The 57,671-nt window shown below is 50.0% G+C and carries 47 protein-coding genes and 2 tRNA genes; 10 read left to right on the top strand and 39 right to left on the bottom strand.

Annotation, left to right across the window (positions count from 1 at the left end; all coding sequences use genetic code 11):
• The first annotated feature begins 14 nt into the window (after nt 1–14).
• Nucleotides 15–329, top strand: coding sequence for a hypothetical protein (locus BUC30_RS10135; RefSeq protein ID WP_014545952.1), 315 nt, complete (start codon nt 15–17; stop codon nt 327–329).
• Between the two features lie 300 nt (nt 330–629).
• The gene (locus tag BUC30_RS10130) at nt 630–1,673 is read left to right on the top strand and encodes a serine hydrolase domain-containing protein (protein ID WP_073425013.1); all 1,044 of its coding nucleotides are present in this window, start codon (nt 630–632) and stop codon (nt 1,671–1,673) included.
• A 69-nt stretch (nt 1,674–1,742) separates the two neighbouring features.
• Here the strand turns inward: BUC30_RS10130 and BUC30_RS10125 are convergent, their stop codons facing one another.
• The 10 genes from BUC30_RS10125 to BUC30_RS16100 all read right to left on the bottom strand — a co-directional run bounded on the left by BUC30_RS10125 (nt 1,743) and on the right by BUC30_RS16100 (nt 11,347).
• Complete coding sequence (locus BUC30_RS10125) at nt 1,743–2,216, bottom strand: TraR/DksA family transcriptional regulator (protein WP_014545954.1); 474 nt, start codon at nt 2,214–2,216, stop codon at nt 1,743–1,745.
• Nucleotides 2,217–2,346: 130 nt separating this feature from the next.
• On the bottom strand, nt 2,347–4,062 hold the full coding sequence (locus BUC30_RS10120; RefSeq protein ID WP_073424746.1) for a carboxypeptidase-like regulatory domain-containing protein: 1,716 nt from the start codon (nt 4,060–4,062) through the stop codon (nt 2,347–2,349).
• Between the two features lie 215 nt (nt 4,063–4,277).
• The gene (locus BUC30_RS10115; protein ID WP_073424745.1) at nt 4,278–5,195 is read right to left on the bottom strand and encodes an MlaD family protein; all 918 of its coding nucleotides are present in this window, start codon (nt 5,193–5,195) and stop codon (nt 4,278–4,280) included.
• Entirely contained in the window at nt 5,188–6,216 is a 1,029-nt protein-coding gene (gene hprK, locus BUC30_RS10110; protein ID WP_073424744.1) for an HPr(Ser) kinase/phosphatase, read from the bottom strand. Before hprK ends, BUC30_RS10115 begins: the two co-directional genes overlap by 8 nt.
• Entirely contained in the window at nt 6,216–6,533 is a 318-nt protein-coding gene (gene raiA, locus BUC30_RS10105) for a ribosome hibernation-promoting factor, HPF/YfiA family (RefSeq protein WP_014545957.1), read from the bottom strand. The genes hprK and raiA overlap by 1 nt, the downstream gene beginning before the upstream one ends.
• A gap of 184 nt (nt 6,534–6,717) precedes the next feature.
• Nucleotides 6,718–8,349: an RNA polymerase factor sigma-54 gene (rpoN, locus tag BUC30_RS10100; protein WP_073424743.1), complete on the bottom strand. Its 1,632-nt coding sequence runs from the start codon at nt 8,347–8,349 to the stop codon at nt 6,718–6,720.
• 8 nt (nt 8,350–8,357) lie between these two features.
• Entirely contained in the window at nt 8,358–9,095 is a 738-nt protein-coding gene (gene lptB / locus BUC30_RS10095; protein WP_015731958.1) for an LPS export ABC transporter ATP-binding protein, read from the bottom strand.
• Complete coding sequence (locus BUC30_RS10090) at nt 9,092–10,435, bottom strand: hypothetical protein (protein ID WP_073424742.1); 1,344 nt, start codon at nt 10,433–10,435, stop codon at nt 9,092–9,094. The genes lptB and BUC30_RS10090 overlap by 4 nt, the downstream gene beginning before the upstream one ends.
• A complete protein-coding gene (gene lptC, locus BUC30_RS10085) occupies nt 10,435–11,157 on the bottom strand; it encodes an LPS export ABC transporter periplasmic protein LptC (RefSeq protein WP_244536584.1) in 723 nt (240 codons plus the stop codon). Before lptC ends, BUC30_RS10090 begins: the two co-directional genes overlap by 1 nt.
• A 40-nt stretch (nt 11,158–11,197) precedes the next feature.
• The gene (locus BUC30_RS16100; RefSeq protein WP_170861531.1) at nt 11,198–11,347 is read right to left on the bottom strand and encodes a hypothetical protein; all 150 of its coding nucleotides are present in this window, start codon (nt 11,345–11,347) and stop codon (nt 11,198–11,200) included.
• Nucleotides 11,348–11,502: 155 nt separating this feature from the next.
• Here BUC30_RS16100 and BUC30_RS10080 point away from each other — a divergent pair, with 155 nt between their 5' ends.
• A complete protein-coding gene (locus tag BUC30_RS10080; protein WP_073424740.1) occupies nt 11,503–11,694 on the top strand; it encodes a hypothetical protein in 192 nt (63 codons plus the stop codon).
• Nucleotides 11,695–12,132: 438 nt separating this feature from the next.
• On the opposite strand, the gene BUC30_RS10075 is transcribed toward BUC30_RS10080, so the two are convergent.
• From BUC30_RS10075 to BUC30_RS10060, 4 genes are all read right to left on the bottom strand, one after another.
• Complete coding sequence (locus tag BUC30_RS10075; protein ID WP_073424739.1) at nt 12,133–12,594, bottom strand: hypothetical protein; 462 nt, start codon at nt 12,592–12,594, stop codon at nt 12,133–12,135.
• Between the two features lie 37 nt (nt 12,595–12,631).
• Nucleotides 12,632–12,919 (bottom strand): hypothetical protein, encoded by a 288-nt coding sequence (locus tag BUC30_RS10070; protein WP_073424738.1) that lies wholly within the window; start codon nt 12,917–12,919, stop codon nt 12,632–12,634.
• A gap of 1,140 nt (nt 12,920–14,059) precedes the next feature.
• Nucleotides 14,060–14,533 carry a 2-oxoacid:acceptor oxidoreductase family protein gene (locus BUC30_RS10065; protein WP_073424737.1) on the bottom strand — a complete coding sequence of 158 codons (474 nt, stop codon included), beginning with the start codon at nt 14,531–14,533 and terminating at the stop codon, nt 14,060–14,062.
• A gap of 18 nt (nt 14,534–14,551) precedes the next feature.
• Entirely contained in the window at nt 14,552–16,219 is a 1,668-nt protein-coding gene (locus BUC30_RS10060; RefSeq protein WP_072829924.1) for a thiamine pyrophosphate-dependent enzyme, read from the bottom strand.
• 216 nt (nt 16,220–16,435) lie between these two features.
• On the opposite strand from BUC30_RS10060, the gene BUC30_RS10050 reads away from it, so the two are divergent.
• Nucleotides 16,436–17,614, top strand: coding sequence for an FprA family A-type flavoprotein (locus BUC30_RS10050; protein WP_073424735.1), 1,179 nt, complete (start codon nt 16,436–16,438; stop codon nt 17,612–17,614).
• 196 nt (nt 17,615–17,810) lie between these two features.
• Here the strand turns inward: BUC30_RS10050 and BUC30_RS10045 are convergent, their stop codons facing one another.
• Entirely contained in the window at nt 17,811–18,158 is a 348-nt protein-coding gene (locus tag BUC30_RS10045; protein ID WP_073424734.1) for a hypothetical protein, read from the bottom strand.
• Nucleotides 18,159–18,354: 196 nt separating this feature from the next.
• Here BUC30_RS10045 and BUC30_RS10040 point away from each other — a divergent pair, with 196 nt between their 5' ends.
• Nucleotides 18,355–19,947, top strand: coding sequence for a GGDEF domain-containing protein (locus tag BUC30_RS10040; protein ID WP_073424733.1), 1,593 nt, complete (start codon nt 18,355–18,357; stop codon nt 19,945–19,947).
• Nucleotides 19,948–20,027: 80 nt separating this feature from the next.
• Here BUC30_RS10040 and BUC30_RS10035 read toward each other — a convergent pair.
• Nucleotides 20,028–20,116: transfer RNA gene (locus tag BUC30_RS10035), tRNA-Ser, on the bottom strand.
• 177 nt (nt 20,117–20,293) lie between these two features.
• Here BUC30_RS10035 and BUC30_RS10030 point away from each other — a divergent pair.
• The 3 genes from BUC30_RS10030 to BUC30_RS10020 all read left to right on the top strand — a co-directional run bounded on the left by BUC30_RS10030 (nt 20,294) and on the right by BUC30_RS10020 (nt 25,894).
• Nucleotides 20,294–23,686, top strand: coding sequence for a transglycosylase domain-containing protein (locus BUC30_RS10030; protein ID WP_073424732.1), 3,393 nt, complete (start codon nt 20,294–20,296; stop codon nt 23,684–23,686).
• Nucleotides 23,687–23,849: 163 nt separating this feature from the next.
• Nucleotides 23,850–25,127, top strand: a complete 1,278-nt coding sequence (locus BUC30_RS10025; protein WP_073424731.1) for a hypothetical protein — start codon at nt 23,850–23,852, stop codon at nt 25,125–25,127.
• Entirely contained in the window at nt 25,124–25,894 is a 771-nt protein-coding gene (locus BUC30_RS10020; RefSeq protein ID WP_073424730.1) for a sulfite exporter TauE/SafE family protein, read from the top strand. The genes BUC30_RS10025 and BUC30_RS10020 overlap by 4 nt, the downstream gene beginning before the upstream one ends.
• 2 nt (nt 25,895–25,896) lie before the next feature.
• Here BUC30_RS10020 and BUC30_RS10015 read toward each other — a convergent pair whose 3' ends face one another.
• The 9 genes from BUC30_RS10015 to BUC30_RS09975 all read right to left on the bottom strand — a co-directional run bounded on the left by BUC30_RS10015 (nt 25,897) and on the right by BUC30_RS09975 (nt 40,467).
• Nucleotides 25,897–26,841, bottom strand: coding sequence for a hypothetical protein (locus tag BUC30_RS10015; protein WP_073424729.1), 945 nt, complete (start codon nt 26,839–26,841; stop codon nt 25,897–25,899).
• 28 nt (nt 26,842–26,869) lie between these two features.
• Nucleotides 26,870–27,196: a GIY-YIG nuclease family protein gene (locus BUC30_RS10010; protein ID WP_073424728.1), complete on the bottom strand. Its 327-nt coding sequence runs from the start codon at nt 27,194–27,196 to the stop codon at nt 26,870–26,872.
• Nucleotides 27,197–27,207: 11 nt separating this feature from the next.
• Nucleotides 27,208–28,500 carry a Na+/H+ antiporter NhaA gene (nhaA, locus tag BUC30_RS10005; RefSeq protein ID WP_244536582.1) on the bottom strand — a complete coding sequence of 431 codons (1,293 nt, stop codon included), beginning with the start codon at nt 28,498–28,500 and terminating at the stop codon, nt 27,208–27,210.
• Between the two features lie 115 nt (nt 28,501–28,615).
• Nucleotides 28,616–31,642 carry a response regulator gene (locus BUC30_RS10000; RefSeq protein WP_073424726.1) on the bottom strand — a complete coding sequence of 1,009 codons (3,027 nt, stop codon included), beginning with the start codon at nt 31,640–31,642 and terminating at the stop codon, nt 28,616–28,618.
• 7 nt (nt 31,643–31,649) lie between these two features.
• The gene (locus tag BUC30_RS09995; protein ID WP_073424725.1) at nt 31,650–35,432 is read right to left on the bottom strand and encodes a PAS domain-containing hybrid sensor histidine kinase/response regulator; all 3,783 of its coding nucleotides are present in this window, start codon (nt 35,430–35,432) and stop codon (nt 31,650–31,652) included.
• 192 nt (nt 35,433–35,624) lie between these two features.
• Nucleotides 35,625–36,791, bottom strand: coding sequence for a ribose-phosphate diphosphokinase (locus tag BUC30_RS09990; RefSeq protein WP_014545977.1), 1,167 nt, complete (start codon nt 36,789–36,791; stop codon nt 35,625–35,627).
• Nucleotides 36,792–36,950: 159 nt separating this feature from the next.
• The gene (gene eno / locus BUC30_RS09985; RefSeq protein WP_073424724.1) at nt 36,951–38,372 is read right to left on the bottom strand and encodes a phosphopyruvate hydratase; all 1,422 of its coding nucleotides are present in this window, start codon (nt 38,370–38,372) and stop codon (nt 36,951–36,953) included.
• Between the two features lie 122 nt (nt 38,373–38,494).
• Nucleotides 38,495–39,118, bottom strand: a complete 624-nt coding sequence (locus tag BUC30_RS09980) for a hypothetical protein (RefSeq protein WP_073424723.1) — start codon at nt 39,116–39,118, stop codon at nt 38,495–38,497.
• A 29-nt stretch (nt 39,119–39,147) separates the two neighbouring features.
• Complete coding sequence (locus tag BUC30_RS09975; RefSeq protein ID WP_073424722.1) at nt 39,148–40,467, bottom strand: GntR family transcriptional regulator; 1,320 nt, start codon at nt 40,465–40,467, stop codon at nt 39,148–39,150.
• A gap of 134 nt (nt 40,468–40,601) precedes the next feature.
• Here BUC30_RS09975 and BUC30_RS09970 point away from each other — a divergent pair, with 134 nt between their 5' ends.
• Together BUC30_RS09970 and BUC30_RS09965 are read left to right on the top strand one after the other, a co-directional pair.
• Nucleotides 40,602–41,747: a glycoside hydrolase family 26 protein gene (locus BUC30_RS09970; RefSeq protein ID WP_073424721.1), complete on the top strand. Its 1,146-nt coding sequence runs from the start codon at nt 40,602–40,604 to the stop codon at nt 41,745–41,747.
• Between the two features lie 249 nt (nt 41,748–41,996).
• The gene (locus BUC30_RS09965; protein WP_083555742.1) at nt 41,997–42,926 is read left to right on the top strand and encodes a glycoside hydrolase family 26 protein; all 930 of its coding nucleotides are present in this window, start codon (nt 41,997–41,999) and stop codon (nt 42,924–42,926) included.
• Between the two features lie 9 nt (nt 42,927–42,935).
• Here the strand turns inward: BUC30_RS09965 and BUC30_RS09960 are convergent, their stop codons facing one another.
• From BUC30_RS09960 to BUC30_RS09895, 14 genes are all read right to left on the bottom strand, one after another.
• Nucleotides 42,936–43,931: a hypothetical protein gene (locus BUC30_RS09960; protein WP_073425012.1), complete on the bottom strand. Its 996-nt coding sequence runs from the start codon at nt 43,929–43,931 to the stop codon at nt 42,936–42,938.
• A 237-nt stretch (nt 43,932–44,168) separates the two neighbouring features.
• Complete coding sequence (gene rpsG / locus BUC30_RS09955) at nt 44,169–44,645, bottom strand: 30S ribosomal protein S7 (RefSeq protein WP_073424720.1); 477 nt, start codon at nt 44,643–44,645, stop codon at nt 44,169–44,171.
• A gap of 11 nt (nt 44,646–44,656) precedes the next feature.
• On the bottom strand, nt 44,657–45,046 hold the full coding sequence (gene rpsL, locus BUC30_RS09950; protein ID WP_015731968.1) for a 30S ribosomal protein S12: 390 nt from the start codon (nt 45,044–45,046) through the stop codon (nt 44,657–44,659).
• A 67-nt stretch (nt 45,047–45,113) separates the two neighbouring features.
• Complete coding sequence (gene rpoC / locus BUC30_RS09945) at nt 45,114–49,553, bottom strand: DNA-directed RNA polymerase subunit beta' (RefSeq protein ID WP_073424719.1); 4,440 nt, start codon at nt 49,551–49,553, stop codon at nt 45,114–45,116.
• Nucleotides 49,554–49,555: 2 nt separating this feature from the next.
• Nucleotides 49,556–53,845 (bottom strand): DNA-directed RNA polymerase subunit beta, encoded by a 4,290-nt coding sequence (gene rpoB, locus BUC30_RS09940; RefSeq protein ID WP_073424718.1) that lies wholly within the window; start codon nt 53,843–53,845, stop codon nt 49,556–49,558.
• Between the two features lie 105 nt (nt 53,846–53,950).
• Complete coding sequence (rplL, locus tag BUC30_RS09935) at nt 53,951–54,325, bottom strand: 50S ribosomal protein L7/L12 (RefSeq protein ID WP_015731969.1); 375 nt, start codon at nt 54,323–54,325, stop codon at nt 53,951–53,953.
• 51 nt (nt 54,326–54,376) lie between these two features.
• Nucleotides 54,377–54,910: a 50S ribosomal protein L10 gene (gene rplJ / locus BUC30_RS09930; RefSeq protein ID WP_014545988.1), complete on the bottom strand. Its 534-nt coding sequence runs from the start codon at nt 54,908–54,910 to the stop codon at nt 54,377–54,379.
• An 8-nt stretch (nt 54,911–54,918) separates the two neighbouring features.
• A complete protein-coding gene (rplA, locus tag BUC30_RS09925) occupies nt 54,919–55,605 on the bottom strand; it encodes a 50S ribosomal protein L1 (RefSeq protein WP_014545989.1) in 687 nt (228 codons plus the stop codon).
• Nucleotides 55,606–55,645: 40 nt separating this feature from the next.
• Nucleotides 55,646–56,071, bottom strand: coding sequence for a 50S ribosomal protein L11 (gene rplK / locus BUC30_RS09920; RefSeq protein ID WP_014545990.1), 426 nt, complete (start codon nt 56,069–56,071; stop codon nt 55,646–55,648).
• A gap of 32 nt (nt 56,072–56,103) precedes the next feature.
• Nucleotides 56,104–56,643 (bottom strand): transcription termination/antitermination protein NusG, encoded by a 540-nt coding sequence (nusG, locus tag BUC30_RS09915; protein ID WP_073424717.1) that lies wholly within the window; start codon nt 56,641–56,643, stop codon nt 56,104–56,106.
• A gap of 3 nt (nt 56,644–56,646) precedes the next feature.
• Nucleotides 56,647–56,835 (bottom strand): preprotein translocase subunit SecE, encoded by a 189-nt coding sequence (gene secE / locus BUC30_RS09910; RefSeq protein ID WP_073424716.1) that lies wholly within the window; start codon nt 56,833–56,835, stop codon nt 56,647–56,649.
• A gap of 19 nt (nt 56,836–56,854) precedes the next feature.
• Nucleotides 56,855–56,927, bottom strand: a tRNA-Trp gene (locus BUC30_RS09905).
• A 12-nt stretch (nt 56,928–56,939) separates the two neighbouring features.
• On the bottom strand, nt 56,940–57,092 hold the full coding sequence (gene rpmG / locus BUC30_RS09900; RefSeq protein WP_014545993.1) for a 50S ribosomal protein L33: 153 nt from the start codon (nt 57,090–57,092) through the stop codon (nt 56,940–56,942).
• A gap of 12 nt (nt 57,093–57,104) precedes the next feature.
• Nucleotides 57,105–57,671 (bottom strand): EF-Tu C-terminal domain-related protein (locus BUC30_RS09895; protein WP_244536581.1); only part of this gene is annotated, 567 nt, incomplete at its 5' end.

Below are 57,671 nucleotides of genomic sequence, written 5' to 3'. Positions count from 1 at the left end.
AGGAATGAAATAATATGGCAAACGAGACACTTAGATCAGTCAGCATTAACGTCGCTCAAGAACGCATCCACATCCGCACAGACTTGCCCGATACGGACTTGAAGGAAATCGTCGATTTCATCGAAAGTCGTCTCGATAATTCCTCGAAATTTAAACTGGAACTGAAGAAGCAGCTGTGCCTACTGGCTGTGGAGCTCACTTCCGAGATTGTCGAGCTGCGCAAGCAATTGCGCAAGGCCAAAACATACCACGACCTGATGGATAAGGACCTTAGGGAACTTTCGCTCCAGTTGGACGAGGGCCTCCCTAAAGCCGACAACCAAGTTTAAGCCAATCCGGATACATTTAATACACATACGAAATCTCGGTATTTTTGCCGAGATTTTTTTTGTGTTTTTCCCTTGTTTTTAGCCCTCAAGAAACATATATTATACGTGGGCATCCCACGGATTTTACACCCGATCTAACAGGAATAAATCAGCTCGTTGCTCTTGTGGTTCAGTTTAGGCGCGCATCGACGCGAAAAACAAATCCCCGAGGCGCTGCTATCATTGTAAAATAGTAGTTTCGAGTGTTCGTACCGTAGGAGATGCCCTTTTTTTATTGTGGCAAAATTTGCCGGGGCGAAAATGGAGATCTCCGAAAAACTATCCGAACTTTTAGAAAAAGCAGAATCCGAAGATATTTTTGACAAAGCCGTCGTTGGCTATTTGCTCCCAGACGGCTCAAGCCACACCGTTACGCTCAACACCCCCGAAGACACCGTTTTCGACATCGCATCGCTCACGAAGGTCTGCCCCACCTCGACACTTGCACTCTCGTACATTCTCGAAGGCAAGCTCTCCATTGATGCCAAAGTCATCGACTTTATCCCGGAACTCAAGACAAACTACCGCGACGAGATCTACGTTTCGCACTTGCTCACGCACAGCCTCGATTACCGCGTACCGATGAAGACATTGCGAACGCTCTCGCCCGAAGGAATCCTGAACGCCCTTTACACGTACCAGTTCTCTGCCGCTCCGGGAACCATCTTTAATTACGGGAACCCCGCAAGCGTGCTGCTCGGCATTTTATTGCAAAGGCTTACTGGCAAGAACTTACAGGAACAAGGTAACGAGCGATTCTTTACGCCGCTCGGCATGACACGCTCGGGCTACAACCCACTCACGCGCGTTCCGAAATCAGAAATTGCCGCAACCGAGCTTTGCGAATTTCGCCATCGAGAAATCCAGGGCGAAGTCCACGACGAAAGCGCCTGGGTTCTGCAAAAGCTTTTCCCCGTCGGGAGTGCCGGCATGTTCAGTTGCGTCCCCGACCTTCTGAAGTTCGTGAAGATGATTCTGATGGACGGCAAGTTCGAGGACAAGCAAATCGCCCCTGCCGGAATCTTGGACATCGTAAGCCACAACGCTCTCGCCGATAACGTCGGAGCAGAAACCGCCCTCGGCTGGGAACTGAACGCAGCCAAGTTCATGGGTACAAAGGTTTCGCCACAAGCATTCGGCAAGACAGGATTCACAGGAGCAAGCATCGTCGCCGACCCAGACAAGGGAGGCGCCATCATTCTCCTCAGCAACTTCACCTACCCGCATCGCGAACCGAACGCCGACAGGATTCACGCATTCCGCGCCACGCTTGCGGACGCGTTCTTCGGCGCTATTTCGGAATAAAGCAAAAACGGCCCGCGGTACGGGTCGTTTTTTTAAAGGGGATTCCCGCTCAGGGGCGGGAATGACAAATTAGCGGCCAGCGGCCTTGCGGAGCATTTCCTTGCGCTGGGCTTCAGCGAACATCTTAGCCATTTCCATGCGGTTGTCAAGGATTTCCTTTTTCTTGGTTTCTTCCTTGCAGTTCACGCACTTGGTAGCAGTCGGTACGGCCATGAGTCTCGCCTTCGGAATCAGCTGTCCACAGATTTTGCAAACGCCAAAAGTTCCATTCTTGATGCGCTTAAGAGCTTCTTCCAAATAAACAAGGTACTTGCCTTCGCGGGCTGCCAGCGAAAGGTTCGTTTCGAGCGAGTTGATGTCCGTTGCAGAATCTGCACCTTCGGAATCGCCACCGTCACCGGACTGATTCTTCTGGTCCAAGAACACGTTAGCCTTTTCGGAATCGCTCTGGGCGGTCACAAGCTCGCGTCTCTTTTCCAAAAGCATTTCTTCAAAGAACTTAAGATCAGCATCGCTCATCTTTACGGGTTTCTTCTCAGCCATATTAAACTCCTTCTTTGTGAGTTACACTGTGATAAGCACCGCTTTAAATTATCTTTTTTTTACAAAAAAGAACAATTAAAATATTATTTTTCAAAAAAAAATGTTGATAAGTCGGTAAAAAAGACTCATTTTACTTTTGCAATTCATAGAACGCCGTGAGCCATGCCCTAAAACGACTCCAATCCTTGTCATCCGTCTTGTGGACATAAGTACCCGGTCGGAATATCACAAAATCGTTCAGCGCATACGCACCAACGCGAATTCCAGAAATTTTACCCTCAAATAATTCATCAAAATCCATATCCGCTTCATAAGCGACTTCGCCATCTACCATTACAATGACATGTCTTTCATAAATGGCAAACGAGACATGATGGCGTTTTCCATCAAAAAATTCCGCTTTTCCATAATTTTTGTCCGTCGATTTTCCTTCACTAGAATTGAAGCATATCAACTTTGAATCGCTTTCGCACCGAGCCATTTTTATCCCAAGAGTATCATTACCGATAGAAAGCACTGTTCCGTCCTTCGCCGACCCATCAGCCTGTGCCCAAAAACTCACCGCAAAGCCATTTTCTTGCCAATTGTATTCATCAATAACTTTACAACCATTCCCCAAAGCCGTCACTCCTGACAAATCTTCTTGATGGCTTTTATAAACAGCACACATTTCAAAAACATCGTGGTGAAAGTTGAAAAGCGTGTCATCGAACACCTTTTCCGGTTCAACAGTTGCCAACAATTGCTTTATACTTCCATTCCTAGACCGGTCAGCATCCGTTATCCAGCCCCAGAGCAACCAGTGCGCCACAACAGGATCCTTTTTCATTACAGGGAACGTAAACCAATTACGGTTTTCGACCGATTCATTTTCGGCACTTTCAAACATAACGTAGTTTCCCATTTCATCAATCAAGGAATGGGGATCGTAAGACCCGGGATTTGTAAAACGGATCATCGGAACAAACAATTTTTCAAGCGAAGCTTCCAAGCCCGCAGATTCAAGAATTTGCGTCGCCGCTTTAGGCAAAGAAACCACAACGGAATCTATAGGATACCCAGCAGCGTAATCACTGACATAGAGAGTGTCGCCTGGTTCAAGTTCAATTGTCGTAGACGCATCTGTGTGTTCATCCCCATGCCATGCGTAATGGTCCCCGATTTTGCCCATCGGGAGTCCCGTAATCATCGTATAGCCACGTTTTTGATCTTCCTTGGTCAACCGCCCACAAATAAATGTTCCATGGAAACAGATTGAATCCAAATCATCAGTGCGAGTCACATAGTTTGTGTAAAGCAGCATTGAAGCCGGAGCGCCAACTTGTATATTGAACGTCAAAGAGGATTTCTCTCGCCACCAATTAAATTTTTCCATATACCCAAGCATGGAATCCGGCGTTCCTGAAATCGAATAGACCTTTGCCAAGACTCTAAATGTCCTGTCCTTTTTGCCACTATCGACAAAGCCAAATGAATAGTGACCATCACAATCCGTTTCTGCGGAATCCACAGCGTAAGTGTGGTGGGTAACAGAATCGACTTCGGCAAGATAGAGATGTGCATGCGGAACACGAATGCCAGCCGTATCAGTCACATAACCGGCAAGATGTACTGCCGTTTCTGTTGGTGGAGTTCCAGGATCTGGTTCCTGATAATATTTCACAGAAGTCGTGTCATCGCTGCACACTTCAAAAATCGAAGGATTAGACTTGGTTTCAGGCTTAGTTTCAGGTTTAGCTTCGGCTCCTGTATTTTTACCAGCACCTTCATTCACTGACGCAGGATCGTCTCCACAAGCAGCCAAGAGCAATACGACAAACAGAAACGCAATCCTCAATCCAAGCATATTTCCTCCTTTATTGCAAACATACAACGATTTGCAAACTAAATATAAATTACAAAATAATTTAAAAGGAGATGCCCTCCCCATACGCGGATCATGACTACTAAGCAGCAAAGCTGCAAGTAGTCAAAGAGATCAAGTCGGGCATGACAACGCTTAGAAAGGCAAAAAGCAATTAACTAATAACAAACTGCCGACTGTCTACTTTCTACTGCCTACTAAAAGATATCTACGTTGAGCTTGAGACCGTCTTTTTTGACGCCACTGAGCAACGCATCGAAGTCTTTTTGCAGCAAATCGAAGTCTTTGTGGAACTTAGAAGACTTATCGAGGAACATTCTTGCCGAGCCTTCGCTTTCGTCAAACTTGGAGACAATGGCAAGCGCCTCGTTCTTTGAAGCATCAACACGGTCCAACAGTGCACGCACGCGGTCCATAGCTTCGTTTGCCTTTGTAGCGGTTTCGCCACCGCGGTCCGAAAGTTCCTGCAACGAGCGTTCAAGCTTTTCGCCCGCTTCGTGATAAGCGTCGAGCAGTTCATCCACCATGGATTTCCACTTGCGGATATCGGCATTCGTCACACGGATGAGTTTCTTGGCTTTCTTGCCGACACGCTCCATGCGCTTACCCGTCTCGCCCACCGTCAATGAATCTGCAAATACAGTAACCATTTGCTTGATATCGCCAATATCCTTGAACACGGCGGTCAAGTTTTTCGAAATCCCGGAAGTACCCTCGTCGTAAAGACCACTGACAGTATCGCCATCAGCCACTAGCTTGCTAGAGTTACCGGTGATAATGCTCATTTCGCGCTCGCCCATGAGGCCTGCTGTCACGAGACGGAATTCAGAGTTCACAGGAATTTTCGCATCGGCAAGCACGCGAGCAGAAACATAAACGGCTTCGTCCGTAAGCTTTACATCGACAATCTCGCCCATCGCAATGCCACGGACGCGCACAAGGTTTCCCGGAGAAAGCGTACCGATCGTTTCGTATTTTACGACAAACGTATAGCGCTTGTGATACGGGCTAGACGGATGGAAATAATAAGCCGCCAGCCCACACGAGACCACGATAATGAGAAAAATAAGACTTGCTACAAAATTTTTCTTGATTTTAAACAGCAAACTATTCATAGAAAGACCAGTTCTGCGGATTAAAATCTAGCAAATCATCCGTATATTCACCCTTCGCCTTCGCCTTAATCTTCTGCATCAAGGACTCATTGAAGTCCCGAGCCACGTTTTGCCCGCTCATTTTCATGAGGACATTCATGGCAATCACTTCAGAAATCACGGTCATGTTCTTGCCGGGTGCCACAGGCAATACCACTTTCGGGATATTCACGCCCATGACGTTTTCTTCCATCTCGTTTAGGCCCGTGCGTTCGTACGAAACATCTTGACGCCACTGCTGGAGTTCGACAATCATTTCGATTTTCTTGACTTTACGAATGGCATGAATACCGAACATCGAACGAATGTCCAAAATACCCACACCGCGAATTTCCATGTGATGACGGATCAGCGGATCCGGGCGTCCAATAATGGAGTTTCCGACATGGCTAATGTGAACAACATCATCTGCCACCATGCGGTGCCCGCTTTCGACAAGGTCAAGTACACATTCGGACTTACCGACGTTACTATCGCCCACGTAGAGCATGCCCACGCCATAGACGTCCACGAGGCTTCCGTGAATCACGGCATGCGGAGCAAAGAATTCATCGAGAATTCTCTGGCCCATCTTGAAAAATTCAAACGTGTGAAGCGTTGTCGAGAACAGCGGAATATGCAAGCGGTTGCACATTGCCTTGAGTTCATCATGCGGAGTCTGCGCATGCGTCACGACCCACATCGGCGCACGGAATACAGACAAATTTTCAAAGATCTTCGTTCGCGCTTCTGGTCCAACCGATTCCAGGTAATTCCATTCCGTATGGCCAATCACCTGAATCTGCTGCGAACTATAAACTTTAGTATAACCAGCCATGGCAAGGCCAGGGCGGTGAATTCCGCTTTCTTCGATGCAGGAGTTCATGTCCTCATCGGGGCAATGTTGCACCATCTGCAAATCTTTGCCGTAGCGGATAAAAAAGTCCCGCACCGGGTAGCGTTCCCGGTGCAGGATCTTGATGTCATTTAATCTATCAGCCATTACGTGAGTTCGGAAACCGGCTGAGATCTGTGATCGTTCTGCTTGTCGTTGGCCTTCTTGAGCTGGACCTTGATACGTTCAAGCGTTACGTCAACTGCCTTGCCCATGTTTTCTTCGTCGGCAGAAGCGACAATGACGGAACCTGTGATGTTGACAGAAATTTCGCAATGACGCTGGTGTTCAACTTCGTGGTCGAGAATTACAGAGGCGCTAGTGATATTCGGGTAAAATTTGGCCAACTTATCCATTTCTTCCTGAATACGGTCCTGAAGACCTGCCGATGCGTTAAAATGACGAGCAGAAAACTGAATATCCATGATAAACCTCCGTATGTTAATGTTACGATTTACTTACGTTTAAAAACATTTTGGAACTTGCGTTCCGCAATTAAAGTATATACATCTTTTTTTTTCAAAAGTCCACAACTAAATTGGATTTTGCAAAAAAATTCGTTCCATCTTGGAATATTTGCTATAGCGAATTGCCGAAATTTCGCTTTTTTTAGCGCTTTCTTTGGTTCTTTGGCAAAATCTTGAGCTCTTTCTCGCGGTATTTGGCGACTGTACGGCGTGCCACCTTGATTCCCTGCTTCAAAAGCTCGTCGCTGATGTCCTGGTCAGAGAGCGGAGAAGACTTGTCTTCTTCGTCAATGAGCGTCTTGATAGCGTCGATAATCTGCGCAGAACCCACTTCTTCAGCATCCGGGGCTGTGCCCTGCTTCACACCGGACGTAAAGAAATGTTTAAGTTCGTACATGCCGTAAGGGGTTTCCACGTACTTCTGGTCAGTCGCGCGCTGCACCGTGCTCACCGCCAAATGGACATCGTCGGCGACATCCTGGAGGATCATCGGCTTGAGGAACGCGGGGCCGTTTTCGAAGAACCCGCGCTGGCGCTTGACAATCGCGCGCATCACAAGTTCAATCGTCGAGAAGCGGTTATCGACCGCCTTGATGAGGTCCGTCGCCTTCGCTAGCTGCGCCTTCACGTATTCCTTATCCTGCTTTGATGCAGACGGGTCCGTAAGAATCGCCTTGTACGTCTGGTTGATGCGGAGCGACTTCTGCATCTTGGTCTTGAAGCAGACAACTTCGTAATTGCCTTTCTTTTCGACAACCTTCAAATCCGCATTGATAATGTGCGAATACGAATGCGAAAGCTGGAAGCCCGGGTGCGGGCGCAAACGCGAGAGGCTTGCAACAGCCGTCTTGACTTCGTCAGCGGAAACGTTCAACGCCTTTGCAATTTTTGCATAGCGGAGCTGCAAAAGATTCTCGTATTCTTCTTCGAGAATGCGGATAGCAAGGCTCGGGAAATTCGGGATTGCGTACGCCTGAATCAAGAAGCATTCGCGCTGGTCGCGGGCACCAATGCCGCTCGGCTTGAAGGACTGCAAAACGTGAACAGCTTCGCGCACCGGGAGGCTTGCGTCTTCGAGCTTGAGTTCCCCACGGAGCACGCGTTCAATCTCGTCAATGTACTTGTCGTCCGACTGGACAACCATCGCTTCGGATTCATTGTCGCGGTTTGCATCGCAAAGGAATCCATCGTCGTTTATGGAGTTGATGAGGTACTGGACCAACTTGCGGAAATGCTCTTCGGTCACGCCGTTTTCTTGAAGCTGTTCCTGCAATTCACGGGTGCCGTTCCAGAGGCGGAGCTGGTCATCGAGCTGTTCCTGCAAGCTCTTGCCCACGTCCTTGATCGGGCGATCCCAATCTTCGTCCGGGTCCTTCCCGCCAGAATTCAAATCGTTAAAAGGAGCGTCATCGTACGATGTGCCATCACCCAAATAGCTATCCCAGTTCACATCCGAAGATTCGCCATCGAGGTAACTGCTATCGACGTCAGCAGTATCGTCCAGAGAACCGCGAGCCATGTCCTCGATATCATCAGGGAATTCATCCGAATCTGCACGCGGATCGAGTTCTTCCGGGTCCTTGTCGACGGGAACTTCCTGATCGTCAAAGTCGCCATCGTCCACTTCCAAGAGCGGGTTGACTTCGACTTCTTCCTTGATGGCGGTTTCCAGTTCCTGCGAAGTTTTCTGAAGCATCTTCACAGACTGGAGAAGCGCAGGAGATAGTGTTTGCTCCTGCGTCTGTCCGATATTTGCCTGCATTCCAAGATTCATAATAACTCCTAATCCAAACGGAAAGAATCTCCGAGATAAATACGACGTGCTTCAGGGTCTTCAGCGAGGTGTTGCGAAGAACCTTCCGTGAGCACCTGGCTCTTATACATGATGTAAGCGCGGTCCGTAATCGAAAGCGTTTCGCGCACGTTGTGGTCCGTGATGAGCACGCCCATGCCGCGGTCCTTGAGTTCCGAAATAATGGACTGGATATCGGCAACGGCAATCGGGTCAATGCCCGCAAACGGTTCGTCGAGCAAGAGGAACGAGGGATCGCTTGCAAGTGCTCGTGCAATTTCCAAGCGGCGGCGTTCGCCACCAGAGCAGCTCATGGATTTCGTCTTACGGATGTGCGTAATCTTGAATTCTTCGAGGAGCTGTTCCAACTTCTTTTTGCGCTCGGCACGCTTCATGTCTTGCGTTTCGAGAATCGCCATGATGTTGTCTTCAACAGAGAGCTTGCGGAAGATGGACGCTTCTTGCGGGAGGTAGCCCACGCCGAGGCGGGCGCGCTTGTACATTGGCTTGTCCGTCATCTCGATATCGTCCAAAAAGATGTGGCCTGCATCCGGGCGGACCATGCCCACAATCATATAGAACGTGGTCGTCTTGCCGGCACCGTTCGGGCCGAGGAGCCCGACGATTTCGCCCTGCGAAACTTGAATGGAGACATCGCTCACCACCTGACGATGACCATAAATCTTGCGCAGCTTGTCGGTGCGTATCGTGCTAACCAAATTTTTCACTGTGCGTCCTCCGTTTTCGCAGATTCGTCCGTCGGCTTTCCTTTTTCTCTCCGACGGTTTAAAAGACTTCTCAACCTTTTATCATTCGCTGATTTCTTTATCGTCGTTGAATCGCTTTCTGTCAAGTTTTTCTTTGAACTTTTTTCTTTTGCGGCAAGCGAATCAAGCCTTGCGAGCGAATCCTTCTTGGCGTTTTCCTTGATACGGTTAGCCTTTTCCAAGTCGATAAATCGACCACTGGCATTTGTCTTTCTGCCCATGAGCTTGAGCGACTTCACCGCGTTCTTCTGAGCATCGAACAAGATGTGAATCGTGTCGCCCGTTGCCTCGTTCTTGCCAGAGACCGTCCTATCCTTTTTCACATAAAAGTAGGTGCTCTGAGCTTTGCCCGAAACAATCGCGCGGTCCATGCGGCCCTTTTTAAAATACAAATCGAGACGGTCGCCGTCCATCAAATTGCGGTATTCTTTTAAATCCGTTTCGTAGAAAAATCCCTTGGCGTTCACGTTCACGTAAAGGCGTTCAATTTTTCCTTTTTTGAATTCGCAGTAAAGCGTATCGCCGAAGGCTTCGGTCACGTTGCCGGGATTGCCTCGTTTCGGAGCTTCGTTCTGGATGCCATGTGCGTTGCGGATCACGAGTGCGGACTTGAGCATCTTGCCCGTTTCATCGAGCACGAGGAAAATGGAATCGCCCGTGAGGTGGTAATTTTTCATATCGCAAGTCGGATGGCCCTTCATGCTGAGCCAGTTGTCTTTGCGATTAAAATAACCCGTATCGCAAGTGACCACGAGATCTTTCTGCGTGAGCTTCACATCTTGAAAGGCTTGCGCAAAGCTGTTCTTCTTGTCGAAAACGAGGAACTTGGATTCAATCTTTACAGTATCGATTTTTCCGTCCTTCTGCTTTTCGTACTGATAAAGTCTCGGTGACATTGGGATAGTCACAATGTCTTCTTTGCGGTCGTACTTGAGGTACTGACCGGTCATGAGGTAATTGCCCGCAGAATCGCCAGCGCTCACTTCACCGGAGGCAATCGCAATTTCGCTTTTTCTTTGATAAGAGCCGTTCCTTGCGCGAACGAATCCAGACGGATGCGTGAAGAGGAACCCGCCGCCACATTCAACCGTTTCGGTATTGCGGTTCCAAGAAGCGCGCTGCGTCTTGAAAGCAACGCTGTCATGGACAAAGTGGACATTGCCGGTCAAGAGGAGAGTTCCGCGCTTGCGCGACACGTCGAGGTTGTCGGCGTGGTACATGATGAGCGGCGAGGACTGCGCAAAAGCGAGAGTAGAGGCAAGGAAGGTCGCGGCGACGAAGAGGAATGCGCGGAAATTCATCACAGTTTCCCTGCCTTTGGCTTAGGCGGGAGACCGCGTGGCGGAGCCTTTCTAGACGGTGACGATGCGGGCTTTGACGCCTGCGATGACGAGGACGGTGGATTGCTTAGACGTTCCGCCTCAGCCTGTCGTTTGTCTTCATCCTTCATGCGCTTTGCCGCATCTTGGAAAATACCCGTCACGTTAGAAAGGATTTTCCAGTTGTCGAACTGCGCATCACTTTCAAAACCGACACCCTGCAACACATCGCCATCTTCAGAAACAACGCGCACATAGCTTGCGGTTCTGACCAAATTATCCTTCTTGTTCCAGAGGAGCGAATCCGCACGGACCGAGGCGCCCTTGGGAGTCAACGCATAAACGTGGCCATAAGCGTAAACGTACGTGAATGTCATGTCGAGACTGCCGGAGTCCGCACGCAAGAACGCCACACGCTCGCCGATGGAATCGTAAATGTCCACGAACACCGGACGCACCGTCACAATTTCCTTGTCGGCCCAGCGTTCTAGATAAGCTGTTTTCAATCGCCAGTTGAGCACGCCCTTGTCGTAGCTGTCGAGAAGCGTCGTATCGGTAAAAAGCATCTGCGGGCGCTCGACACGAATCCAAGGCTTGGGTTCTTCGATTTCTTCGCAACCGAGCAAAAACACAGCTAGAATAACACACGCGAAAACGCTCCACAAGCGAAAAGCCGGCGCAAGCGTATTCTGAATGTTCTGCAAAAATTGTGCCACAAACACAAATTACAAATATAAAAGCACGTTATTTAAGGTTTTCTCGAAAATTTGAGGGAATTTGGGCGATTTTCCTCGTGACAAGCTCCATTTCTGCAGGACTCAATCCGAGATATTCGTCAACATCCCCTACTTTCCACCCTTTCTTTTCCAACTTTTGTTTCTTTAATTTGTCCATAAGTCAATCCTTCGCGTCATACTAAAAATATTTTCCTTTTGACGTGGAGTCAAGGGAGCGAATTTCAAGAGATAACCAAAATATTCATTACAACCGAAATCAAAAGTATTGATTTAAAATGACATTTATAGCATATTTAAAAAAAGGAGTCGAACATGGCGACATTGCAATTAAGAGTAGATGCCAAATTGAAGAAAAAGTCAGACGATTTGTTCCAATCCAATGTCCACCACTCCCCTGAAGATTTATCTCTTGAAAAGGCGATTAGCGATACGCGGAAGCAAGAAAATCTGCACGGGCTCTATTCATCTGCACAAGAAGCCGTAGCCTCCATGCAGGAGGATTAAGAGTGTTCCAAATAATTAACGATGAACTGATTCTTTCAGCTACAGCAGCAGGAACACACGCAGATTTATTCGGGAAATAACACAAGATTGAATACACAAAAAGGACTGCGCGGGGGCAGTCCTTTTGACGCAAAATTAAGGGGACGAAAAGATTGTATATCATTTATGAATTGGTCAAAAAAACTAATTCAACCTAATTAGGCGGGCGAACAATCCGCCATTTTTACGGTGCCAAAAAACGTTACAGAAAATGAGACATACGCAAGCGTCCCGCACATATATGTGTGAGCGGGCTATATTGCAAGGCAACTCGTGCGCACCTTCGGCACGCCCGCGTCGCTCTTGCAACGAAGCCAAGCTCTTTACACTCGGTTTTATACATCATTGACCAGGAAATTGCCGCCCATATCAAGGAAAGGCAGCATCTCATCAATGCAGTTAGTATTCCGTTTCCCACGGAGCAAGACCTCCGAACAAGTAACGAAGATCAACCACAGAGACTTGTGCTAAATTGAAAAAATTCGCTAGCGCTATTGAATTGGTTATGTCTTTTATTTTTTTTACTTCTCCATTAGTATATGTTGCATCTATTTCGCATTCAAAACGTTGCCCAGCACCAACATCCTCGCATTTAATGAGGGATCGGCGAGTATTTTTTTCCCCATCATTCATGACCCACATATCCATATCAAGTGTAATTACGCTATTGTCTTGTGACACCATAATTTTGGTTGTTACTCCGCGATCTTTTTCTTTGACTTTTGACAAAACACAACGTGATCCATCAAGACCTAGAGTCGCCTTGATACCAGCATTGGGGAAAACTTCACCGCATGGTTTCTGAGCTGCCATTGCAGCAACAGACAAAACCGTGATAAGAATGATTATGATCTTTTTCATGTTTTACCTCTTGGGATTAAATTTGTTTTGACTCATGTTAATGACGATTTTTTTTGACTTCATTTTCATCGATATAAAAAACTTGTTCACCTGGATCATCTTTAATTGAAGAAAAGTCTAAATCATCCTTTCCTTCAGAAGAAATTTTTTGAGCCCATTGTGGATCAAGTTCTTCTAAAAGTTCGGATTTTTCGGTTTGAAGCATGTCGATTTGTTTTTTTTGTTCCTTGATAGCATCTAAGGCATCGCAAATTTGCGTTTGACGCATCTTAATTTGCATATCTATATCACGAATTCTTGTCACAATTTCACTCTTGTCGTCCATTTTTACTCCTTTTTTTTGGGGGGGGATTTTCATGACACACTATCCAATGTTCAGAAAAGCATCATTGCATTTGTCTTCATCAAGATTTATAAGGTTCTTTAAAACGAAACCTTACATGTAGGTCTCTATTTTTGATACTTCTCCATCGTTAACACCTATAGAGTTCACCCCTGCTTAACAAAGAACTTCGCCAAATTTTGCGAGAATACAAAAAAAGGCGCAGATCGTTGCATTTATCACTCTGAGGCTCTGCAATGCCTGTACAAGATAAACGCAAACGACCCACGCCCCAAAAGGGCTGTTGCCCTTGGTCATACGACCAAAGACCGACTCAAAAGTCGGTACAGCAAACTGAAACACACCGCTAAAGCGGCATGCCCGCGTGAGCGTTCGCCTTGCCCTCTTGTACGTGAAATTTGCAGATTTCAGAGTGAGAACAAGAGCAAAAACTCTATTTTAAGAAAAAGATAACTTAAAAAAAGGAGAAACGCACAAAAACTTTACAAAAACGAACATTTTTTTTGAAAACAGCGAATTTTAGTCATTGCAAATGAAAACATGTATTCCAAAACGGAACAATCACATTCCCCAATTCTATTTCTATCAAATAAGCAATGACAAATCTAGTCTTGTTGACTTTTTTCCCAAAAAGTATATTTACTATAGAGCCCTTGGTTGGTGAATGTCGGCTCCATGCCGTGCGTTTCTTTGGAAACCTAGCCGCTGATGGGACTCCATTTTTTTGCTCTAACGGATTCTTATCCGTATAGAATTTACCGTAAAACTAGTTTGTTCGAGCATCGCAGGGTGGATGTGGCAGGACAAGCCGGGCGTTGCGGGTGCGGCGTCTGAGCACCCGCAGTAGGGGTAGCGAAAGACCCGACTAGGGTGGGATATACAGAAAACGCCCACTCATTTGTGGGTGTGATTATAAGGGCGGGAGTCGGGGCTGAAGCGAGGGGGATTCCTCCCCCCTCCATACATAAAAAGAACTGCGCAAGGGCAGTCCTTTTGAAATGTTACCGGATCCTTCACTTCGTTCAGGATGACGAGTGAAAGCGGCGTCAGGATGACGCTATAAAAAAGGCGACCCCGGCACAGTGGCCGGGGTGACATTGTAAAGGCGAGAGCCTTTGTTACTTAGCCTTCGCGGCCGAGCATGAAGGCCTTCTTGTTGCCTTCGTGGAACTTTTCGGCAAAGAGCTTGTTCAAAGCAACGAGCCACTGGTCCACGGTGAAGTCGAAGTGCTTGGAAAGCTTGCCGAGCATGGCGACGTTCAAAGCCTTCACGTTTTCGAGCTTGGAAACATCAATGTCAGCCGGCGTGAGGAGCACGCCACCCTGCTTCATGTAGGCTTCGTTCACGACAACCTGCGTCTCGTCAAAGACAACGAGGTAGTCGGCTTCGCCGCACGGGATCATCGGGGACTGCACTTCTTCATCCTTGGCAAAGCGCACGTCAGAAGCGATGGAACCACCGCGCTGGCTCATGCCATGGACTTCGGCTTTCTTCACGTCGTAACCTTGTTCGAAAACAAGTTCGGCCATCACGTCACTAGCCTTGATAACGCCTGTGCCACCGAGGCCTGCAAATTTAACGTTCATTACGCTCATAATTATTCAACCTCTCTATTAAAAGTTATTGTTCTTCTTGGCAGCGGCTTCTGCTTCGGCCAAAGCCTTTTCGGCCTTTTCCTTGTTTGCCTTGTCCCAGGCAAGGATGCTCTTGAGGGCGAGAATGCAGGGGCTCTTAGCGACGATCAAAGTGAGTTCGTCCTTTTCGAGGGATTCCTTCACGAGGCGCTTGAATTCTTCCGGTTCCTTGACCTGGTTCACTTCATAGACGTTGTCGAAACCGGCGACCTTTGCAACTTCCTTGTAGTCAATCTTGTAGGCCGGGCTGTGGTCGAGGTGACGGCCCGTACCCGGGTGTTCCTGCTGACCGGTCATAGCGGTAATGCTGTTGTCCAAAATGATGACGACGTGGCCAGTTTCCGGGCGGTTGTAACCCGCTTCCACAAGGCCGGTGATGCCACTGTGAACAAACGTAGAGTCACCAATCACGGAGACAACGCGCTTTGCCTGTTCGCGCGGGAGCACGTTACGGAGGCCGATACCCATACCGATAGCGGCACCCATGTCAATCATGTAGTCCATAGCGCTGATCGGCGGGAGAGCGGCGAGCGTGTAGCAGCCGATGTCACCGGAAACGATGCAGTCGAGTTCCTTGAGAACTGCGAAGGAACTGCGGTGCGGGCAGCCCGGGCAGAGCATAGGCGGCTTACCCTTGACCGGAACCGGATCCGGGTTCTTGTCGCCAGCGATAATGCGGCGAACGCGGTTCACGTCGAGTTCACCAAAGCGGAAAATCGGGTCAAACTTGCTTTCGCACTGGATGCCAGCGGCCTTGATGTTTTCGGCAAGCCACGGGTCGTTTTCTTCGATGACCATGAGGCGCTTGCCTTCGAACTTCTTCGCAAAATCCTTGATGAGCTGCATCGGCAGCGGATAAGTCATACCGAGCTTGAGGATGCTTGCTTCCGGGGCGGCTTCGCGGACGTGGTGGTAGCTGATGCCGCTCACGATGATACCGAAGTCAGCGCTGCGCATTTCAACCTTGTTCGGGCCTTCGGCAACGTTCCAGGCTTCCATTTCGTCCATCTTGGCGCGGAGGCGACGGCCAGCCGGCTTCGAGAAGCCAGGCACCATCACGTGCTGGGCGATATTGCGTTCGAAGTTCGGCACCATAGCCGGGAGTTCTTCCTTCGGCACGACGATAGACTTGGAATGGTCCACACGGGTGGTCATGCGGAGGATGACAGGAATCTTGAACTTTTCGCTCGTCTGCATGGCGATGCGGAAGAAGTCGTAGGCTTCCTGGGAGTTGGACGGTTCGAACATCGGGCACACGGATGCCTTCGCGTGATTACGCGTATCCTGTTCGTTCTGGGAGCTGCCCTGACCCGGGTCATCGGCAACAATCCACACCATGCCGCCATCGACACCCGTGTAAGTTGCAGTATAGAGAACATCACTTGCCACATTCAAGCCAACCATCTTCATGGTGACCACACTGCGGGCATGTCCAAAAGCGGCACCGAGAGCGACTTCGGCAGCGACCTTTTCGTTCGGAGCCCACTGGGCATAGCCGCCCAGTTCAGAGTAATCTTCCAAGATTTCGGTGGACGGAGTTCCCGGATAACCTGCGGCAAGCTGCACATTGCAATGACGCATGGAAAGGGAAATGGCTTCGTTGCCCGAAATCAGCATCTTTTTCGCATTTGGATCAAAAGCTGGCATGATATTCCTTTTTTGTTTTAATCGTTTTTTAAACGAACTGCAATATAGAAAAAAACTATTTTGTGCATCCTTGGCACGGACTTCAAGAAACGCAAAAACAAGAAGTAATTTTTTGTTATATATTATTAAGGTTTTAACTATGTATAAAACTCCGAAAAAGGAGATGCCCGAACAAGTCGGGCATGACAAGTTTAGGATTAAAAAAAGAGGAATAAAATGATTGTTTCAGATTTTAGCGAAAGCATTAAGTTCGTTGGAGTGGATGACCGCGAGATTGATTTATTTGAAGGGCAGTACAAAGTTCCTGACGGAGTTTCGTACAATTCCTACGTGATTTTTGATGAGAAGATTGCGGTCACGGATTCCGTAGACGCACACAAAGTAAGTGAATGGTTGACAAATGTTGAAAATGCATTGCAGGGCAAAACGCCCGACTACCTGATTGTCCACCATTTGGAACCCGACCACGCTGGCGGTTTTCTCGAATTCATCAAGAAGTACCCGGACGCAACCATCGCCGCATCTGCAAAGGCACTTGCGTTCATTCCGCAGTTCGTCAAGCTCCCGGAAGGCACAAAGACGCTCACGCTCAAGGATGGCGACACGCTTTCGCTCGGCAAGCACACGCTAAAGTTTATCGCGGCCCCGATGGTCCACTGGCCCGAAGTCTTGCTCAGCTACGACGAATCCGAAAAGATCTTGTTCTCTGCTGATGCGTTCGGCACATTCGGACTTTCAGGCAAGCTCGGCGAAGATTGGGTGAGCGAAGCGAGACGCTACTACATCAACATCGTCGGGAAATATGGCATGCAGGTGCAGAGCGTTTTGAAAAAGCTCGCCGGAATCGAGGTCAAGACGATTTGCCCGTTGCACGGCCCAGTTCTTACAGACAATTTAAGTTTCTACATTGACAAGTACAACACCTGGAGCAGCTACACGCCTGAAACGCAGGGCGTGTTTGTCGCCTACGCTGGCGTTTACGGCCACACGGCAGAAGCCGCAAAAAAACTCGCCGATTCGCTCCGTGAAAAAGGCGTTGACGTGACAATTATGGATTTGGCCCGCACGTACTCTTCGGAGACGGTCGCACAGGCATTCCGCTACAGCCATCTCGCCGTATGCGCGACAACGCTTGATGCCGGCCTCTTCCCCGCTGCCGAAAAGTTCCTCACGCACATCAAGGCGAAAAACTACTGCAACCGCAAAGTCGGCATTGTCGAAAACGGCACATGGGCGCCGATGGCCGCAAAGAAAATGCACGAGATTCTCGATACGCTCAAGAACGTGACATTCTGCGAAACAACGGTCACACTCAAGTCCGCCCTCGACGAGACTTCTGCAGCAAAGCTCGAAGAACTCGCCGTAGAATTCGCAAAGAATTTGGGGAAAGCGTAGTAGGCGATAAAAAAAGGAGATGTCCTGTCGGAGCAGGGCATGACAGAATCCATGCAAAAAAAGTCGGCGGATGCCGACTTTTTTTATGTGTTTGAGGATTGTGTATGGAGATTCCGGCTCAGAGGCCGGAATGACACTAAAAAAAGGTGACCCCGGAATGGGATCCGGGGTAACAAGCGCGAGGAGCGTTCGCCAGTTATTTCCTGCTGGCGAGTTCCTCTTCGAGTTTCTTGTTGCGGCTGTCCTGCATTTCGCAGACATTTTTAAGGTTGTTAATTTCGGCGTTCTGCTTAGCCACCTGTTCTTTGAGGTCTTCGCACTTTGCAGCAAAGGTCTGTTCGGATTCAATGCGGCTGTTCAGTTCCTTGCGGAGGCTATCCACGGAATTGCGGAGCTTTTCGACGGCATCGTCGGCATCTTTCAAGACCGGGTTATCGCAAGTTTCAGATTCTTCACAAGAACAGCACTTAAAAAATTTCTTCGTAATGGCAACAGTCGCTGCGGCACCGAGAATGGCACCGACTAAAAAGCTATTCGTCTTCATAGTCAAACTCCTTGTAATCAAATCCACCTAATAATATCCATTAAAAAAACGGGAAAGTCAAGATTTTTTTAGAAAAAAGGAGATTTCCGCTCGTCCCCGTCAAGCGAGGACAGGTAGGCGGGAATGACAGACGAGAAGAAAGCTTGCAAAATCAGTACAAAAATCTTATATTAATTTAAAATACTTCAAGGTGTATATGGTTGATCCTCTTTATTCCGTGCTAGCTTTTACCTGTGCATTCGTCTTGCTGATTTTCAAGAATCAGTTTAGAATCGTATTGGACAAAAGCGAAAAAACAGACAAGGATTTCTTGTACCTTGCCAACTGGGTGATTGTATTTTGCCTCCAGGACGGTATCTGGGGGATTTTCGGCTGCGGAGCTATCAAGAACAACTTCCTGCTTTTCCTGTCATCCTCGTTTTTCCATGCGGCAGCCGCTGTCATGGCCTTTATCTGGCTCAACTACATATTGAATTTCATCAACATCGAGCGCGAAAAGGCTATTCCCGCCAAGATGTTGTCCCTAGCGCTAGTCATATTCCAGCTAATCCTTCTTTTGATGAATTTCAGGTCAAGTTTTCTTTTCGGCATCAGCGACGAGGGCACCTACATCGTCATGAACGGGAGAAACCTACTATATTACAGCCAATATTTCACATTCTTCGTCATTGCAATTTTTCTGGTTTACAAAACAGCGAGCGCAAAAAAGACAAGCGCCCGCAAACACTATGCCGCAGGGTTCCTGTTTATTTCGGCACCGGTCCTGTGCGGTTTTCTGCAAAGGGCATTTCCATTTTCTCCGTGTGATTCCATCGGATCCATGCTCGGCTGCTGCACCATCTATGCATTTTTCATCTCGAAAATTAGCCGCAACAGGGACTTGTCGCAAAAGGCGGTCATCATCGCAGGGCTTTCTTCGGACTACGACGTGGTCGTGTACGTCAATATTCCCAAGAACCACGCCAAGTTCTACCAGATCAGCGAAAAGTTCACCCCGCTCCTGTGGGAAGGTCGCAATTCCACCAACCCCAAGGATTTCGACAACTTCATGAAGCGCATTTACGTCCCCAACGAATTTAGCGAATTTATCGAAAAATCAACCATCGACAAGTGCATCGAACTTTTACAGAGTGCCCCCTATTATACCATCCCATTCCTCGCAAGCATCAACGGACAGATTGAGCATTACCGCCTGAAAATCGCAAGCGACAAAAGCAACGCCCAAGGGTTCATTATCGGCATTATCAACGTCGAAGAGGAACATCGTCTAGAAGAAACCGCACAACGCTTGAGAAAGGATCTCCAGCATACAAAGCTCATTGCGAACAAAGACCCGCTCACAGGAGTCGGGAGCGCCGCCGCGTACAAGGCGAAATGCGAACTAATCGACAACGAAATCAAGGCCAAGGACAAAATAAAATTCGCGCTTGTAGAATGCGACGTCAACGACCTGAAGGTTATCAACGATACGTTCGGGCACGACATGGGCGATGAATATCTCAAGAACTGCAGCAAGGTTTTCTGCAATGTTTTCAGCCACAGCCCGGTTTTCCGCATCGGCGGTGACGAATTTGTCATCATCCTTTTCGGCGAACAGTACGAAAAACGCGCAGAACTTTTTGAAAAGCTGAAATCATCCGTGAACCGCAAGCCAGACGCCCCGAAAGAGAGCATTTCGTTTGCGGCAGGCATGGCGGATTACAGCAGCAAAATTGACGAATGCGTTAAGGACGTGCTCAAGAGAGCCGACACGTTCATGTATATAGATAAGGGTAAAATCAAGAGTTAGCGGATTTGTGCAGGGAACTCTCCGCCAACGCGGGGAGAAGACACAAAAAACCCCGGGTCTTTCGACTCGGGGCTTTTCAGCGGGAAGAGCGAGATTCGAACTCGCGATAGGATTTAGTCCTATACGTCCTTAGCAGGGACGCGCCTTCGGCCAACTCGGCCATCTTCCCATCTTGGGGACCCAAATTTTAACAAAATTCTAACGAAAATTCAAGGGGTAACAATCAAATTCATTGATTTTCCTCAAAAAAGGGCGTATTTTTTACATATTACAGGTCTCCGGGCAAGTCACCCCTTCAAAACTTTTATATCTTGTAACTCGTTAATAGTCAATAATTTACGGTAACATGAATAAGTTTGTCAAAATCATCGTCGCTATTTTCCTCGTAGCCTTGATTTGCTACATCCCCTTTTACATTGTCGTGTTCAAGATCCTCCCCGAACGCGACCCGGATAACCAATTCAACCGCACCAATATCCTACAGGTGCTCTCCGGCGAGACCCGCGTCTTCTACGAAGACGGCGAAAACCTGCTCGGCGCATTCTTTGACGCGAACCACCGCGTGTACGTGCCTTATGGCGATATCCCGGTCAACCTGATCAACGCCCTTATCGCCGCCGAAGACTCCCGTTACTGGACCCACAACGGTTACGACCTCAAGGGTTTCATGCGCGCCATGGTCAATAACATCAAATCAGGGCGTGTCAGCCAGGGCGGATCCTCACTCACGCAGCAAGCCGTCAAGAACATTTTTGGTCGTGAAGAACGCAGCATCAAGGAAAAGCTCAAGGAATTTTTGAACGCGCTCCGCATGGAGAAGCATTTTACCAAGGAAGACATCTTGGAATTTTACCTGAATCAGTTCCACGTTTCGGGTACGGGCAAGGGTGTGGCTATCGCAGCCCAGTACTTCTTTAACAAGGAACTCAAGGACTTGACGCTTGCCGAATGCGCATTCATCGCAGGCTCGGTGAAGGGACCGTTCAACTACGACCCATTCATCCAGCGCACCGAAGAACGCAGGCAAAAGGCAATCGAACGCGGCGAGACGCGACTCCGCTACGTGCTCGGACGCATGGTCGAAGAAGGCTACATCGAACAAGCCGACATGGATGCAGCCACAGCAAAGCCTTTGGAATTCAACCACGGCAATTTCCGTTTCACGATGAGCACGACACTTGAACGCTTGGAAGAACGCCTCGACAGCGATTTTTTCCACGAACTTTTCCAAAAGGAAGGCATCGAAGACTGGCGCAAGGCTCAACTCGAAATCACAACGACTTTGAACGCCAAATCGCAGGATGCCGCCAAACGCGCATTGCAGACAAACATCAGTAACTTGCAATTACAGCTCGGCGGTTTTGTACTCCCGAAGGCTCAATTTGCAAACCGCGCCCGCAACGCTCGCAAGGGCGATTACCTCTACGGCGCCGTGGATAGCGTTTTCTACGATACGACCGGCAGACTGCAATCGCTCAAGTTGAACTTCGGGCAGCTCAAGGGCATTGTCACGGAGCAGTCCGTGAACGACTTTGCCAAACTCGCCGGTGGCGATGTGAACAAGATTCTCGCGACCCAGCTCAAGCCAGGCGCCATCCTCCTCGTGAGCATTATTGACGAAACCCCGATTGACGGTTATGCACAGTGCAAAATTGAGACGGAACCGGTGCTGCAAGGCGCACTCGTCGCCATCCAGAACGGCAAGGTGCTCGCGAGCCAAGGCGGTTTCCACAACACTGGATTTGACCGTAGTTTCAAGGCGCTCCGCCAGCTCGGTTCTAGCTGGAAGCCGATTCTTTACGCTCTCGCCCTCAAGTACCACTGGAACTACCTCGACAATCTTGAAAACGAATTCAACGCTTTCCAGTACGGGAACCAGTTCTACTTCCCGCGCCCGGACCACAAGAACAAGGGTGACGTTGTCAGCATTGCATGGGCCGCCACGCGTTCCGAAAACATCGCTAGTATTTGGCTTTTGGAACACCTTCTGGACAAGCTTTCGGACAAGGAATTCGAAGACGTTGCCCGCGAAAACGGCTTTGCCCGCAATCCGGACGAAGAACGCATCAAGTTCGTGGAACGTTTGCGCGACAAGTTCGGCCTCATGATGAAGGAAGACGTCAAGCGCGAAATCGAATTCACGAAGGCACGCGATGCGCTCGTGGAACGTTATATGAACGACGGCAAGGTATTGCAGGCCCGCGCCGTGCAGAACTTGCGCTACGGCACGTTTACGGACATTGGTTTGAAACAAGCGAAGCGCGACCCAAAAATCACGAAGTACGTAAACCACAACTTTAAGCGTTACTCTGAAATCTGGCGTGCCCGCGAAATCCAGGAGCTCGACCCGGATGAATCGACAAAGCTCATGCCGCTCGATTCCGTACAGCTGATCGAAAACTTTACGCTAGCCGACTTTAAACGTTTGAACGCCATGATTGAACCGGTCGATAGCGATGCAGATTACTTTGACATGGCTCACCTGCGTTACTGGCCGGATTACCGCCGTGCGCTTGCAATGGCTGACTACGCCCGCTTTGCAAACGAAATCGGCATCCACCAGAAATTGCAAAAAGTGTTCAGTATGCCGCTCGGCGTGAACGACATTACGCTTGCCGAAATCACGACCGCCTACCAGACGCTCCTCACAGGCAAGATTTTCAAGTGCAAGGACGCCAACTGGACCGAAGCCTGCTTTATCAAGGAAATCAAGAACCGCGACGGCCGTACGATTTTCAGGAACAAGATGGAATCGATGACGGTGCTTGACGATACCGTGACAACGCAGATGGGCGTGATGTTGCGCTCCGTGTTCACGAACGGTACGGCACACAGCCAGCTCACCGCACTGAGCGTCAAGAATCCAGAAGGGGCCTCAAAGCTCCGTTACCCGGTGATGGGCAAGACAGGTACGACAAACGATTACCGCAACGTGGCATTCCTTGGTGCGCTCCCGACGTACGTCAAGGAAAAGAACGGCATTGCACTGGATTCCGTGATTGCAATCGGAAGCTATGTGGGCTTTGACGACAACAAGCCTTTGAAATCAGGACGCACGCGTATTGCAGGCGCCTCGGGTGGTTTGCCGCAATGGGCAACGTTTGCGAAGGAAGAAATAGACATTCTCGGCATCCCGAAGCAAATCGACTTCCTAGACATTTCGATGATCGCCACGGGCGAAGTGCCACTGATGCTGACAAACGAACGTGGAGAACTCACGGTGGACCCGATGACCGGTGAAGCTTTGGTGAACGGCGAAAAAGGCCGCCCGCTCCCGTGGCTCGATGTGCCGGGATTCACGCCGCCGCAAGTACAGAAGATAGCCGCCGAAACAATTGCAAAATCTGGAATTGTCGTGAGCTTGCCGATGCCGCAGACAAACACGACTCCGCAAACCGGAAACGCAACAGATTCCGCGACGGTTAAAGCACAAGAAGCTGCACCCAGTGTCGCACAGCCCGCTACTGCGCAAGCTGGGACTGTGCCAATTACAAGCGCGCCGAAGCCGCAGCAAGTCATCCCTGCTGATGCAAGGCCAGTTTCAGAAGTCATGAAGGCAGATTCCATCAAGAAGGCAACGGAAGCCGCAAAGCAGATCCCGCTTGATCCGCAGCAGACGTTCACGCCAGTTCAGCCGCCAAAACCGCAGGCCGCCATGCCCAAGGATGATGACTGGGATTTGCCCGAAAACTTCAGCAGCAAAAATGCATTCGTGCCCATCGAAGCCGATGCTGAGTAACAATTAGTTATCAGCTGTTGGTCATTAGTCAATAGCTTAAGCAGCTAAAGCCATCACGGCTTCTAACAACTAATGACCAATGACTATTGACTGCACTAGGTTTTACACATTCTAATTATTATCTTTGATAACGCAGGAATATTGAACTTTTTCGGAGTGTTTCATGTCTAAATCAACGGTTTTCGTTCAGGCAGCCACATTCGCCGCAGCGTTCTCGCTCACCGCATGCATCGGGACAAGTCAATGCCCATCTCCAGACGTAAAGCCTACTGAAACTCCGTTCACGAAAATCATCGGGCAAGATACAGTCCAGTCTGCAGAAACGCAGACCGGCAAGTATTCCGAGATGCAGGTCGTCACCGGTGATAGCGCTTCGCAGATTCTCGACCAATTCAAGCTCTCAACGCCCGACCAGATTTTGACTCCGGAACAGACGCCGACCATTCTCGTACAGACTCGAGTCGATACGGTCTTAATGATGTTGCCGCCATGCGACAAGACGCATTTTTCGCATTGCACACTCGAAACGACGATGGACCCGTACAAGGCTTTCCCGGCACTCGCCAATTACGTCTTTAGCTACGCCGACACTCTCAGCCGCGCAGGCCAAACGGACTCCGCCTCCGTCATCTTGAACAGCTTCTCGACTATGGCTCCGATGTGGGAAAAATGGCAAGCGCATTCGGACACGCTCCGCGAAGCTTTCGGCAAGCGCCGCGAAGAAAAGGCAAAAGAATTTGAGTCAATGGCACTCCAGATTCAGAACATGAACCGCGTGCAAGCCTCATACAGCATGGTCGCCGAAACCGCAGACAGTTTGATTGCGCAACTCGCTCCGGGAGACTCACTTGCAAACTGGGCTAAAGACCAAAAGAAAATCGCTTATACGAACACACTCAAGAAAGCATCGAAAGAATTTAACGAAATCAAGGTTCTCGCCGACGAAAAGGCTCAATTCGCCGAAGCCCGCAAGCAGACCGAAACATTCCGCATCCGCTACCGCGATTTCGAAGACACACTCCATGTGCAAGCTTTCTTGAATCACGTTGACGAGCTTGAAAAGGCTACCGATTCCGAAACCGCCAAAATGTGGGAAAAGCAAGACCCCGAAAAGGCGCTCGCCCAGGCCGACACGCTCATCGCAAACGAAAAGTTCGATAAGGCCAAGGATTTGCTGAACAAGCTCAAGACGAGCAAGCTCCGCAAAGAAGCAAACGAAAAGTACATCGCTCTTGCAGATGCCTACTGCAACAAACAGCGCAAAACAACATCGCAGATTTTTGCCAAGTCCTTGAAGCAAACGGACGAAGAAAAGAAAAAGAAATTGCTGAACGACGCCATCGCTCCACTCGACAAGTGCCTTGCGGAATTCCCGGAAACAACGCAGCGCGAAAAAGTCGAAAGCAACAGAAAGTTTATTGAAAAGGAACTCGCCAAGTGACAGACTGGTGGAATTACGCCCAGTACCCGGCGTTCTTTATTTTGGGTGCAGTCGTAAGCCTTATCAACAGCATCGCAGGCGGCGGATCTACACTTAGCCTCCCCATCATGATTTTCCTTGGACTCCCCGCAACCGTAGCCAACGGCACAAACCGCATCGGGCTCATCATCGGAAATTTCAGCAGTGCCTACAACCTTGCGCGTCACGGCTACTTGAACAAGAAGATATTCTTGCAGCTACTGTTGCCGACATTCTTCGGCGCACTCCTTGGCGCATGCTTCCTTGTCCGCATTGGAGACAAGCTTTTCCAGGCGATTCTCGCTGTCGTGATTTGCCTTGTGGTCATCATGAGCAACTTGCGCAAAGACATTCTCGGAAAGCCTCCTGAGACACCGCCCGAAAAGCTCACCGTCAAAGGCGCCCTCGGATTTTTCTTGATTGCCGTCTACGGTTGCATCGTGCAGGTGGGCGTCGGCTTTGTACAGATTTTCAGCCTCACGCGTTACACCGGGCTTGACCCGATTCACGTGAATGCCATCAAGAATGCACTTACGAACGTGTTCCTGATTGTAAGCACAGTGGCACTCGGCATCGCAGGGAAAATTGACTGGCCAATAGCGATTATCATGGCCGCAGGCGCATGGCTCGGTGGCTATCTCGGCAGCTTCACGCAGCGCAAAAAAGGCAACAAGTTCATCCAGCGATTCATCAGCATTTGCAGCATCGGCATGGCAATCGCGCTCGTGGTGGACCTGGTGATGAAATAAGCCTAGCTTACTGGATTTCTGTGACTTTCGAAGAGTTGCCGTAGATTGACGGCATCTCTTTTTTCTTGTTCCGTTTTGAGGTCTTCCATGATTTGTGCGAAATAAGCGGCGCGCCCTGTATCTTTTGCAAGGAAGGCGTCTTCGTAACTGTCTTGAGCTACTGCAATTACTTCTGGATTAAAGTTGGGCATAAACCCATACTTTTTACAAGCAGCAATCATATCGTCATCGTTTATACTGCTGTAGTCAAAATTCGTGCGTTTAAGGAGCATGACCATATCGCCCACGATTTCAAGCATTACATTTTCAGAAGACGAAAAGCGCGAGCGTAAAAAGCTGCAATATACAGCCACATCATACATCTTTTTATAAATAAAATAATCCTTCAAAAAGCGGAAGCAATGGATCATATCGCTAGAACGATACGTGTACTTCATGGCAGAAACAATTTCTTTGAGCAAGTTCTCCCAGTGACCTTCAGCACTGCAGAGCATCGCATACAAGATTCTGCATTTTGCAGAGGTCGGGTTCCACTGGACGGCTTCGGTCACGCCTTTCAACGCCGTAGAGTAGTCGCCCAAATCCAATGCAGCAAGCGCATATTGGCGGTAAATCCAGTCCATCGGGCAGACGACGCCGACGTTCTTTACCTGTTGCGACGGATTCTGGCAAAAATGCTGATAAAGCACCCATTCCATTTCATCCGAGATGGCGACATAGCGGACATCATCGCTAGTCACAAAAGGATGTTCCTTAAGTACCTGCATCAGCGGTTCAAGAATTTTGAGAGACTTTTCGTAATCCTTATTCTTGTACGCATCTAGGGACAAACTCAAAATTTCCATCACGCCTTTTCGACCGCCAACATCTTCGAGTTTCTTGCTCATGATGGCGGACTTTATTTGGAAGAGGTCTTCCTGATTTTTGGCGTCTTCGATAGATAACATACATAAATAATGTACATTCATTTACCGATTAAAACAATAGGCGTTTCCGGCGTTTCTTTTTCGGCTTAAGGCGTTCGCCAAGACCTGCACGCAGTTCACCTTCTAACGCAGAATTACCCGCAGCAAGGAGTTCCTTTTGCGGGCGCTTGAGCTTTTTAATGCGAGCCTCTAGGCGGAGCGCTTCTTCGCGAGTTTCGAGTTCAAATGTGCGTAAAATGCATTCCGGCGGGAACGCTTTGGTAAACCTCGCGCCACGCCCACTGCAATGTTCTTCATAGCGGGCATCGACATCCACGGCATAGCCCGTGTAAATGCGGTCACCCTTGCAACGGAGCATGTAGACGAAGTGCGGCATGCCGCGACTTCCTACTGCTTATGCTCTTTCGATACTATGCTCATGTAGATGGTTCCAAGGATGGCCGCGCTAAAGCTTCCAAGGAGGATACCAAGCTTTGCAGAATCCTTGTTTGCACCGTCTTCAAAAGCAAGGCCAGCGACAAACAGAGCCATCGTAAATCCGATACCGGCAAGCATGCCGCCACCCCACAAAACCTTCCAGGAGTAGCTCGGCTTCTTGGAAACGCCAATCTTTACGGACAAGAGGCTGAAGAGGAAAATGCCTATCGGCTTACCGAAAATGAGGGCGAGCGCCACGGCGCCAAGCACAGGCACGTCAAGGCCACCGAGCTTGATTTCGACACCGGCATTTGCAAGCGCAAAAATTGGCATGATGCCAAAGTTCACCCAAGGCACAAGCATCTTGTACAAGCGTTCCTGCAACGAAACACTTTCGCTTGCCCCGCGCTTGAGCATCGTAAACACTTCGTACTGTTCATTGCGGTCCTTCGTCTCGCCCGAAAGCACATTGCCCACGCCATTTGCAAACTGGGCCACCACGCCTTTCGCCACCACGGCCTTAGCAGGCACGGAGAGGCCAAGGAGCACGCCCGCAATCGTCGGGTGCACACCGGACTTGACAAAGAACGCCCACACGGCAATACCCGTGAAATGGAGCAGCAGCATGTTGCGCACGCCAATGCGGAAGAACACGTTGAACAAGGCAAGGAGCACAAAAGCCATTCCAAGAGCGCTAAAGTTGATGCCGTCGCCGCTCGGGTATCCAATCGCAATCACGAGAATCGCGCCGATATCGTCCGCAATGGCCAAAGTCAAAATCATCACGCGGAGCGCATGCGGCACCTTCTTGCCCAAAATCGCCATGCAGCCCACCACAAACGCGATATCCGTCGCCGTCGGGATTCCCCAGCCATGTGACGTACCCGGAGGGCAAAGCGCCAAGTAAATCAGCGCCGGGAAAAGCATACCGCCAGCAGCCGCAATAATCGGGAGGCTCGCCGCCTTCGGATCGCGGAGTTCGCCATAGGTCATTTCGCCCTTGACTTCAAGCCCGATATTGAAGAAGAATATCGTCATCAGCGCATCGTTGATGAACCAGTGCAAGTCGCCAGCCCCCACCCAGCTGCCTATCGTCACCACGAACGGCAAATGCCAAAAGTGCTCGTACGATGACGGACTCAAGTTCGCCCAGATGAGAGCCGCAAGCGTCATAATGATAAGCACTATGCCGCCCGTCGTCTCCACCTTCATCAGGCGCTCGATCGGGGTGATGATCTTACGTACCGGGGTTTCCGGAAACATATCTTCAATTTTATCGCTGCTTGTTACTCGTGCTGACATATGCTTTTCAATATAGATAACTTTTTTACATTTTTTGGAGACATACCACCGTTGTAACAGATAAATAGGAATAAAATTACAAGAACATCGCAAGCATGTCCTTCAGCTTTTCAACGCTGACCGGCTTTGCAATATGCTCGTTCATGCCCGCCTCGAAAGAAGCCTTGCGGTCTTCGTCAAATGCGTTAGCCGTCATGGCTATAATCGGAATTTCGGCAACATCCTTGTTTTCGAGAGCGCGAATGCGCTTTGTTGCCTCGTAACCGTCCATCACCGGCATGCGAACGTCCATCAAGACGACATCGAACGGTCTCGACTTTGCCTTCGAGAGCATTTTCACGGCAATATCGCCATCTTCCACCGCCGTCACGATAAAGCCATTGTCCTGGAGGATTTCCATCGTAATTTCGCGGTTGAGGATATTGTCTTCGACAAGGAGAACCCTCTTGCCCGCAAATCCAGAGTTGACAACAGCATCGCTTTCGTCGTTTTTCTTCGACTGCACCAACTTGAATTCAAACGTCATTACAACTTCGGTACCGACATTCAGGCGGCTCGCAATTTCAATCTGACCACCCATCATCTCGACGGAGTTCTTCGTAATCGCAAGGCCAAGGCCCATGCCGCGGACATCCCTCGACACCGTAGATTCTCTTGCAAACGGCTCGTAAACCGTCTTGAGGAATTCTTCGCTCATGCCGATGCCGTTATCCTTGATACGGAACTCGTATGCCGCATAGCTCGACTTTGTAAGCGGAGTTTCCTTGACGCTCATCGAGATAGTGCCGCCTTCCTTCGTAAACTTGATAGCGTTCGAAAGCACCTTGAGAAGCGCCTGGCTCAAGCGGTCCTTATCGCAAACGACTTCGTCATCATTGATGCCAACGCAATCCAGTTCAAACTTGAGGTCCTTCGCCTGCAAGTCATTGCGAATATCGCGTTCCACCTCGTGAACGACTTCGAACAAGTGCGTCGGAGCTTCCTTGAGGTCGAACTTGCCCGATTCAATACGGCTCATGTCGAGAATGTCGTTGATAATCGAAAGCAGGCGATCGGAGCTCTGGTCAATTTTCACCAGGCAATCCTTCACGCGTTCTGCATCCCCCACATGCGACGAGGCAATCGAGGTAAGGCCAATGACAGCGTTAAGCGGAGTACGGATTTCATGGCTTATGCTATTGAGGAACTCCTTCTTGGCGCTGTTTGCCGCCTGCGCTGCCGAGAGCGCCTGCTTTAATGCCTCAGCCTGCGTTTCAAGCTGTTCCTTCTGTTCCAGTTGCAAACGGGTCGATTCATCGACGCTGATAAAGCCCGCCACAATCTGTTCCTGGGCATCGGGCGCCTTGCCCGCCATCACGAACTTGAGCTGCCAATATTCAACCGCCCCGTTGATAATCATCCTGTAGTTGACATAATAGGCGCCCTTCGCGGCAAGACGTTCTATCACGACATCGCGAGTCGTCATTTCCATGAACATCTTACGGTCATCGGGGTGCACAAGCGTATTTGCAATCAGCTTCAGGCGGTCCTCGAAATTCCCAACCTTTTTCCAATTCGGGTTATCGGCCCAGTTGTTTTTCTTCACATAATAAAGATGGTCTTCGCGTGTGGACGGGTTGATAAAGCTCACGAGCGTGAAGTCTTCCGAAAGGCCCTTGATCACAGAAAGTCTTTCGCGTTCTGCTTCGATAGCGACCTTTTCATCGTTCACGTCTTCAACACCAATAAGTACATAGCCGCCGCCATTGCCATCGGCAAGACCAATCAGCGTATGGCGCAGCCAGACCCAGTTGCCATTGATGAACCAGCGCATGTCCACCACTTTTCGGGATTCATTTGAACCCATCATTTCAAGGAACGCTTCCTTGTTAAACACGCTATGGCAAAGTTCCAAATCGTCCTTGTGGATTTTCGTGAGTTCATCATTATTCATGATGTCGTACAGCGAGACATTGCAGTCAAAGCGGCTGAGGATCTCCTTGTACAAGTCGTTCATCGCACTCGGGTACACAACGTAAGATCCCGATTCCGGATTCACGTAATAAATATGGATAAAGTTCTTGGACAAAAGCCCCAAGAGCTTCATCTGCATGTAGCGCACCTTGCCCACATCATCTTGCTTAACCCGGTCAGCTTCATTTGCAAAGCAACGAATTGCGACGCGACGGAGCAACACAAAGTAAGCAAAAAAGAAAATCAAGAACACAATAGCGAAACAGAGCAGAATAAAGCGCACCTTATGGATTGCCGCCATCGCATTCTTTTCAGGAGACGAAATGACAATGCTCCAGTGGTTTACCGCCAAGGGTTTGTAGAAGAAGCAATTGGACTCTTCCCAATAGTTTTCAACGCAAGCCTCGCCCGTTGCCCCCACAAGCATGCTATCCACAAGCGCCGAGAACAATCCCCTTTCGTTATCCATCTCGTTCATGTAATCATGGATGCTCTTCAGCGAATCATGCTTGGTGTCCGCAATAAAGCGTCCATCATCGCGATTGATGACATATACATACATCTTGCGGTCATAGCGCTTGTCCTTTCGCAAGTACTGGTGGATAAGTCCCAAGCTAAAATTCCAGTACGCAATGGCAACCGTTTTCCCGTGGCTCTTAATCGGCACAAAGTGATACAGGAGTTTTTCCTCTTGCTTGTCACTTTCAAGGCGGACCGTCACATGGGCAGCTTCTGCGGCTTCAGTTTCAAACGAGATCCCCATCCCCTTTGAACTCGTCAAGGCGCCATCCGACAAAACGACCGTATCGCCCGGCAAAAGGATATTGATTTTCTGGTCACGCAAGAACGGCTGCATCTCATCCAATTTCGGTCGCAAGCTGTCGACAGAGTAATCGCTACGGTCACTCAAGGCATCCGCCACAAACTGGAGCGTTCCGCCGTAGTGCAGGTTGCTCATGATAAATTCATTCGACGCCACCTCGGCATATTCACGAAGCCTATTGAAGCACCCGTCTTCAACGATTTTCAAAATCTTCTGGCAAATAAACAAGAACACCAAAGCCGTCACGACAACGAGAACAATGGCAAAAACAAGGTGATCCCTATGCATCACCTTTTCATTGTGGACACCATCAACATTCTTTAACATTTAAGCTTCACTTCTTAAGAAATCTCGACAAAATATACTTCATTTTGTCTACATCTATCGGCTTGGAAATATGCTCATCCATGCCTGCATCAAGAGCAGCCTTGCGGTCTTCTTCAAAGGCGTTCGCCGTCATTGCGACAATCGGGATTCGCGACTGATACCCTGCAGGGAGCACGCGGATAGCACGCGTTGCCGCATAACCATCCATCACCGGCATCTGCACATCCATCAGCACAAGATCGTACTGCCCCGGCACAGAAAGTTCAATAAGCTTGACCGCTTCCTGACCGTTTTCTGCCGTAAAGACTTCAAACCCGTTATCTTCAAGGATGTCGCATGCAATCTGACGGTTCATTTCATTATCTTCGACAAGCAAAATCTTCTTGCCGGCAAAATCGAAATTGCCATCGCTCATCTGCGCACGCATGCGGGCACTATCGTGCAACTTGAAATCCAGCTCAAGAACAACTTCGGTCCCTGCGTTCTCTTCACTAAAGATTTCAATGCGACCACCCATCATCTCGACGATATTCTTGGTAATGGACATGCCAAGGCCAGTCCCCTGAATGCCGCTTACCGTCGAAGTACTTGCACGTGTAAATGGTTCATAAATCGTTTTCAGGAACTCGGCGCTCATCCCCATACCGTTATCGCGGATGCGGAATTCATACAGAGCCGAATCGCGCTTCATGGATTCCTTTTCGGTCACCTGCACATGAATCGAGCCACCTGCCTGCGTGTACTTGATTGAATTCGAGAGCACGTTCAGCAACACCTGATTCAGGCGCAACTTGTCGCAAACGATACCCGCCTCGCAAATATTCATCTCCACTTCAAAAGTGAGATTCTTCGCATCGATATCCGCCTGGACAATATCCTTGAGCGCATTGATAATTTCTATCAGGTCCTCGTCTTTTTCGGAGAGTACCATCTTGCCCGATTCGATACGGCTCATATCCAGCACATCGTTAATGAGCGAAAGCAAATGATTGGAACTCTGCCCAAGCTTGCGCAAGTAATCCAACACAAGTTCCTTTTCGTCGATATGCGCCATCGCAAGCCCTGTAAAGCCGACAATCGCATTCATCGGAGTGCGGATATCGTGACTCATGTTCGAGAGGAACGTCGTCTTTGCGCGGTCCGAAGACTGAGCCATCGAAAGCGCCTTCTGGAGCATCACCTGCTGTTTTTCAAGCAAGTCGTTCTGCTCGGCAATCTTTGCATCCAGTTCCAGCTTTTCAACCTGGTCATCGCTCAATAGCATAAACGAGAGCACAAACGAAACCACCTCATGCTGGTCATTGCGCTCAATGGTCGTAAACTTTGCACGCAGCCATTCGCCACTTTCAATCTTGAATTCCTGTTCGCGCTGGTCCGCATTTTGCAGGAATTTTTGCACATAGAACAGGTTTGAAAGTTTTTGCCAGTCCTGCCTAAATTCTTCCATGACGAGGGTGCTGATGTTCTTGACTTCATAGGAATACGTACTGTACAGAGGACGCTTTTCCACCCACGGTACATTCGAAGACTTGATGGTACGGAAGGAATTGTCTTCGACATTCACAAAGTAAATGGACACGTAGTCATCGTACAGGATGTCGTTCACAAAATCCTTGAGAATCAGGTCATCCTTTTCGGCAAAGCCAAGCGCCACAGCGACCGGACGATCGAACTCATCGCCCACTTTCACAAACTTCATTTCGCAATAGTGCGGTCTGCCCTCGACATCGCCACGGTACGTCGTGATGAAAGTCTTCTGCAAGGTAAGCTCTTTCTTGATATTGGCAAGAGCGCCCGCCTTATGCATCTTTTCACGGTCGCGTTCCCAGACCACACCTTCGACGTATTCATCAAACGCTTTGGAATACGGGATTCCCGAACGGAAACGGCTACCAAACAGAGATTCCGATTCCTTGTTCATCGAATACGGAGTAATCGTATCCTTTTCCAGATCGATATAATAGACCGCCGAATATTCCGACGCGAGGATATCGATAATTTCCAAGTCCTGTTCAATCTTTTTCTGGTGCATGCGAGCCGTACGGATCTGCTCATCCTTGTCGGCAAAACCGATTACGAAAGCTTTCTGCCCCCTGTTGACGGCAACGACCTTGCACTCGCAGAACTTGTCCGAATAGCTCACGAATTCAAAACTCGTGACACCCTTCTTCTGCAATAGCGACTTGAGATTCTTGACCGAAAGCTTCTTCAGCACGGCATCCTGATATTCAGAGGCAACAACCTTACTGACGATATAATCAATCGCACCGCTATAGGTAAATTCACCCAGAGAATCACCAAGCATCTTCTGGATTCCCGGATTCAGCTTATGCGCCGTCACCAAGTCGTATTCCAGGTCACAATAGAAGATGCACGAATAGTCCGACGCCAAGAGCGAAGTCACCGCAGCATCTTCGTCCATGCGCTTTCTGCGGTTGATTTCGTTTTCGGCAAAACTCGCGACGAGCTTGAGTACAGCAAAATTCTTCTGCGATTCCTTGGGGTTGTCTAAAACAAGGAAACTGTAACGCTGTTCATTCGAAGCAATCGTCGAAACGCTTATGCTCTTGATATCTAGAACCGGCAACGAGCTGTACAGCCTTTCCCAGACACCGTATTCATCATCCTGCGATTCGAGATAGACGGCGTCCATGTCGCCCACGGACTCTATCCACGGATTGATCATCTCCAATGGAATACGCTGGAGCCCCGCCTTGTTGGGCCTCACACCTTTACGGCACCATTCATAAGTGCTACTGAGGTATTCCCTTTCCTTGTCGCATTCCAGGATGTACGCCCTATCGGCATCGTAATACGAAGCAAGCGTTGCAAGCAGTTCTTCGATAGCATCCTTGGAACGATTTTCCTTATAGAGAACATCGATGCAGTCGCGAATTGCGGCATCCTGTTTCTGCTGTTCCGAGACGTTGTAAGCGACCATCATCGCCTGGTATTCATTCAGGATTTCGTTCTTAGAAACGTAGCAGACAAAACGGCTGTAATGCCAGCCGATGTGCGGCGAATAAAAACGGCAGGTGTATTCAGGGATGGAATCGCCTTTTTTGACCTGGTCTATAAGCGACTTTGCCGAGAGGTGCTGCACAAAAGCCTTACGGTATTCCTTATCCACGAGCTGGTCGGCAATCTTTTCGACAATCGCATCATAATGAGGGAAATCTTCGCCAAAAGATTCGCTCACATCAACGGACTTGCCTTCAATAATCTGGATAAAGGGGCGAGAGACTTTGCCCTCCGACAAGTTCACCTTGAAATAGCTATACGCCTTGTCGAGAATTGCCTTTCCATAAAGCTTTTCATTGAGGGCACTCTGCAAGCGTTCGCGCTTTGTATCAAGATCCATTGTCTTGATTTCGTCACGCAGCTCTTCTTCGGTGGTCTTCTGGATCAGCGCAAGCTCAGTGATATCCTTGTGCCAGCCTTCGAGCCTCACCCCTTTCTTATAATCGTAATTGCGGGTACCACCACAACGGACAAAACGGACACGGCCATCGGGGGCATGCCAAGGGTATTGAATTTCAGGCGCCTCGCCTGCACTCATCTTGTCGACATACGCCTTGACCTCGGCAAAATGTTCCGGGTCGATATTATCAAACCAGGCGTGGAAAATGTCCTCGGCAGAAACACCCTCTTCAAGCCCAAGCAACTTGAGCATAGTCGGGTTCGCCGTCATACGCGGAGCGCAGCCGTCATCAATTTCGACAGCCCAAAGCCCTATGCCTACCCCGTCCAAGATATTTGTCGTCAACGGTATCGAGTGTTCATCTGCCATAAAGTGGTTCCCATATCCTATCTTATAAAAATAATACGTTTTATTGTTAAAATTTCAAATCAGCGAAAATATTTATGTCAAGCTAAACAACACTTTCTCCGGACATTTAAACCACTTTTCCAGAAAAATGTTCAAAAACTAAAAATCCGGACGTCTCTCGACATCCGGACTTTCTTCCATATACAGACTCTATTAGAAGAATGCAGGCGGCCAACGCGGATTCTTGGAGGACATATCGATCTTGTAGAAGTCCTTCTCGAAGCGGCCATCGTCCATGCCGTACATCTGCATCACGTGGCGAGCAATCCACTTGCCGAGCTTCAAGACAGTGAGCTTCTTGCGGAGACGACCCTGGCAGTCACGGTTCATGATATCCGGGAGCGTAGAGGTCGTGAGGATTTCATCGATAGCCGGGCTGTTGAGCTTTTCGCGGGCTTCGGCACTGGTGTGGAAGTGCGTGACACCGAAGCAGACGCGGTTCGGGTTGCCCTTCTTGATGTGTTCGCAGCACTGCACGATTGTCGTACCGGTACGGACCATGTCGTCGAACACGATCACGTCCTTGCCTTCGATTTCTTCGATGCTGATGTCGGAGAGTTCCGGGTTGAAGGTCATGCTGATTTCACGTTCACCAGTACGGACCTTGTCCATAACGACGCGCTTGCATTCCGGGAGCTGGAGAGCATCGAACACGGCGTTCATGAACGGGCGTGCACCCTTGTCCGGGGAGACGATCACGAGGTTGTTGCCGTCCTTACCGGTCTGAACAAAGTTGCTGTTCTTGATGTAGTGGGCGTAAACGTCCGTCGGAATCAAGTTGTGGAAGTTGCCTTCGAAAATTTCGTTGAAGAGGTTCTGCACCTTGATGCTGTGGTTGTGGCAGGTGACAACGGCATCGACACCAGCAGTCTTCAAAAGCTGGGCGTAAAGGAGGCTCGTGAATGCCTGGCCGTCGAACTTCTTGAGGTCGATGTCCGGGCGATCCTTTTCGAGTTCACCGATGCGGTGCGGGCCGCGATCCTGGGCGCTGTAGAAGAGGTCCGGTTCAACCAAGACGACCTGTTCTGCACCATTGTCCTTAGCGGCGCGAGCGAGGATGCAGTTACGCATGGCGTAGTCGTTACGGCTACGTTCATGGTTAGAAACAGAGCAAATCAAGACAATCTTGCCTTCCAGGCGCTTGCCGATATGTTCCAAGTCGTCCATATCCAGCATGTAGCGGGGGCAGAATTCGGAGTTGGCGAAAGTCTTCAGGGAGACCACGTCGGAGATATCTTCACGGAGACCGATGTACTGAGCCATGTCGATGGCAAACGGATCATCGGTAAAGTTGCCGGTCACGATAAAACGATCTGACATTTTCCTAGCCTTGATTTAAGGGTTGTTTTTTGTGTTATTGCCAAATATAGTTAGAATCTATCCACGTTTCAAGTTTCAGGGAAAGAAAATCACCAAATGCAAAAAGCCCCGGCTTTTCGCCGAGGCCCTTCTTAGATACTTTGTTCTAAAAGAAGACTATTACTTCTTAGCCTTGCAGCCCTTCTTGCAAGCGGTCTTCTTAGCAGCCGGAGCCTTGCAGTTCTTGCGCGGGTCGCCAGCGTAGACAGCAGCCTTGCCGAGTTCTTCTTCGATGCGGAGGAGGCGGTTGTACTTGCAGACGCGGTCCGTACGAGAGAGGGAACCAGTCTTGATCTGGCCAGCGGCAGTACCGACGGCGAGGTCAGCAATGAAGGTGTCTTCGGTTTCGCCAGAACGGTGAGAAACGATCGGAGCATAGCCTTCAACCTGAGCACGCTTGATAGCAGCGAGGGTTTCAGAAACAGAACCGACCTGGTTCACCTTGATGAGGATAGCGTTAGCGATGCCAGCCTTGATGCCTTCGTCGAAGATGGTCGGGTTCGTGACGAACAGGTCGTCACCCACGAGGTTGATCTTGCCACCGAGCTTGTCGGTAAGAACCTTCCAACCTGCCCAGTCAGCTTCATCGAGACCGTCTTCAATGGAGAAGATGGAGTACTTGTCGATGAGCTTTTCATAGAGCTTGACCATGTCAGCAGACTTGACAGTCTTCTTGGTGCTCTTCTTGAACGTGTAGGTAACAGCCTTGGAGCCTTCCTTTTCAGTTTCCTTGTCGCAGAATTCGGAAGAAGCAACGTCAAGAGCGATCTTGATGTCCTTGCCGAAAACGTAACCAGCATTTTCAGTAGCGGTCTTCAAAGCAGCGAGAGCCTTTTCGAGGGTCATCACGTCCTTGATTTCGTAACCGAACTTGTTCTTAGCCGGCTTGATAGCAACGCCCGGAGCAAAGCCACCTTCGTCACCAACCGTCGTGTCGAAACCACCCTTCTTGAGGACAGCCTTAAGAGCGTGGAAGATTTCGGTCACCATCTGGAGACCCTTGGAGAAAGTCTTAGCGCCAACCGGAGCGATCATGAATTCCTGGAAGTCGATCGGAGCGGAAGAGTGAGCACCACCGTTGATCACGTTGCACATCGGGCACGGGAGGGTGAGCTTTTCAGTGCCATGGAGCTTAGCAATGTACTGGTAAAGCGGAAGGCCTGCATCCTTAGCAGCAGCAACGCAAACAGCCATGGAAACGCCGAGGATAGCGTTTGCACCGAGCGTGTTCTTGAGCATGCGGTTGCCGTCGAGTTCGATCATAGCGTCATCAACTTCAGTCTGCTTGGACGGATCCATGCCAACGATCTTCTTAGCGATCTTGGTGTTGACGTTCTTCACGGCAGTGAGAGTGCCCTTGCCGAGATAAGTCTTCTTGTCGCCGTCGCGGAGTTCGCAAGCTTCGCGTTCACCAGTGGAAGCACCACTCGGAACAGCTGCGTGACCAACGATACCGTTGTCAAGAGTGACATCGACTTCGAGAGACGGATTGCCACGGGAATCCAAAATCTGACGAGCCCAAACTTTAGCGATTTTAGCCATTTTATTAACCTTCTGTTAAAGTGAAAATTTTTTGTGCTTTAAATATAAAAAAGTGGTTAGTGATTCGTGGTTAGTTGTTGGAAAAAAATGTGAAGAAAAAGTGCGCAAAGAGAGAAACGCCGTTAATACGTCTTGTGGCTTCTCACGATATCCAACAAAATTTTCTCGATATTCGTCTCGCGATTTTTCTGGTTGACTTCAACCGTGAAATAGTTTTTGTTCTTTGTCATGAGCACTGCGTACGCAACGCTGTACGAGCCGTTGGAAGTCACCATCCAAGCAAACGCATCGCCATTTTGCCTTTCGAATTTCGTCTCGCTATACTGAATCGGCTTATCAGAATTTTCAGCTTTAGTCATCGTCTTGTAATGATCGAAAAGCCCCACGAGAATCAACGAATCCGACTGGCCAAAATCCACACCGCTTTCGGTTTCAAGACTTTCGAACAAGCTCTTAGTCTGACCATCAATCGCCACCTTCACATACGAATCGGCCACACCTTCTGCAAGCTCGACCCGCGTATTTACACCTTCCTTCTTTTGAATTTTAAGAGGAGTCCATTCAGCAGACGGGAGTTCAAAAGCGAGCGGTTCAGGATACGGGACATCCAATTTAATCACTGGGCTCCCCGTCCAAAAGGATTGTGTCTTATGAAGAATGATATCGTTGTGGTTCTTGGCACAACCGCCAAGGAACAGCAACGAAGCTGAAAATAGAAGTACGATGGATTTCTTTATGGTTTTCATGATTAAAAGTCCTTTTAAAAAAAATTACTTTATTTCTCTACAACATGCCCCGAGAGTTCACGGAAATCGCCTTTTTTATACAAGGTAATACCCGGCGAAACCAAGTGAAACACAGACTGTTCAGCAAGCGTTTCCACGTTGAACTCAAATGAATCCAGACGATTGCGGTAGCTATCCCTAGAGTTGTCGAACGAAACCATGTAAGGCGGGCGCGGAATCTTGCCCTGGTTCGCAAGCGAAATCAGCTCGACACCGACCCTGTCGTTAGACACAACCCACGCATCTACAGGCGGGATTTTTTTCACGAGCAACATTAAAATTTGTCTATAACGTACATGTGCACGCGGTTCCTGCATAAAGTCATAAGGGCTCGCATGCGATGCATCAGTCACCTCGAACACTTCAAGTCCCACATTCTTGAGACCTTTCAAGCGGTCCCTTGACCACATGCTCATGTGATACGGAGAAACAAAGGCTATCCGCGTCAAACCTTTTTTCTTCAAAAAACGCCCGACAATACGCCCCGGAAATTCACCAAAGGCGAGATTAAAAAACGCAAATCGCTTTTCTTTTTTCAGTGCACGCGGAATGTCGTACAGCGGATGTTCCCACCACACAGCCACAGGGAAACGCGTCGTCGCAAGTTTTGCAAATAACTTATTAATATTGAACACAAGCATCGTCGAGACAATCGCGCCAAAACATTCACGGCAATCTTCAAGCCTGATGCGGCTGCCGCTAGCATCCAGGAATGCGCCTTCCTCCTCGAAATAGCCCAGCGCCTTTACGTTCAAGTTATTGCGATGCGCCTCCACATACACTTTTTGCATAAACGAAAGTTCGCGTTCGCCAAGACAATTAAAATCCCCGTTAGGGTTGCAACGCATAATCAGGAGGATTTCTTTTGTCTTAGAAACCGCCAACCGGGCATCGACAAAATAATAACGCCCTTGCCCCCTGCGTTCCAAAATTCCCTTTGCATGCAATGATTCCAGTGTACGCCGCATGGTCCCCAACGTCGTCGCATAAGACTGACACATGTCCTTGATTGATGGAAGCGGGCGATTAACCGAAATTTTTCCCGACTTCCAGTCCTCCAGCAGCAATCGCTCTACGCGTTCCGTTTCGAGTTCATGCGCAGACACCTCGATTTTTGGCTTTGCCCCCCAAAAGTAGCCGTTGCCGTGTTCTGCATAAATCTTCCCCTGAGAGGCAAGCTTCTTGTATGCACGGAAAACGGTAAACGTCGACGCCCCCGAAGATGCAGCCACCTCGCGCACGGAAGGGAGCCGATCCCCATCCTTGAAATTAGACGATCCAATCCACTTGCAAAAATCTTCGACTGTCATAAAAATTCGCCCGCCTCTTTTATAACACTAGATACACTATAACACGAACATACAAAAATTTCAGTTACAGGGAACGCCTAGTAACCTAATTTAAGTAAGGAAACAAAATACAATCTTTGAATATCGAGGCTACTATGTTCAAATCACTACTCTTCACATTGGGGATCTTGCCTATGACTGCTTTAGCATTCCAAGTCGGCGCCTGGGTCGGTGGCCCCGGCCAATACCCGCAGCCCACCCAAGAAAACGTGCAGGCATTCCAGGATTTGCAAGGCACGCATATCGACCTCATCAGCTATTTCGCGCTCTTTGACGTGAACGACTGGAACGCGACCGAGGAATTCGCAAATGTTGCGAAAGACAACGGCTCCACGCTTGTGGTGACCTGGATGGCAAACGGCTACAACGCCCAGGATTTGGTGGACGGCAAGGCCGACGAATACATCCGTGACTACGCCAAAGGCGTTAAAGGCTACGGCGAAGAAATCTGGCTCAGGCCGCTCCACGAAGCGAACGGCGACTGGTACGACTGGGGCGTAGGCAAGGCTGGCGCCGGCAACACCGATGCAAACGTCGCCGAAGCATTCCGCCATATCGTGAAAATTTTCAAAGAAGAAGGCGTTACGAACGTCAAATGGGTATGGACCACCAACGCCTCAAACGCAGGAAAGGGTTCGACGCTTACCGGCAACTACCCCGGCGACGAATACGTCGACTACATCTCCATCGACGGCTACAACTGGGGCAAATGCCAGAGTTGGTCTAGCTGGCAGACGTTCTCGCAGGTATTCAAGAAGGCATACAACGCACTCGCGAACATCAACAAGCCGCTTTTCATCGCAGAAATTTCGAGTTCCGAACTTGGCGGCAACAAGGCTGAATGGATTGCCGACATGTTCGAGCACTTCGCGACCGACTTCTCCCGCGTATTCGCAGTGATGTGGTTCAGCCAGAGCAAGGAAGATAACGAAGGCGACTGGGCACTCAACACGTCGCAGGCCGCAGTTGATGCATGGAAGGCGGGCATTGCAAAGATGAAAGCCATCGACAACACAGCACTCAAGCCGGCCGGAAGGGCATCCAACAGTTCCTTTCGCCTGCAAGACGGCAAGCTCTACATGCAAACCGGCAAAGCATTAAAGGCAAGTGTCGTGCAGTTTGACTATCAGGGCCGTGTCCTGTGGCAGAGCCCGGTGCAGCACTTCACCGCGGGCGTACACGCTATCGACGCTCCCAAGGCAAAAGCACAAAGCATTTACAAGCTATCCGTGAAGCGCTAAACAAAACTTATTCATAAAACTCCTTGGACAACCCCCATTCTAGCCACCCAAAAGGTAACGCTAGAGTGGGGATTTTTTATCCCTACTAAGCTTCTCCAAACGGAATAGCCATAATCGCCGCTTCATGGAATCAATCAGAGCCAAACACTAGAGACACTTTGAATTTTTTATGCGCTTTTGTTCGGGCTCTTCGAAAGCGCTCAAAGTATCTTTTAAATATAACAGTTCAAGAAACTTAACGGAGCCTTTATGAACAACAAACTATTCACGTCTCTTTGCGCCGCGCCAGTTGCAGCGATGGCGATCCAAATCGGCGCTTGGGTCGGAGGCCCCGGACAATCCCCGCAGCCCACCGAAGAGAATGTACGGGCGTTCCAAGACTTGCAAGATGCTCATCTTGATCTTATCAGTTACTTTGCAGTTTTCGACGTGGACGACTGGAAGCGGGTGCAAGTTTACGCAGACATCGCAAAAGAAAACGGATCGACGTTAGTCGTCACATGGATGCCCAAAGGCTACAGCGCCCAAGACATTGTGAACGGCAAGACGGACAACTACATCCGAGAGTTCGCAAAGGGCGTCAAAAATTACAGTGAAGAAATCTGGTTGCGCCCCCTGCACGAAGCGAACGGCGACTGGTACGACTGGGGCGTGGGCAAAAAAGGCGCCGGGAATACCGATGCCAATGTCACCGAAGCATTCCGCCGCATCGTCAAGATTTTCCGCAAAGAAAACGTCAAGAACGTCAAATGGGTATGGACCACGAATGTCACGAATCACGGCGAAGGCGCCACGCTCACAGGTAACTATCCCGGCGACGATTTTGTGGACTACATCTCCATTGATGGTTACAACTGGGGCAAGAGCCAAAACTGGTCCAGCTGGAAGTCCTTTGCGCAAGTCTTCGACGATGCCTACAAGGCTCTCGCAAATATAAACAAGCCGCTCTTCATTGCCGAAATTTCCAGCTCCGAAAAAGGCGGAAGCAAGGCCAAATGGATTACCGACATGTTCGAGCATTTCCGCACCGACTACTCACGCGTTTTCGCCGTGATGTGGTTCAGCCAAAGCAAGGATTATGAAGGCGACTGGGCGCTCAACACGTCGCAGGCGGCAGTCGATGCGTGGAAAGAGGGAATCAATAAGATGAAGGCTAATTCCAAAAGCAAAAAGAGATAAATCGATATTCTACGATATCCAGCCTTCCCGGAGCATCACGACTTCCCATTTTCCCGAGCGCTTGGACAGGTAGTATAAGCCTCCTCGGCCGTAGCCATCATTCACCTTCAAGGTTACCATATCATGGTTCTTGTTAAATACTGCACTCACTATGGTCGGGTAAGAATGAAAGGAAAAATCATCTTCCCAAAAACGTGGCGAAACGGGAATCTCCCACATCAAGAACCGACGATCCCCGCGCGCTTTCGTTTTCATAAAATTATTCAATAGCGATTCATATTCCTTGTTTAAAACAAGAACCTGTTGGCCTATCGGAGTTTTTTCCATGCAGGCAGATTTCGCTTCTTTCCTTTCACTCTGCTTTATACCGAACGGATTTATCTTCAGCAAAGCATTCATATCTGCGGCTACAGTATCAACATAATGCACCTGCAGCGTTTGAATAAAATAAACGACTTTAAATACACTAGTAGAATCCTTTTTCAAGACCGACAAAGCCTCTTCAAACGGAATACCCATAATCGTCGCTTCATCTTCTTCCCTAGTATCCCATCTCCACCCAGGCGCCGTCAGTTCTACTTTTTGTGTACTATCTACCTTCCCAAGAAGGGATTCACGCTTTGCTGTATCAAGCATAAACCAATACATGTGTTTAATATGATATTCAAAAAAATATTTCGAAACCGCTTCATTGATTTCGCGTAAATCAGCCGCCAGAGAATCATCTGCCGGAATCGTTCCGCAAAGAGAATCCGTAGACCTTTTCCACCTTGCAATGAAATGACTTTTGTAATCGTCCATGGAATCGCGAAGCAACGTGTCATTCGTCGCCTGGTACTGTTCGTAAAACGCAAACGCACGCGAAAGAACCGTATCCAGAGGCAGAACCTTCAGCTCCTCAAACCGCTTTGCGTTTTTCACATCATCTTCATTAGACTCTGAACACCCGCAAAGGAGCGCTACAAACGTCACCGCCAGCAAACAAAAATTTCGCAGAAATTTCATACACAACATAAATAAAAAATTTTATCTAAAAAAAATTATCCTTTTTGGATAATCCTAATCGGATAATGCTATGGATCCTATCGCCTTCGCTTCGAGGATGACAGGTCGAGGGTGAGAGTCCAAGAGGAACAGCACGCGGCATTCGCTATGAATATCCCGATGTTTCGCATAAATACAGAAAAGGCTCCGCAAAAGCGGAGCCCTTCTCTAGGATAATTCTGTGCTTGCGCGCAAGAATTAGAAACGGAAGTGAGCGAAAGCCTTGTTGGCTTCGGCCATCTTGTGCGTATCGTTCTTCTTGCGGACTGCGTTGCCTTCGCTGTTCTTAGCGGCAACGAGTTCTGCGGCAAGACGTTCTGCCATGTTGGCTTCGTTGCGGTTACGAGCTGCATCGAGGAGCCAGCGGAGAGCGAGAGCCTTGGCGCGATCCGGAGCAACTTCCATCGGGACCTGGTAGTTTGCACCACCAACGCGACGGGACTTGACTTCGACACGCGGCTTGATGTTTTCAAGGCAGAGTTCGAACTTTTCGAGCGGAGTTTCCTTACCTTCAACCTTCTTGTCGAGGAGGTCAAGAGCGGTATAGACGATCTGTTCAGCGATGGTCTTCTTACCCTGCTTGAGAACGACACCGACGAGTTCGGTAACGAGGGTGGACTTGAAACGCGGATCCGGGAGGATGGAGCGATGGAGAGCCTTTCTTCTTCTAGACATAGATTACTTCCTTACTTCTTGGCCGGAGCGGCACCTTTCTTCTTAACACCGTACTTGGAGCGGCCGTTCTGACGACCGTTGACTGCCTGAGTATCGAGCGTACCACGGATGATGTGATAACGAACACCCGGAACGTCCTTCACACGACCACCGCGGATGAGCACGATGGAGTGTTCCTGGAGGTTGTGACCTTCGCCCGGGATGTATGCGGTCACTTCCATCTTGTTGGAAAGACGCACACGGGCAATCTTACGAAGAGCGGAGTTCGGCTTCTTCGGGGTGCTGGTGTAAACACGGGTGCAAACACCGCGCTTCTGGGGGCAGGACTTCAAAGCTACGGAAGCGGTCCTGTTGCTGATCTGTTCACGTCCGTTACGGACGAGCTGTTGAATAGTTGGCACTGTTTAATCTCCTAGATTTTGGAGTGCAAATATAGTTTTATTTCCAAATATTTCAAGTACTTAGCTGTTAATTATCCGAATCTTCCTCGTCAGAAGAGCCGATTTCGTTATCCAAGAGCTGGATTCCGGAACCAGAGTCGTAATTTTCAGCCTGTACATTCTGCAAACGAGAGCGTTCTTCCATTTCGTCGGCATCGGCATCGATCACTTGGACGTTCCTCAAGTGACGGGCACCAGTACCGCACGGAATAAGTCGACCCATAATCACGTTTTCCTTAAGACCCATGAGCGGATCCACGCAGCCTTCGATGGAGGCGCGAGTAAGGATTTTTTGGGTTTCCTGGAACGAAGCAGCAGAGATGAAGCTGTCCGTTGCCAAAGAAGCCTTAGTGATACCAAGGAGCATCGGTTGATACTTAGCTTCGGCCTTACCGAGAGCGCGCAGACGTTCGTTTTCGGTACGGAGACGGATCTTGGAAATTTCTTCGCCAGGCAAGAATTCGGATTCACCCGGATCTGTAATGCGGACCTTGCGCATCATCTGACGAACGATACATTCGATGTGCTTATCTGCAATAGCCACACCTTGCAAGCGGTAAACCGCCTGGATTTCGTTCACCAAGTGGCGCTGCACATCCTCGGGTCCGAGAACGTCGAGGATATCGTGCGGGTCCACACTGCCTTCGCTGATCTTCTGACCAGCACGGACACGGTCACCGTCATTGACCGCCAGATGGATACCACGCGGAACCAGCACTTTCACTTCGTTGCCATCCATCTGCTGAATAATAACTTCTTGGTTGTTGCGCACTTCGTTACCGTACTTGACGAGACCGTCAACCGGTGCGATGAATGCCTTGTTCTTCGGAACGCGAGCTTCGAAGAGTTCAGCGACGCGCGGAAGACCACCGGTAATATCGCGGGTCTTACCAGCTGCACGCGGAAGCTTTGCGATAACCTGACCGGAAGTAACGCGGTCACCCTGATGCACGGCGAGGATAGCGCCGTCAGGCAACATGAAGTGGCCAACCTTTTCGCCACGGTCGTCGTTGATGACGATAACCGGACGCAATTGGTTCTTACCGTGCTGCTTGTCGCTGATGACGATCCAAGTTTCAACTTCGGTCATTTCATCGCGTTCAATACGGTAAGTTCTGTTTTCAATAAGATTGCTAAATGCGATCGTACCAGACACGTTCGTGATAATCGGGCTGTTATACGGATCCCATTCGAACATGCTTTCGCCCTTCTTGACGGTAGCATTGTTTTCGACGTGCAAGATTGCACCATACGGAATCTGGTAACGACCCTTGTTAATGCCGGTCGTATCGAAAATAACGAGTTCGCCCATACGGGAGACGACAACCTTCTGGCCTTCGTGGTCGACTGTTTCGACCTGTTCGAGTTCGATGTGGCCATCGACTGTAGCCTTCTTGTCGCTTTCAACCGTCAAACGGGAGGAAGCACCACCGATATGGAACGTACGGAGGGTAAGCTGCGTACCCGGTTCACCGATGGACTGTGCAGCAAGCACGCCAACAGCTTCGCCGAGGTCAACCGGACGACCGGAAGCAAGCATACGGCCGTAGCACTTGGCGCAAACACCCGTCTTGGAGTCGCAAGTAAGCACAGAGCGCATCTTGATGTGTTCAAGACCCGTAGCAGAAATCTTCGGGAGGTCACGTTCGGTAACGAGTTCGCCAGCCTTCACGATCACTTCGCCCGTCACCGGGTGCTTGATGTCATCGACCGGAGCACGACCGAGGAGACGTTCTTCAAGAGGAATGACCGTATCGTCACCGTCCTTGAATGCGGAAACTTCGATACCGTTCGTCGTGCCGCAGTCCGGTTCGGTAATCACGAGGTCCTGGCCCACGTCCACGAGACGACGGGTAAGGTAACCAGCGTCAGCCGTCTTAAGAGCCGTATCAGCAAGACCCTTACGAGCACCGTGAGACGAAATGAAGTATTCCATCACGTTCAAGCCTTCACGGAAGCAGGACTTAATCGGGTTTTCAATAACTTCCTGACCACCGAGCTGCTTGATCGGCTTCTGCATCAAACCACGCATACCGGACAGCTGCTTAATCTGTTCACGGCTACCACGAGCGCCGGAGTCAGCCATCATGTAGACCGGGTTGAAACCGTCACGGTCGTGAGAGAGCAAATCCCACTGCTTGGCTGCGACATCGGACGTCGTCTTGGACCACACGTCAATCGTCTGGTTATAACGTTCGCCGTCAGTAATGACACCGTCTTCGTAAAGAGCGCGAATCTTGGAAACCTGTTCGGCAGCCTTGTCGAGCATTTCCTGCTTTTCCTTCGGGATCACCATTTCGGCGATAGCCACAGAGGAACCAGCGCGCGTTGCCCACTTGTAACCGTTAGCCTTGAGGTCGTCGAGGTAGTCGACGGTCACGCGGTTGCCGGTACGACGATAGAGGTCGTCAATGGACTTTGCAATCACCTTCTTGCCGAAGGTTTCGTTGGCGTAGCCAAGAGCGTTCGGGACAAATTCGTTGAAGATGATACGGCCGACAGTCGTCTTGATGACATTGTCTTCCTTAAGGGTGAGGAACTTAATCTTTTCGCCAGCCTTGACCTGGACTTCGAGATTGCCATTGTCATCAGCCATTTCGCGGATGCAGGTGCAATCCTTTTCGAGAGCGCCCATATAGATCTTGCGACCTGCCGGGAGCTTCAAGTAAACATTGGCGTTCAAATCCACGACGTCGTTTTCGTAAGCGCGAACGGCTTCGGCCGGGTCGTAGAAGTGCATGCCTTCACCCTTGCGGTTCGGACGCGGCTTGGTGAGGTAGTACAGACCAAGCACGATGTCCTGGCCCGGCACAGCGATCGGCTGACCGGAAGCCGGGTGAAGAATGTTGTTCGAAGAAAGCATCAACACGCGGCATTCGAGCTGAGTTTCGAAGCTAAGCGGAAGATGGCAAGCCATCTGGTCACCGTCGAAGTCAGCGTTGAATGCTGTACAGACGAGCGGGTGGAGGCGAATCGCGTTACCTTCAATGAGCTTCGGATAGAAGGCCTGGATACCCAAGCGGTGAAGCGTCGGAGCGCGGTTCAACATGACCGGGTGGTCTTCAATAATCTGTTCGAGAATGTCCCAAACTTCAGGACGTTCTGCGTCAACGTACTTCTTAGCAGACTTGAGCGTGTAGACAATGCCTTCTTCTTCCAAGCGCTGGATGATGAACGGCTTGTAAAGTTCAAGAGCCATGCGCTTCGGGAGACCGCACTGGTGCATGCGAAGTTCCGGTCCCACGACAATCACGGAACGGCCGGAGTAGTCAACACGCTTACCGAGCAAGTTCATACGGAAGCGGCCCTGCTTACCCTTGAGGAGTTCAGCGAGGCTCTTGAGCGGACGTGCAGAACCTGCACGAGCGGTGCGGCGGCCGCTATCGAACAACTGGTCGACAGCTTCCTGGAGCATACGCTTTTCGTTGCAGAGAATCACGTTAGGGGCACGGATGTCAATCAACTTTTTCAAGCGGTTGTTGCGGTTGATGACACGGCGATAGAGTTCGTTCAAGTCGGAGGTAGCAAAGCGGCCACCTTCGAGCGGTACGAGCGGACGAAGATCAGGCGGGATAACCGGAAGAACGTCGAGGATCATCCAGGACGGCTGGTTAGCGAGCAAGCGTGCTTCGTTCGGATACTTGTGGCGGAATTCTTCGTAGGCGTCGGCAAGCACAAAGTCGGAGTGCTTGGCTTCGTAGTCTACCTTGAATTCGGCAACAGCTTCGGCAAGACCCTTGAGCCAGGCCTTGCTTGCGTCGCGGGCCGGATCCGGATTCTTGTAGTAGCTGCGGAAGCTTTCCATCTGGGACTTCTTGAAGGCTTCGACGACCTTGAGGCGCTTCACGGCGTCGTCCTGCTTGGTCTTGGACTTGGAAGTAGCCTGCAAGCGGAGTTCTTCGGAGAGCTTGGTCAAGTCGACGCGGTCGAGCAACTGCTTGATAGCAGATGCGCCCATCTTGGCTTCAAATTCACGGCCTTCGGCAACGAGGTCCTGATACTGAGCTTCGTCGATCAGGGAGTTCGGTTCGAGGTCGGTCGTACCCGGATCAATCACCACGTACTTTTCGTAATAGATGATATGGTCGAGGTCCTTAGTATTGAGGTTGAGGAGTGCACCGATGACGCACGGCTGGTTACGGACGAACCAGGTGTGGGTCAGAGGGATAGCAAGTTCGATGTGGCCCATGCGTTCGCGACGGACCTTGGAGTGAGTCACTTCAACACCGCAACGGTCGCAGATGACGCCCTTGTAGCGGATGCGCTTGAACTTACCGCAGTTGCATTCCCAGTTCTTAACCGGTCCAAAGATCTTTTCGCAGAAAAGACCATCCTTTTCAGGCTTGAAGGAACGGTAGTTAATCGTTTCCGGCTTTGTCACTTCGCCATAGGACCAGTAACGGATCAGGTCCGGGGAGGCGAGATGAATAGAAATGTCGCCAAACTGTTCAGTCATTTCTTCAGCCATAATTACTTGTCTCCAGTGGTCTCGATATCAAGACCCAAAGAATGAACTTCGCGAATCATAACATTGAAGGATTCAGGGATACCCGGCTTCGGAGTATTCTGACCCTTGACAATGGCGTCATAGACCTTGGAACGGCCCTGCACATCGTCAGACTTGACGGTGAGGAGTTCCTGCAACGTATAAGCGGCGCCGTAAGCTTCCATAGCCCACACTTCCATTTCACCGAAGCGCTGGCCACCGAACTGGCTCTTACCGCCAAGCGGCTGCTGCGTCACGAGAGCGTAGCTACCGATAGAACGTGCGTGGATCTTGTCGTCGACCAAGTGACCGAGCTTGAGGTAGTACATGTAACCGATGGTCACCGGGTTCAGGAGGGCTTCACCGGTCTTGCCGTCGTAAAGCTTGGCCTTACCGATAATCTTGTTGTTATCCGGATCCATTTCGTAGTTCACGATCGGGTTCTTCTGGTAAGCCTTTTCGAGTTCCTTGCAGATATCTTCGAACTTGGCACCATCGAACACAGGAGTCGTCACCTTGAAGCCGAGAGTCTTTGCAGCCCAGCCCAAGTGAACTTCAAGCACCTGACCGATGTTCATACGAGAAGGCACGCCCAGCGGGTTCAGAAGAATCTGGAGCGGACGACCGTCTTCAGTGAACGGCATGTCTTCGACCGGAACAATTCTCGAGACGACACCCTTGTTACCGTGGCGACCTGCCATCTTGTCACCGATGGAGAGGCAGCGCTTCTTTGCGATGTAGACCTTGACGCTCTTGAGAACGCCCGGCTTGAGTTCGTCACCCTTCGTGACCTTGTCGATTTCCTTTTCCATCGTGCGGGTAAGGGTATCGAGGTTGTCGCGAGCGACGAGAACGAGAGAGAGCACCTTGTCCTGGAGGTCATCGTCATCCACAACGAATGTGGAGAGCGGAGAGACCTTCGTCACGTCGATGAGTCTGAGGTTCTGTTCGTTATAAGTCTGACCTTCGCGGATGAGGAGCTCGTGAGTTTCGTTGTCCATGACCTTGCCAGCAGACTTGCCTGCGAGGAGGTCGAACAAGTGTTCACGGCATGCATCCTTGATGCGGTCGATCTGGCTCTGGAAATTCTGACGAATTTCTTCGATCGTTTCCTGATCCTTTTCCTTGCTCTTCTTGTCGGCCTTGTCCTTCTTGCTGAAGATACGGGTTTCGAGCACGACGCCCTTCATTCCCGGAGGAGCCTTGAGGGAAGAGTCACGCACATCGCCGGCCTTTTCGCCGAAGATGGCACGGAGCAAACGTTCTTCCGGAGTGAGTTCGGTTTCGCCCTTCGGGGTAACCTTACCGACGAGGATATCGTCCGGACCGACTTCAGCACCGACGCGGATCACGCCGTTTTCGTCGAGGTTACGGAGAGCGTCTTCACCGACGTTCGGAATTTCACGAGTCAATTCTTCCGGACCGCGCTTGGTGTCGCGGACTTCCATTTCGTATTCTTCGATATGGATAGAAGTGAACGTGTCCTTGATGGCAAGTTCTTCGGAGATAATGACAGCGTCTTCGTAGTTATAACCGTTCCACGGGAGGAAGCCGATGAGGATGTTCTTACCGAGAGCGAGTTCGCCGTGGTCAGTAGAAACACCGTCAGCCAAGACGTCGCCGACCTTCACGAAGTCACCAACGTTCACGATCGGCTTCTGGTTGATGCAGGAATCCTGGTTGGAACGTTCAAACTTGCGGAGCGTGTATTCGTCAATCGGATCCTTGCCGAGGAATTCATAGTTTTCGCCAAGGCCAGTGAGCGGTTCAAATACGCCGTTCACCATCTTGCCGCGCTGCACAGTGATGTTGCGAGCGTCAACAAACGTGACCTTACCGTCGTGCTTTGCACGGACAACCGTACCCGAGTCGAGAGCGGCGCGGCGTTCGAGACCAGTACCCACGACCGGAGCTTCGGCGCGGAGCAGAGGCACAGCCTGGCGCTGCATGTTAGAACCCATCAATGCACGGTTAGCGTCATCGTGTTCAAGGAACGGAATAAGACCAGCAGCCACAGACACAATCTGCATCGGGGCAACGTCCATGAGGTCGATACGTTCGGTTTCGATGTCGCCAATAGCGATGGAGTCCTGCTTCATCAAGTGCGGGTATTCGCTCTTGTCGCGGACGATGACGTAGCCGTCCATGTCGCCCTTGAAGCGGTTGTTTTCGTCAAGTTCGGTAGAAGCCGGAGCGACCTTGAAGGAGTCTTCTTCGTCTGCAGTGAGGTAGCTGATGTAGTCGGAAACGATCTGTTCCACGACGTCGCCCACCTGCACGTAGTCCGGAGTGCCGTCGAAATCATCGAGGGCAAAGCCGTTCTTGCTATAAGAAATATTACCGTCGGCATCCTTGAGCTGGAACACCTTGTTTACGAAGCCTTCGAACAATTCGCGCTGGCGGTTGTCGAGGTTCAGGCGGACAGTGTCGATTTCCTTCTGGGTGAGTTCAAGTTCCACGAAGAGGTGCGGATCATGAACGAAGCCCTTGAAGATGCCGAAATGCCACTTTTCTTCCGGGAAGTAGCACTTGTTGCCCTGAGCGTCCTTGAATTCAACGAGACCCACAATACGGTACGGGGTTTCGATGAAGCCGAAGTGGTTCACCACGGCGTAAGATGCGAGGGAGTTGATAAGACCGATGTTCGGACCTTCCGGAGTTTCAATCGGGCAGAGACGGCCATAGTGCGTGTAGTGAACGTCACGGACTTCGAAGCCTGCACGTTCACGGGTAAGACCACCAGGACCGAGAGCGGAGAGACGACGCTTGTGAGTAAGTTCAGAAAGCGGGTTCATCTGGTCCATGAACTGGGACAACTGGCTCTGGCCAAAGAATGCCTGGACGACAGTAGAGACCATGCGAGTATTCACGAGTTCGCGCGGAGTCGTCTGTTCTTCTTCGGAATGGAGAGAAAGGTTTTCGCGGATGACGCGAGACATACGGGAGAGGCCGACGGAAATCTGACCGGCAAGGAGTTCGCCCACGGAACGTGTACGACGGTTGCCCAAGTGGTCGATATCGTCAAGTGTGTAGCCTTCATCGCCGTTGAAAAGGCCGACCATGTATTCGATGATAGCGAGGAAGTCAGTCTTGCTCATCGTCATCTGGGTCACAGACGGCATCTTGAATTCGTTGACGCGGTCGAAGCGTTCAGCAACTTCCTTAACCTTGGCAAGAATAGCAGCGGTGTAAACCTTTGCGTTCAAGCGGTAACGACCGACTTCGCCAAGATCGTACTTGTGCGGGTCGTTGAGGAAGAGTTCGTCGAAGTAGCGTTCGGCGGTCTGGAGGTTCGGAGCTTCTTCCTGCTGCTGGTGGGTCACGGAGTAGACAGCCTTGAGAGCGTCTTCGCGGGACTTCGTCTTATCGGCAGCGAGTGTGTAGTGGATGAGGAGGTTGTCTTCTTCCTTGGAAAGCACGGTGATCTTTTCGACACTGCTTTCGCGGAGGCGTTCGAGCTTCTTGTCGTCGATGACAGTGTTAGCTTCGAGGATGATTTCACCCGTTTCTTCGTCAACGACATCGTTGAAGATGATGCGGTTGATGAGGGTGCAGACACCTTCCTTGTCAAAGTCATTGAATGCGGCATCGTCGAGAACGATTTCGTCAGTCTTCTTGTAGAAGAGGTTCAGGATGTCCTGAGTCGTTTCGAAGCCGATGCAGCGAAGCATGGCGGTAGCGGCGATCTTCTTCTTGCGGTCGATGATGAGGTAAAGGATGTCGCCTTCGGTGTTGAATTCAACCCATGCGCCGCGGTGCGGAATAATACGGCTCTTGTAGTCGGAGCGGCCGTTGGGTTGCATTTCTTCGTCAAAGCTCACACCAGGAGAACGGTGCAACTGCGAAACGACGACGCGTTCAGCGCCGTTAATGATAAACGTTCCGTTCTCGGTCATGATAGGAAGTTCGCAAACCAAGACATCGTTCTTGATTTCTTCCTTGAGCTTGCTTTCTTCTCCGTCCTTTTCGAACACCTGGAGGGAGAGAGTAGCAAAAAGTTCCATGGAATACGTGAGACCGCGCTCACGGCATTCGGGGATGCTGTATTTCGGGATGCCGAAATAATATCCTTCATACTTCAAGGAATACAGATCCTTGTCATCGGTGATCGGGAAGATATCGCGGAACACGCGTTCAAGCCCGACATTCATCCTTTTTTCTTGCGGAATGTCCTTTTGAAGGAATTGCTCGTACGAAGCCTTCTGGACTTCGATCAGGTACGGGAGTTCCAGGTGGAACTTGTTGGAGGAATAAGACTTTCGCTCCGTCGTCATTAGAAATACCTCATCCGGTGAAGAGCCTAATAATAGTCAAAAAACACCAAAAGCCCGCACTGTTGTGCAGGCAATTGGTAAGGAAGAATTAATGCAGCAAAAGCATTACTTAAGGGTAACCTTTGCTCCGAGTTCTTCGAGTTTCTTCTTGAGAGCTTCGGCGTCAGCCTTCGGTGCAGCTTCCTTGATGACGCTGTTGGCAGTTTCGACGACCTTCTTAGCTTCAGCGAGGCCGAGACCCGTGATAGCACGAACTTCCTTGAGGATAGCCATCTTCTTGGCCGGATCGATTTCGGCGAGGATGACGTCGAATTCGGTCTTTTCTTCAGCAGGAGCTGCAGCAGCTGCAGCCATAACTACAGCGCCACCGGCAGCGGCTTCGATGCCGTGGGTTTCTTTAAGGTAGTCAGCCAAAGCCTTGGCTTCGAGAAGGGTAAGACCAACGATTTGATCGCCCAATGCCTTGATATCAGTTGCCATGATGTGTTTCTCCGATTATTCCGTTTAAAATTTTTGGTTTGTGGTTTGTTGTTAAGCTTCCGCTGCAGCAGGGGCTGCTTCGGAACCCGATTCTTTTTCCAGTTTTTCCTGGAGGGTCTTGAGCTGACCGGCAATCGTGGAGCCAGGTCCGAGAGCGATAGAGACGATCATTGCGATCATGCCCTTACGATCCGGAATCTTGGAGAGGTTCACGACTTCGGAGCCCGGCATTGCCTTGCCATCAAGGTAAATGCTCTTGGCAACCAAGAAATCAGGGTTTGCTTTGTGGAATGCTTCAATTTCGCGAGCCGGCAGGAGCGGGTCTTCTTCGAAACCGACCATCACAGACGTTGCGCCAGTGAGGGAGTCGTTGAGACCTTCAACCTTGAGTGCTTCGAGCACGCGCTTGAGAAGAGTGTTCTTCACAGCGTGGTACTTGACACCCTTAGCAGCGAGGGCCTTGCGGAGGGCATTGTCCTTATCGACAGTGATGCCCTGGAAATTGAGCAGATAGACGGCGGTAGCGCCCTTGAAGGACTCGACGAGCGCGTCCACGGTCTGTTGTTTTTTAACTACAGCTTTCATGGTTTCTCCTAGCGCGTCAGTGCCATATCAAGTTTGATGCCCGGGGCCATCGTAGCCGTCAATGTGAGGCTCTTGATGTAAGTGCCCTTAGAAGATTGAGGCTTGTTCTTCACAACAGAGTCGATAACAGACTTCGTGTTTTCAACGAGCTGATCGGCAGTGAAGGAAAGCTTGCCAACCGGAGCGTGGACGTTAGCGCCCTTGTCAACGCGGTAGGAAATCTTACCGGCCTTGAGTTCCTTGACGGTCTGAGCGACGTTAACAGTCACCGTACCAGCCTTGGGGCTCGGCATCATACCACGAGGACCGAGGACACGTGCGACCTTACTAATCACCGGCATCATGTCGGGAGTAGCAACGACGGCGTCGAAATCCAGCCAGCCTTCCTGAATCTTCTGAACCAAGTCGGCACCACCAGCGTAGTCAGCACCTGCGGCTTTGGCAACTTCAAGGTTGTTGTCCTTGCAGAACACCAAGACGCGGACCTGACGACCGGTACCATGCGGAAGCACGACAGTGCCACGAACCACTTGGTCGGAATGTTTTGGGTCCACACCGAGATTGAAGTGTACTTCGACCGTCTGGTCGAACTTCAATTCGGACTTTTTGAGTATTTCGATTGCTTCCTTCAAATCGTACGCCTTGGTGCGATCGAAAGATTCAGCAATCTTTTTGTATTTTTTTCCTCTGAACATGAAATTTTCCTGTCAGATACGTAACGGTGAATTACCTGCCTCAGTCAACCACTTCAATACCCATGGAACGAGCAGTGCCCGCAACCATGCGCTTGGCGGCTTCGAGGTCGATTGTGTTTAGATCCGGCATCTTCTTTTGGGCGATTTCCGTGATCTGGGCTTGAGTGATCTTGCCAACTTTCTTACGGTTGGGTTCACCAGAGCCGCTCTGCACGCCAGTAGCCTTCTTGATGAGGGCCGGAACCGGCGAGACCTTCGTGATGAAGGTAAAGCTCTTATCAGCATAGACCGTGATGACGACCGGCACAATCATGCCCTTGTCATTCTGGGTCTTAGCGTTAAACTGTTTGCAGAACTCCATGATGTTCACGCCCTTCTGACCAAGGGCAGGACCTACCGGAGGAGCTGGGTTAGCTGCACCACCGGGAATCTGGAGCTTAATATAACCTGTGATTTTCTTTGCCACTGTATTATCTCCGTTTCAAAGACCGTAATCAATTATGCGTCGGCGGATTCGACCTGGTTAAAGGCGAGTTCGACTGGCGTAGAACGACCAAAAACGGAAACCATGACCTTGATCTTGGCTTCCATAATTTCATCTACGACGCCCACAAAGCCCTTGAACGGACCTTCCTTGATGCAGACATTTTCGCCAATTGTATACGGAATTTGGATCTCGCCTTCGATGGAGTTTTCAGGATCAACACCTAGAAGACGATCGACCTCGCTCTGACGAAGCGGAATAGGTACTCGAGAAGCGCGAGTCATTCCGCCGAAATGGGTGACACCATTGATGGTGGACACCAGGTGCTGGGTGAGCTCGTCCAGCTCCATTTCAATAATAATATATGCAGGAAACAAATTTTGGACGCTTACTCGGCGCTTACCGCGAACGTTGGAAACAACTTCGCGCATAGGTACGAGAATACGTCCAAATTTATCTTGAACGCCTTCGCGCTCAATCATTTGCTCAAGGCGTTTCTTGATATTGTTTTCTTGACCGGTAAAGGTGTGAACGGCATACCACTGCATGGACATACACTAACCTCTACCCATGATAAAATCGACAATCCAAGAGAGACCTAGGTCGAGCACTGCAATATAGAATCCCATGATAACGCTAAAAAGCATCACAACAAGAGTTGAACCCTTAAGTTCTTCCCAAGTAGGCCAAGTAACCTGTTTCAGTTCTTGGACCGATTCTGATACATATTGCTGAACCTTACGCATGTTTACTCCGGGAAGTGAGCAGGTCGAGAGGGACTCGAACCCCCAACCAACGGTTTTGGAGACCGTGACTCTACCAATTGAGCTATCGACCTATTCGGACTTCCTTACTTGGATTCCTTGTGAACAGTATGCTTGCGGCAGAAGCGGCAGTACTTCTTGTATTCCACGCGGGAAGGATGAAGACGCTTGTTCTTGTCGCAATCATAGTTGCGCTGATTGCATTCTGTGCATTCAAGCACGATGAGTTCTCTAGGCATTTTTTATCCTGATTACTTGATGATTTCGGTTACAGAACCTGCACCAACCGTACGACCACCTTCACGGATAGCGAAGCGGAGCTGCTTTTCCATAGCGATCGGAGCGATGAGGTTCACGTGAATCGTGACCGTGTCACCCGGAGTAACCATTTCAACACCTTCCGGGAGCTGGATCGTACCAGTAACGTCGGTGGTGCGGAAGTAGAACTGCGGACGGTAGCCATTCATGAACGGCGTGTGACGGCCACCTTCGTCCTTCGTGAGAACGTAAATTTCAGCCTTGAATTCGGTGTGCGGAGTGACAGACTTCGGAGCAGCGAGAACCATGCCACGGACGATGTCCTTCTTTTCAGCGCCACGGAGGAGGAGACCAACGTTGTCACCTGCCTGAGCGTCGTCGAGGAGCTTACGGAACATTTCAACACCGGTAATGACGTATTCGGTGGTTTCACCGAGACCGATACGTTCAACCTTGTCGTTGAGACGAACGACACCGCGTTCGATACGGCCAGTAGCGACAGTGCCGCGGCCAGTAATCGTGAACACGTCTTCGATCGGCATGAGGAACGGCTTGTCGGT

Source organism: Fibrobacter sp. UWB7, assembly GCF_900142945.1.
Lineage (GTDB): Bacteria > Fibrobacterota > Fibrobacteria > Fibrobacterales > Fibrobacteraceae > Fibrobacter.
The sequence above is the reverse complement of the archived record's forward strand: the minus strand, read 5'-3'. Positions and strand labels throughout refer to the sequence as shown.

Coding starts and splice junctions, on each gene's coding strand:
- BUC30_RS10080 (WP_073424740.1), top strand. CDS start 11,503: ATGGCGACATTGCAATTAAGAGTAGATGCCAAATTGAAGAAAAAGTCA.
- BUC30_RS09975 (WP_073424722.1), bottom strand. CDS start 40,467: ATGACAGTCGAAGATTTTTGCAAGTGGATTGGATCGTCTAATTTCAAG.
- BUC30_RS10090 (WP_073424742.1), bottom strand. CDS start 10,435: ATGAATTTCCGCGCATTCCTCTTCGTCGCCGCGACCTTCCTTGCCTCT.
- BUC30_RS10050 (WP_073424735.1), top strand. CDS start 16,436: ATGATTGTTTCAGATTTTAGCGAAAGCATTAAGTTCGTTGGAGTGGAT.
- BUC30_RS10060 (WP_072829924.1), bottom strand. CDS start 16,219: ATGCCAGCTTTTGATCCAAATGCGAAAAAGATGCTGATTTCGGGCAAC.
- BUC30_RS09995 (WP_073424725.1), bottom strand. CDS start 35,432: ATGGCAGATGAACACTCGATACCGTTGACGACAAATATCTTGGACGGG.
- BUC30_RS10010 (WP_073424728.1), bottom strand. CDS start 27,196: ATGCCGCACTTCGTCTACATGCTCCGTTGCAAGGGTGACCGCATTTAC.
- rplJ (WP_014545988.1), bottom strand. CDS start 54,910: ATGAAAGCTGTAGTTAAAAAACAACAGACCGTGGACGCGCTCGTCGAG.
- BUC30_RS09965 (WP_083555742.1), top strand. CDS start 41,997: ATGAACAACAAACTATTCACGTCTCTTTGCGCCGCGCCAGTTGCAGCG.
- BUC30_RS09980 (WP_073424723.1), bottom strand. CDS start 39,118: ATGAAAACCATAAAGAAATCCATCGTACTTCTATTTTCAGCTTCGTTG.
- BUC30_RS10135 (WP_014545952.1), top strand. CDS start 15: ATGGCAAACGAGACACTTAGATCAGTCAGCATTAACGTCGCTCAAGAA.
- BUC30_RS10125 (WP_014545954.1), bottom strand. CDS start 2,216: ATGGCTGAGAAGAAACCCGTAAAGATGAGCGATGCTGATCTTAAGTTC.
- BUC30_RS10065 (WP_073424737.1), bottom strand. CDS start 14,533: ATGAGCGTAATGAACGTTAAATTTGCAGGCCTCGGTGGCACAGGCGTT.
- BUC30_RS10000 (WP_073424726.1), bottom strand. CDS start 31,642: ATGTTAAAGAATGTTGATGGTGTCCACAATGAAAAGGTGATGCATAGG.
- BUC30_RS10025 (WP_073424731.1), top strand. CDS start 23,850: ATGTCTAAATCAACGGTTTTCGTTCAGGCAGCCACATTCGCCGCAGCG.
- rpoN (WP_073424743.1), bottom strand. CDS start 8,349: ATGAATCTTGGAATGCAGGCAAATATCGGACAGACGCAGGAGCAAACA.
- BUC30_RS10130 (WP_073425013.1), top strand. CDS start 630: ATGGAGATCTCCGAAAAACTATCCGAACTTTTAGAAAAAGCAGAATCC.
- nusG (WP_073424717.1), bottom strand. CDS start 56,643: ATGTCCATGCAGTGGTATGCCGTTCACACCTTTACCGGTCAAGAAAAC.
- rplA (WP_014545989.1), bottom strand. CDS start 55,605: ATGTTCAGAGGAAAAAAATACAAAAAGATTGCTGAATCTTTCGATCGC.
- hprK (WP_073424744.1), bottom strand. CDS start 6,216: ATGGCTGATAGATTAAATGACATCAAGATCCTGCACCGGGAACGCTAC.
- BUC30_RS10120 (WP_073424746.1), bottom strand. CDS start 4,062: ATGCTTGGATTGAGGATTGCGTTTCTGTTTGTCGTATTGCTCTTGGCT.
- raiA (WP_014545957.1), bottom strand. CDS start 6,533: ATGGATATTCAGTTTTCTGCTCGTCATTTTAACGCATCGGCAGGTCTT.
- rplL (WP_015731969.1), bottom strand. CDS start 54,325: ATGGCAACTGATATCAAGGCATTGGGCGATCAAATCGTTGGTCTTACC.
- secE (WP_073424716.1), bottom strand. CDS start 56,835: ATGCGTAAGGTTCAGCAATATGTATCAGAATCGGTCCAAGAACTGAAA.
- rpoC (WP_073424719.1), bottom strand. CDS start 49,553: ATGGCTGAAGAAATGACTGAACAGTTTGGCGACATTTCTATTCATCTC.
- BUC30_RS09990 (WP_014545977.1), bottom strand. CDS start 36,791: ATGTCAGATCGTTTTATCGTGACCGGCAACTTTACCGATGATCCGTTT.
- BUC30_RS10075 (WP_073424739.1), bottom strand. CDS start 12,594: ATGAAAAAGATCATAATCATTCTTATCACGGTTTTGTCTGTTGCTGCA.
- rpoB (WP_073424718.1), bottom strand. CDS start 53,845: ATGACGACGGAGCGAAAGTCTTATTCCTCCAACAAGTTCCACCTGGAA.
- BUC30_RS09970 (WP_073424721.1), top strand. CDS start 40,602: ATGTTCAAATCACTACTCTTCACATTGGGGATCTTGCCTATGACTGCT.
- BUC30_RS10115 (WP_073424745.1), bottom strand. CDS start 5,195: ATGAATAGTTTGCTGTTTAAAATCAAGAAAAATTTTGTAGCAAGTCTT.
- eno (WP_073424724.1), bottom strand. CDS start 38,372: ATGGCTAAAATCGCTAAAGTTTGGGCTCGTCAGATTTTGGATTCCCGT.
- BUC30_RS10045 (WP_073424734.1), bottom strand. CDS start 18,158: ATGAAGACGAATAGCTTTTTAGTCGGTGCCATTCTCGGTGCCGCAGCG.
- rpmG (WP_014545993.1), bottom strand. CDS start 57,092: ATGCCTAGAGAACTCATCGTGCTTGAATGCACAGAATGCAATCAGCGC.
- BUC30_RS09960 (WP_073425012.1), bottom strand. CDS start 43,931: ATGAAATTTCTGCGAAATTTTTGTTTGCTGGCGGTGACGTTTGTAGCG.
- nhaA (WP_244536582.1), bottom strand. CDS start 28,500: ATGTTTCCGGAAACCCCGGTACGTAAGATCATCACCCCGATCGAGCGC.
- BUC30_RS16100 (WP_170861531.1), bottom strand. CDS start 11,347: ATGGACAAATTAAAGAAACAAAAGTTGGAAAAGAAAGGGTGGAAAGTA.
- BUC30_RS10030 (WP_073424732.1), top strand. CDS start 20,294: ATGAATAAGTTTGTCAAAATCATCGTCGCTATTTTCCTCGTAGCCTTG.
- BUC30_RS10040 (WP_073424733.1), top strand. CDS start 18,355: ATGGTTGATCCTCTTTATTCCGTGCTAGCTTTTACCTGTGCATTCGTC.
- BUC30_RS10070 (WP_073424738.1), bottom strand. CDS start 12,919: ATGGACGACAAGAGTGAAATTGTGACAAGAATTCGTGATATAGATATG.
- rpsG (WP_073424720.1), bottom strand. CDS start 44,645: ATGTCTAGAAGAAGAAAGGCTCTCCATCGCTCCATCCTCCCGGATCCG.
- BUC30_RS10015 (WP_073424729.1), bottom strand. CDS start 26,841: ATGTTATCTATCGAAGACGCCAAAAATCAGGAAGACCTCTTCCAAATA.